This window comes from Oceaniglobus indicus, assembly GCF_002751875.1.
Classification (GTDB): domain Bacteria; phylum Pseudomonadota; class Alphaproteobacteria; order Rhodobacterales; family Rhodobacteraceae; genus Oceaniglobus; species Oceaniglobus indicus.
The window spans coordinates 1-54,678 of the sequence record NZ_NMZM01000004.1 but is presented as its reverse complement, the minus strand read 5'-3'; the positions used below and the strand labels follow the sequence as shown (position 1 = coordinate 54,678).

57 protein-coding genes, 1 tRNA gene, 3 pseudogenes and 1 riboswitch (1 of these 62 only partly in view) are annotated in these 54,678 nt (G+C 64.7%); of the genes and pseudogenes, 33 read left to right on the top strand and 28 right to left on the bottom strand.

Features of this window, described 5'->3' with window-relative positions:
• The 3 genes from CFP68_RS07355 to CFP68_RS07345 form a co-directional block, all read left to right on the top strand.
• Positions 1–57, top strand: the 3' end of a protein-coding gene (locus tag CFP68_RS07355) for a glutathione S-transferase family protein (RefSeq protein ID WP_099826275.1). 615 nt of this gene lie to the left of the window's left edge; the window shows 57 of its 672 coding nt (coding positions 616–672); the start codon falls outside the window, past its left edge; its stop codon occupies positions 55–57.
• A gap of 104 nt (positions 58–161) precedes the next feature.
• Positions 162–785 (top strand): glutathione S-transferase family protein, encoded by a 624-nt coding sequence (locus CFP68_RS07350; protein ID WP_099826274.1) that lies wholly within the window; start codon positions 162–164, stop codon positions 783–785.
• Positions 782–1,129, top strand: a complete 348-nt coding sequence (locus CFP68_RS07345; RefSeq protein WP_099826273.1) for a VOC family protein — start codon at positions 782–784, stop codon at positions 1,127–1,129. The genes CFP68_RS07350 and CFP68_RS07345 overlap by 4 nt, the downstream gene beginning before the upstream one ends.
• A 194-nt stretch (positions 1,130–1,323) precedes the next feature.
• Here CFP68_RS07345 and CFP68_RS07340 read toward each other — a convergent pair whose 3' ends face one another.
• On the bottom strand, positions 1,324–2,217 hold the full coding sequence (locus tag CFP68_RS07340) for a hypothetical protein (protein WP_099826272.1): 894 nt from the start codon (positions 2,215–2,217) through the stop codon (positions 1,324–1,326).
• A gap of 110 nt (positions 2,218–2,327) precedes the next feature.
• On the opposite strand from CFP68_RS07340, the gene miaB reads away from it, so the two are divergent.
• Positions 2,328–3,632 (top strand): tRNA (N6-isopentenyl adenosine(37)-C2)-methylthiotransferase MiaB, encoded by a 1,305-nt coding sequence (gene miaB / locus CFP68_RS07335; protein WP_099826271.1) that lies wholly within the window; start codon positions 2,328–2,330, stop codon positions 3,630–3,632.
• Positions 3,633–3,678: 46 nt separating this feature from the next.
• Here the strand turns inward: miaB and CFP68_RS07330 are convergent, their stop codons facing one another.
• Positions 3,679–4,026 (bottom strand): hypothetical protein, encoded by a 348-nt coding sequence (locus CFP68_RS07330; protein ID WP_145953412.1) that lies wholly within the window; start codon positions 4,024–4,026, stop codon positions 3,679–3,681.
• Between the two features lie 474 nt (positions 4,027–4,500).
• On the opposite strand from CFP68_RS07330, the gene CFP68_RS07325 reads away from it, so the two are divergent.
• The 3 genes from CFP68_RS07325 (at position 4,501) to CFP68_RS07315 (ending at position 6,505) form a co-directional block, all read left to right on the top strand.
• Positions 4,501–5,007, top strand: coding sequence for an OmpA family protein (locus CFP68_RS07325; protein WP_099826556.1), 507 nt, complete (start codon positions 4,501–4,503; stop codon positions 5,005–5,007).
• A gap of 4 nt (positions 5,008–5,011) precedes the next feature.
• A complete protein-coding gene (locus tag CFP68_RS07320) occupies positions 5,012–5,308 on the top strand; it encodes a hypothetical protein (RefSeq protein ID WP_099826269.1) in 297 nt (98 codons plus the stop codon).
• Between the two features lie 228 nt (positions 5,309–5,536).
• A complete protein-coding gene (locus tag CFP68_RS07315; protein ID WP_099826268.1) occupies positions 5,537–6,505 on the top strand; it encodes a PhoH family protein in 969 nt (322 codons plus the stop codon).
• A 7-nt stretch (positions 6,506–6,512) separates the two neighbouring features.
• On the opposite strand, the gene CFP68_RS07310 is transcribed toward CFP68_RS07315, so the two are convergent.
• Entirely contained in the window at positions 6,513–7,607 is a 1,095-nt protein-coding gene (locus CFP68_RS07310) for an ion channel (protein WP_099826267.1), read from the bottom strand.
• Between the two features lie 90 nt (positions 7,608–7,697).
• Between CFP68_RS07310 and ybeY the strand changes: the two genes are divergently transcribed.
• The 5 genes from ybeY (at position 7,698) to trmB (ending at position 12,836) form a co-directional block, all read left to right on the top strand.
• On the top strand, positions 7,698–8,183 hold the full coding sequence (gene ybeY, locus CFP68_RS07305) for an rRNA maturation RNase YbeY (protein WP_099826555.1): 486 nt from the start codon (positions 7,698–7,700) through the stop codon (positions 8,181–8,183).
• A 64-nt stretch (positions 8,184–8,247) separates the two neighbouring features.
• Complete coding sequence (locus CFP68_RS07300; RefSeq protein WP_099826554.1) at positions 8,248–9,192, top strand: transporter associated domain-containing protein; 945 nt, start codon at positions 8,248–8,250, stop codon at positions 9,190–9,192.
• 10 nt (positions 9,193–9,202) lie between these two features.
• The gene (gene lnt / locus CFP68_RS07295; protein ID WP_420915819.1) at positions 9,203–10,735 is read left to right on the top strand and encodes an apolipoprotein N-acyltransferase; all 1,533 of its coding nucleotides are present in this window, start codon (positions 9,203–9,205) and stop codon (positions 10,733–10,735) included.
• Between the two features lie 12 nt (positions 10,736–10,747).
• Positions 10,748–10,798, top strand: a riboswitch (SAM-SAH riboswitch).
• Positions 10,799–10,804: 6 nt separating this feature from the next.
• Complete coding sequence (gene metK / locus CFP68_RS07290; RefSeq protein ID WP_099826265.1) at positions 10,805–11,986, top strand: methionine adenosyltransferase; 1,182 nt, start codon at positions 10,805–10,807, stop codon at positions 11,984–11,986.
• Between the two features lie 136 nt (positions 11,987–12,122).
• Complete coding sequence (gene trmB, locus CFP68_RS07285; protein WP_099826264.1) at positions 12,123–12,836, top strand: tRNA (guanine(46)-N(7))-methyltransferase TrmB; 714 nt, start codon at positions 12,123–12,125, stop codon at positions 12,834–12,836.
• Positions 12,837–12,926: 90 nt separating this feature from the next.
• Here trmB and irr read toward each other — a convergent pair whose 3' ends face one another.
• Positions 12,927–13,343, bottom strand: a complete 417-nt coding sequence (irr, locus tag CFP68_RS07280) for a Fur family transcriptional regulator Irr (protein WP_099826553.1) — start codon at positions 13,341–13,343, stop codon at positions 12,927–12,929.
• A 152-nt stretch (positions 13,344–13,495) separates the two neighbouring features.
• Here irr and fabA point away from each other — a divergent pair, with 152 nt between their 5' ends.
• Genes fabA through CFP68_RS07260 form a run of 4 tightly spaced genes read left to right on the top strand, consistent with a single transcriptional unit; the run spans position 13,496 to position 17,088 of the window.
• Positions 13,496–14,008 (top strand): bifunctional 3-hydroxydecanoyl-ACP dehydratase/trans-2-decenoyl-ACP isomerase, encoded by a 513-nt coding sequence (fabA, locus tag CFP68_RS07275; protein WP_099826263.1) that lies wholly within the window; start codon positions 13,496–13,498, stop codon positions 14,006–14,008.
• Between the two features lie 39 nt (positions 14,009–14,047).
• Positions 14,048–15,277 (top strand): beta-ketoacyl-ACP synthase I, encoded by a 1,230-nt coding sequence (fabB, locus tag CFP68_RS07270; RefSeq protein WP_099826262.1) that lies wholly within the window; start codon positions 14,048–14,050, stop codon positions 15,275–15,277.
• Between the two features lie 9 nt (positions 15,278–15,286).
• Positions 15,287–16,075: an enoyl-ACP reductase FabI gene (locus CFP68_RS07265; protein ID WP_099826261.1), complete on the top strand. Its 789-nt coding sequence runs from the start codon at positions 15,287–15,289 to the stop codon at positions 16,073–16,075.
• Positions 16,075–17,088: a serine hydrolase domain-containing protein gene (locus CFP68_RS07260; RefSeq protein ID WP_099826260.1), complete on the top strand. Its 1,014-nt coding sequence runs from the start codon at positions 16,075–16,077 to the stop codon at positions 17,086–17,088. Before CFP68_RS07265 ends, CFP68_RS07260 begins: the two co-directional genes overlap by 1 nt.
• Positions 17,089–17,144: 56 nt before the next feature.
• On the opposite strand, the gene CFP68_RS07255 is transcribed toward CFP68_RS07260, so the two are convergent.
• Positions 17,145–17,573 (bottom strand): FKBP-type peptidyl-prolyl cis-trans isomerase, encoded by a 429-nt coding sequence (locus CFP68_RS07255; RefSeq protein WP_099826552.1) that lies wholly within the window; start codon positions 17,571–17,573, stop codon positions 17,145–17,147.
• Positions 17,574–17,780: 207 nt separating this feature from the next.
• Between CFP68_RS07255 and CFP68_RS07250 the strand changes: the two genes are divergently transcribed.
• The 3 genes from CFP68_RS07250 to CFP68_RS07240 are packed head-to-tail and all read left to right on the top strand — an operon-like array spanning position 17,781 to position 20,247.
• Positions 17,781–18,461, top strand: a complete 681-nt coding sequence (locus CFP68_RS07250; RefSeq protein ID WP_099826259.1) for a haloacid dehalogenase type II — start codon at positions 17,781–17,783, stop codon at positions 18,459–18,461.
• Positions 18,461–19,279, top strand: coding sequence for an alpha/beta fold hydrolase (locus CFP68_RS07245; RefSeq protein ID WP_193825216.1), 819 nt, complete (start codon positions 18,461–18,463; stop codon positions 19,277–19,279). Before CFP68_RS07250 ends, CFP68_RS07245 begins: the two co-directional genes overlap by 1 nt.
• On the top strand, positions 19,276–20,247 hold the full coding sequence (locus CFP68_RS07240; RefSeq protein WP_099826258.1) for a threonine ammonia-lyase: 972 nt from the start codon (positions 19,276–19,278) through the stop codon (positions 20,245–20,247). The genes CFP68_RS07245 and CFP68_RS07240 overlap by 4 nt, the downstream gene beginning before the upstream one ends.
• Positions 20,248–20,281: 34 nt before the next feature.
• Here CFP68_RS07240 and CFP68_RS07235 read toward each other — a convergent pair whose 3' ends face one another.
• The 5 genes from CFP68_RS07235 to ltnD all read right to left on the bottom strand — a co-directional run bounded on the left by CFP68_RS07235 (position 20,282) and on the right by ltnD (position 24,709).
• Positions 20,282–21,025, bottom strand: a complete 744-nt coding sequence (locus CFP68_RS07235; RefSeq protein ID WP_099826257.1) for a sulfite exporter TauE/SafE family protein — start codon at positions 21,023–21,025, stop codon at positions 20,282–20,284.
• Between the two features lie 126 nt (positions 21,026–21,151).
• Complete coding sequence (locus tag CFP68_RS07230; RefSeq protein ID WP_099826256.1) at positions 21,152–21,916, bottom strand: hydroxypyruvate isomerase family protein; 765 nt, start codon at positions 21,914–21,916, stop codon at positions 21,152–21,154.
• A complete protein-coding gene (otnC, locus tag CFP68_RS07225; protein ID WP_099826255.1) occupies positions 21,913–22,560 on the bottom strand; it encodes a 3-oxo-tetronate 4-phosphate decarboxylase in 648 nt (215 codons plus the stop codon). Before otnC ends, CFP68_RS07230 begins: the two co-directional genes overlap by 4 nt.
• Complete coding sequence (gene otnK / locus CFP68_RS07220) at positions 22,557–23,807, bottom strand: 3-oxo-tetronate kinase (protein WP_099826550.1); 1,251 nt, start codon at positions 23,805–23,807, stop codon at positions 22,557–22,559. Before otnK ends, otnC begins: the two co-directional genes overlap by 4 nt.
• Positions 23,807–24,709: an L-threonate dehydrogenase gene (gene ltnD / locus CFP68_RS07215; protein WP_099826254.1), complete on the bottom strand. Its 903-nt coding sequence runs from the start codon at positions 24,707–24,709 to the stop codon at positions 23,807–23,809. The genes otnK and ltnD overlap by 1 nt, the downstream gene beginning before the upstream one ends.
• 141 nt (positions 24,710–24,850) lie before the next feature.
• Here ltnD and CFP68_RS07210 point away from each other — a divergent pair, with 141 nt between their 5' ends.
• Positions 24,851–25,816 carry a KpsF/GutQ family sugar-phosphate isomerase gene (locus CFP68_RS07210; protein ID WP_193825215.1) on the top strand — a complete coding sequence of 322 codons (966 nt, stop codon included), beginning with the start codon at positions 24,851–24,853 and terminating at the stop codon, positions 25,814–25,816.
• A gap of 41 nt (positions 25,817–25,857) precedes the next feature.
• Here the strand turns inward: CFP68_RS07210 and CFP68_RS07205 are convergent, their stop codons facing one another.
• The 3 genes from CFP68_RS07205 to ftsH form a co-directional block, all read right to left on the bottom strand.
• Positions 25,858–26,190, bottom strand: coding sequence for a carboxymuconolactone decarboxylase family protein (locus CFP68_RS07205; protein WP_099826252.1), 333 nt, complete (start codon positions 26,188–26,190; stop codon positions 25,858–25,860).
• A gap of 41 nt (positions 26,191–26,231) precedes the next feature.
• Positions 26,232–28,031 carry an NAD(P)/FAD-dependent oxidoreductase gene (locus CFP68_RS07200; protein WP_099826251.1) on the bottom strand — a complete coding sequence of 600 codons (1,800 nt, stop codon included), beginning with the start codon at positions 28,029–28,031 and terminating at the stop codon, positions 26,232–26,234.
• A gap of 224 nt (positions 28,032–28,255) precedes the next feature.
• Positions 28,256–30,085: an ATP-dependent zinc metalloprotease FtsH gene (gene ftsH, locus CFP68_RS07195; protein ID WP_099826250.1), complete on the bottom strand. Its 1,830-nt coding sequence runs from the start codon at positions 30,083–30,085 to the stop codon at positions 28,256–28,258.
• A gap of 336 nt (positions 30,086–30,421) precedes the next feature.
• Between ftsH and CFP68_RS07190 the strand changes: the two genes are divergently transcribed.
• From CFP68_RS07190 to CFP68_RS07180, 3 genes are read left to right on the top strand one after another with little or no spacing between them, the layout of a single operon-like run.
• On the top strand, positions 30,422–30,862 hold the full coding sequence (locus tag CFP68_RS07190; RefSeq protein ID WP_099826249.1) for an Hsp20/alpha crystallin family protein: 441 nt from the start codon (positions 30,422–30,424) through the stop codon (positions 30,860–30,862).
• 26 nt (positions 30,863–30,888) lie between these two features.
• Entirely contained in the window at positions 30,889–31,290 is a 402-nt protein-coding gene (locus tag CFP68_RS07185) for an Hsp20/alpha crystallin family protein (protein ID WP_099826248.1), read from the top strand.
• A 37-nt stretch (positions 31,291–31,327) separates the two neighbouring features.
• The gene (locus CFP68_RS07180; protein ID WP_099826247.1) at positions 31,328–31,813 is read left to right on the top strand and encodes an Hsp20/alpha crystallin family protein; all 486 of its coding nucleotides are present in this window, start codon (positions 31,328–31,330) and stop codon (positions 31,811–31,813) included.
• Positions 31,814–31,937: 124 nt separating this feature from the next.
• On the opposite strand, the pseudogene CFP68_RS18420 reads toward CFP68_RS07180, so the two are convergent.
• Positions 31,938–32,461 (bottom strand): annotated as a pseudogene (locus CFP68_RS18420) (integrase core domain-containing protein); the annotation flags it as partial.
• On the opposite strand from CFP68_RS18420, the pseudogene CFP68_RS18635 reads away from it, so the two are divergent.
• A pseudogene (locus CFP68_RS18635) lies at positions 32,458–32,520 on the top strand (hypothetical protein); the annotation flags it as partial. The pseudogenes CFP68_RS18420 and CFP68_RS18635 overlap by 4 nt on opposite strands.
• A 29-nt stretch (positions 32,521–32,549) precedes the next feature.
• On the opposite strand, the gene CFP68_RS07165 reads toward CFP68_RS18635, so the two are convergent.
• The 3 genes from CFP68_RS07165 to CFP68_RS07155 all read right to left on the bottom strand — a co-directional run bounded on the left by CFP68_RS07165 (position 32,550) and on the right by CFP68_RS07155 (position 33,572).
• Complete coding sequence (locus CFP68_RS07165; protein WP_099826244.1) at positions 32,550–32,852, bottom strand: AAA family ATPase; 303 nt, start codon at positions 32,850–32,852, stop codon at positions 32,550–32,552.
• 168 nt (positions 32,853–33,020) lie between these two features.
• Positions 33,021–33,096: transfer RNA gene (locus CFP68_RS07160), tRNA-Ala, on the bottom strand.
• A 155-nt stretch (positions 33,097–33,251) separates the two neighbouring features.
• Positions 33,252–33,572, bottom strand: a complete 321-nt coding sequence (locus CFP68_RS07155; RefSeq protein WP_099826243.1) for a TIGR02300 family protein — start codon at positions 33,570–33,572, stop codon at positions 33,252–33,254.
• Between the two features lie 124 nt (positions 33,573–33,696).
• On the opposite strand from CFP68_RS07155, the gene CFP68_RS07150 reads away from it, so the two are divergent.
• Both CFP68_RS07150 and CFP68_RS07145 read left to right on the top strand, forming a co-directional pair.
• Entirely contained in the window at positions 33,697–34,416 is a 720-nt protein-coding gene (locus CFP68_RS07150) for a M48 family metallopeptidase (RefSeq protein ID WP_338152802.1), read from the top strand.
• Between the two features lie 13 nt (positions 34,417–34,429).
• Positions 34,430–35,080, top strand: coding sequence for a GntR family transcriptional regulator (locus CFP68_RS07145; protein WP_099826242.1), 651 nt, complete (start codon positions 34,430–34,432; stop codon positions 35,078–35,080).
• Here CFP68_RS07145 and CFP68_RS07140 read toward each other — a convergent pair.
• From CFP68_RS07140 to xylF, 7 genes are all read right to left on the bottom strand, one after another.
• Entirely contained in the window at positions 35,077–35,925 is an 849-nt protein-coding gene (locus CFP68_RS07140; protein ID WP_099826241.1) for a metal ABC transporter permease, read from the bottom strand. The genes CFP68_RS07145 and CFP68_RS07140 overlap by 4 nt on opposite strands.
• On the bottom strand, positions 35,925–36,803 hold the full coding sequence (locus CFP68_RS07135; RefSeq protein WP_099826240.1) for a metal ABC transporter permease: 879 nt from the start codon (positions 36,801–36,803) through the stop codon (positions 35,925–35,927). The genes CFP68_RS07140 and CFP68_RS07135 overlap by 1 nt, the downstream gene beginning before the upstream one ends.
• Positions 36,800–37,678, bottom strand: a complete 879-nt coding sequence (locus tag CFP68_RS07130; protein ID WP_099826239.1) for a manganese/iron ABC transporter ATP-binding protein — start codon at positions 37,676–37,678, stop codon at positions 36,800–36,802. The genes CFP68_RS07135 and CFP68_RS07130 overlap by 4 nt, the downstream gene beginning before the upstream one ends.
• 80 nt (positions 37,679–37,758) lie before the next feature.
• Positions 37,759–38,664 carry a metal ABC transporter substrate-binding protein gene (locus CFP68_RS07125; protein ID WP_099826238.1) on the bottom strand — a complete coding sequence of 302 codons (906 nt, stop codon included), beginning with the start codon at positions 38,662–38,664 and terminating at the stop codon, positions 37,759–37,761.
• Between the two features lie 140 nt (positions 38,665–38,804).
• Positions 38,805–39,578, bottom strand: coding sequence for an ATP-binding cassette domain-containing protein (locus tag CFP68_RS07120; RefSeq protein ID WP_099826237.1), 774 nt, complete (start codon positions 39,576–39,578; stop codon positions 38,805–38,807).
• Between the two features lie 4 nt (positions 39,579–39,582).
• Positions 39,583–40,872: a sugar ABC transporter permease gene (locus CFP68_RS07115; protein ID WP_099826236.1), complete on the bottom strand. Its 1,290-nt coding sequence runs from the start codon at positions 40,870–40,872 to the stop codon at positions 39,583–39,585.
• A 96-nt stretch (positions 40,873–40,968) separates the two neighbouring features.
• The gene (gene xylF / locus CFP68_RS07110; RefSeq protein WP_099826235.1) at positions 40,969–41,994 is read right to left on the bottom strand and encodes a D-xylose ABC transporter substrate-binding protein; all 1,026 of its coding nucleotides are present in this window, start codon (positions 41,992–41,994) and stop codon (positions 40,969–40,971) included.
• Positions 41,995–42,187: 193 nt separating this feature from the next.
• Here xylF and CFP68_RS07105 point away from each other — a divergent pair, with 193 nt between their 5' ends.
• Entirely contained in the window at positions 42,188–43,486 is a 1,299-nt protein-coding gene (locus CFP68_RS07105; protein ID WP_241523990.1) for an ROK family transcriptional regulator, read from the top strand.
• Positions 43,483–45,009, top strand: coding sequence for a CRTAC1 family protein (locus CFP68_RS07100; RefSeq protein WP_099826233.1), 1,527 nt, complete (start codon positions 43,483–43,485; stop codon positions 45,007–45,009). Before CFP68_RS07105 ends, CFP68_RS07100 begins: the two co-directional genes overlap by 4 nt.
• Before the next feature lie 31 nt (positions 45,010–45,040).
• Here the strand turns inward: CFP68_RS07100 and CFP68_RS07095 are convergent, their stop codons facing one another.
• The 3 genes from CFP68_RS07095 to xylB form a co-directional block, all read right to left on the bottom strand.
• Complete coding sequence (locus CFP68_RS07095; protein WP_099826232.1) at positions 45,041–46,189, bottom strand: cytochrome P450; 1,149 nt, start codon at positions 46,187–46,189, stop codon at positions 45,041–45,043.
• Between the two features lie 284 nt (positions 46,190–46,473).
• Positions 46,474–47,781 carry a xylose isomerase gene (gene xylA / locus CFP68_RS07090; RefSeq protein WP_099826231.1) on the bottom strand — a complete coding sequence of 436 codons (1,308 nt, stop codon included), beginning with the start codon at positions 47,779–47,781 and terminating at the stop codon, positions 46,474–46,476.
• A gap of 30 nt (positions 47,782–47,811) precedes the next feature.
• On the bottom strand, positions 47,812–49,254 hold the full coding sequence (xylB, locus tag CFP68_RS07085; protein WP_099826230.1) for a xylulokinase: 1,443 nt from the start codon (positions 49,252–49,254) through the stop codon (positions 47,812–47,814).
• A 195-nt stretch (positions 49,255–49,449) separates the two neighbouring features.
• Here xylB and CFP68_RS07080 point away from each other — a divergent pair, with 195 nt between their 5' ends.
• From CFP68_RS07080 to CFP68_RS07065, 4 genes are read left to right on the top strand one after another with little or no spacing between them, the layout of a single operon-like run.
• Entirely contained in the window at positions 49,450–50,193 is a 744-nt protein-coding gene (locus CFP68_RS07080; protein WP_099826548.1) for an amino acid ABC transporter ATP-binding protein, read from the top strand.
• Positions 50,190–50,981, top strand: a complete 792-nt coding sequence (locus CFP68_RS07075; RefSeq protein WP_241523989.1) for an amino acid ABC transporter permease — start codon at positions 50,190–50,192, stop codon at positions 50,979–50,981. Before CFP68_RS07080 ends, CFP68_RS07075 begins: the two co-directional genes overlap by 4 nt.
• A gap of 24 nt (positions 50,982–51,005) precedes the next feature.
• A complete protein-coding gene (locus CFP68_RS07070) occupies positions 51,006–51,848 on the top strand; it encodes a transporter substrate-binding domain-containing protein (protein WP_099826229.1) in 843 nt (280 codons plus the stop codon).
• Positions 51,849–51,857: 9 nt separating this feature from the next.
• Positions 51,858–52,739: an amino acid ABC transporter permease gene (locus CFP68_RS07065; protein WP_099826228.1), complete on the top strand. Its 882-nt coding sequence runs from the start codon at positions 51,858–51,860 to the stop codon at positions 52,737–52,739.
• A gap of 185 nt (positions 52,740–52,924) precedes the next feature.
• Here the strand turns inward: CFP68_RS07065 and CFP68_RS17875 are convergent, their stop codons facing one another.
• Positions 52,925–53,116, bottom strand: a complete 192-nt coding sequence (locus CFP68_RS17875) for a hypothetical protein (RefSeq protein WP_145953411.1) — start codon at positions 53,114–53,116, stop codon at positions 52,925–52,927.
• Positions 53,117–53,152: 36 nt separating this feature from the next.
• Between CFP68_RS17875 and CFP68_RS07060 the strand changes: the two are divergent.
• Positions 53,153–54,338 (top strand): annotated as a pseudogene (locus CFP68_RS07060) (IS3 family transposase).
• Positions 54,339–54,678 lie beyond the last annotated feature (340 nt).

The following is a 54,678-nucleotide window of genomic DNA, read 5'->3' as shown; positions in this document are numbered from 1 at the left end:
GCCGGGCAGATGAAGCCATTCGTTGAGAACGCCGCGAAATATGAAGATGCGACCTGAAGCGGGACGGTATGGAAAAGACCGTGATTGGCCGGAACAGCAAGGTATAAGGTCGAACCGTCAACGGTATTGACCACAGCGCGACAAGACGGAGCAGGAACGCCATGGCCGACTACACCTTCTTCTTCAACCCGATGAGCCGGGCACAGATCGCCCGCTGGGCCCTGCACGAAGCAGGCGCGGACTATGATCCCGTCATGGTGCCATGGGAGGACAAACCCGCGGCGCTGATCCATGCGAACCCCATGGCCAAGGTGCCGACGATCATCCACCACCATTCCGACGGCGACCGGACCGTCAGCGAGGCGGCCGCCATCTGCCATTATCTGGCCGAGGCCGAAGCGCCGGACCTCTTGCCGAATGACAGCGAGAAGGCCGATTATTTCCGCTGGCTGTTCTTCGCCGCCGGCCCGCTGGAGCAGGCCATCACCGCAAAGGCGCTTGGCTGGACGGTCAGCGACGAGCAGCAGGTCATGGCCGGGTTCGGCAGCTATGCGCGGACGGTCGATGCGCTGGAAGACTGGTTTTCAGCCCACGATTACGTCTGTGGCGTGCGGTTTACCCTGGCGGATGTCTATGTCGGCAGCGCGGTCGACTGGGGCCTTCAGTTCAAATCGCTGCCGGAACGCGCGGCCTTTTCCGACTACCAGGCACGCATTGTCGAACGCCCTGCCTACAAGGCGGCGAAGGCGATCGACAACAGGCTGATCGAAGAGATGCAGGCATGAAGGTCAACCATGTGTTCATCAGCATCCACGCGGCAGATTTCATCGCCCAGTCCGACTGGTGGGCCAGGCTGATATCCCGCCCCCGGGACCGCGTGCCGATGCCGTCATGCCATGAATGGGACCTGACCGGGCATGTCCTGTTTCAGGTGCTCGACAGCGCCGAGGGCCACGGCCGCGCGACCGTGACGATGCATGTTCCCGACCTCGATGCCGAGATCGCACGGCTGACGACGGTCGGGATCGACCTGCCGGAACCGGTGACGATCGAGGGTTTCGACACCTTGCGCTATGTCGAATTCACCGATCCCGAAGGAAATACGGTCGGCTTGCTGGATGGCGCCTGAACCCGCATCGGCGACGCAAGGGATTTGACCCATTCATATCGAAAGCGCCGGTCGTTGCCCTCGAAATCCTGAATGTATTACCTCCGTGTTGCGCGCCCCGAAGCCAACTGCGGACGTATGCTATGGCAATTGCGGTCCGAAACCTGTCAATTGCGGCAAGTTTGCCCGCAGATGACACCAGCCGCGGCCGGGTCCTAAAACCACTGCCCGGGTTCCATCAGTCCGAGATCCATGAGTTGCTGGCTTTCCCAGCTGAACGGGACCGAGTTGCGCCATTTGAAGCTTTCGATGCCGTCGCGTGACCCCGGGTTGAGACGCAGCGCCTTGGCCGTCCGGAACGAACAGATCGCCGCGGTCAGGTTGTTGTGCCATTTGCAGGCATAGGTGTTGTATTCGGGCACGTTGAAGGTGTGATCGGCCCGCAGCGCCAGACCGGGGCGCGCGCGGAACAGGCCGATCCGGTCGATCTTGCGGCGTTTCCAGGGAACATGCTCTTCGTAACGCCAGCGCAATCCGCCGAAGAAGTCGAGCTGCCTTTCCATCGGCGCCCAGTCATTGTCGGGATCCTTGCGCGCCAACGCGTAATATCCCGACTTGTCCAGCCAGGCATCGCCGGGATCGACCGCATCGGGATGTGCGGCCAGATCGCCGGCGTAAAGGTCGATCACATAGGTCAGCAGAGCATCGCGCCGCTCTTCGGTGTGAAAGGTCAACATCTCGCCGACCGACCGGCTTTCGGCAAAAGGATGAAACAGGTATTCCGCGTTGAAGCCGTAATACATCCAGATCCCCGGCCCCTTCGCAATCACCGCGTTCACGGCCGCCAGCATGGCATCGGCGCCGCGTGGGTCGTGATCGACGCGGATGATCACGGGCGTGGCGCCGTCGGCCATGGGCCGGCCCTGGGGTGCGACCTCGAACGTCGTTTCGCTGGGGGCGAAGACCATGATGGTGGCGAAACCGGCGCGCAGGTGGTGGGCGATGGTGCTGTCGATCTCGACCGGATCCTCGGCCAGCAGGATGGCAACCGGACCCTTGCCCAGCGGAAACCGGGCGGATTTGAACGCGGCGAGCGATCGGTGGTGCATGGGCGGATTCCGGCGTTGCGCGATGTCGGCGCAGGGTGGCCCGGACCGGCCGCCGATTGCAAGCCCGCGACCGATGCGATAGTCACCGGCGCAAGCGACAGGAGACGGGCATGGGCCAGGGCAAGAAGCTGTTCATCAAGACCTACGGGTGCCAGATGAACGTCTATGACAGCGAACGCATGGCCGAGGCGATGGGCACCCGCGACTATGCCCTGACCGACCGGCCTGACGATGCCGACATGATCCTGCTGAACACCTGCCACATCCGCGAAAAGGCGGCCGAAAAGGTATATTCCGAACTGGGCCGCATGAAGGCGCTGAAGGTCGGCCGCCCCGACCTGAAGATCGGCGTGGCCGGCTGCGTGGCCCAGGCGGAAGGGGCCGAGATCATGCGCCGCGCGCCGATGGTCGACCTGGTGGTGGGGCCGCAAAGCTATCACCGGTTGCCCGCGATGTCGGACGCACTGGCACGCGGCGAACGCGCCCTGGACACCGATTTTCCCGAGGAAGACAAGTTCGCCCACTTGGCGGCCCGCCCCAAGGCGCAGCGCGCGCCGTCGGCGTTCCTGACGGTGCAGGAAGGCTGTGACAAGTTCTGCGCCTTCTGCGTCGTGCCCTATACCCGCGGCGCCGAGGTATCGCGCCCGGCCGCGCGGATCATCGAGGAAGCCCGCGATCTGGTCGAACGCGGTGTGCGCGAGATCACGCTGTTGGGGCAGAACGTGAACGCCTATCACGGGCACGATGGCGGGCTTGCAGGGCTGATCCGCGATCTGGCCGGCATCGACGGGCTGGCGCGCATCCGCTATACCACCAGTCACCCCAACGACATGGATGACGCCCTGATCGCCGCCCATGGCGAGGTCGAACAGCTGATGCCCTATCTGCACCTGCCCGTGCAATCGGGCAGCGACAAGGTGTTGAAGGCGATGAACCGCAAGCACACCGCCGAATCTTACCTGCGCCTGATCGAGCGGATCCGCGCCATGCGCCCCGACATCCTGTTTTCAGGCGATTTCATCGTCGGCTTCCCGGGCGAGGACGAGGCCGATTTTGACGCCACAATGGACCTGGTGCGCGCCGTGCACTACGGCCAGTGCTACAGTTTCAAGTATTCCACCCGCCCCGGAACCCCCGCCGCCGAACGCCCGCAGGTCGACGAGGACGCCAAGGCCGACCGTCTGAAACGGTTGCAGTCATTGCTGGGTGAACAGCAGCGGGCCAGCCAGGATGCGATGATCGGGCGCGAGGTCGGCGTTCTGTTCGAAAAACCCGGCCGGCGCGCCGGGCAGATGGGCGGCAAATCGGACCATCTGCACGCCGTTCACGTTCAGGCCGATGTCGCCCCCGGCACGCTGTCGCGGGTGCGCATCACCGGCAGCGCGGCGAATTCCTTGTCGGGCGAGCTGATCTGAGCGATGGCGCCACGCCCCGAAGCGGGGCATGGCGGTGGCACACGGTTCAGTTCTTGGGCGCGTTGCGGATGATGCGCTTGACCTCGGCCAGCATGTTCTGAAGGTTGCCGACCAGGTTCTGGTCGCGGCAGACCCGCTCGCCGATGGCCTGTGCGGCGGGCTGCGAATATCCGACGGCCACCAGGCTGTCGATGAACTTGCCGTTGGGGCGATCCCAGATCACCTCGCGCCAGGGCCCGCGATAGCAGCTGACGATGATCGTCTGACCGTTCCACGCATAACCGTTCAGCGTGTTATGCGCATGGTTTCCATGATGGTGCCCGTGATAGTTCGACGCCCCCGCCTGGGTGGCCGCCGCAACCAGAAGCCCTGCACACAGCATTCCTGTTTTCATGTCGTTTTCCCTTCGGTGTTCCATTCGAGGGTTGCCGGCGGCAACCGATGTTCCTGCGCCCGATCGGCGGGTGCCATGCTGTCTTGTCCGGCCCACGGTTCGATAATTTGGGCACGGGATCGACATGTTTCTGCCATAAACCATCGGGCAGAATTAAGCTTTTGGCAAGAAATTGGGCTCAAGACAGGCGCTTTGTTCACGCCTGGGCATCAAAGCTGCGCATTCCAACAGGATTGGCCAGCAAGCAGGGTGTTCCGATTCCGGCAAGGCGATCGACCCGCGCAAACGGGGCGATCTGGCGGGGAAGAACGCAGAATCAGGCTTTCCAACATGCCGAATTGCAGTATTGTTCAAGAGCATACAAAAAACGGGGGATGCGCGGGCGGCTGCCATACTGGCCCGGTGCTCCGATTTTCAAGGGAGAACAGTGTGTCGAGACACATCAATTTCGCACGCGCCGCCTTCGGGGCCGCCATGATCGCCGCCACCACGCTGGGGATGGCCGCCCCCGCCGAAGCGCAGCAGCGCCGCGCGATCGGCACCATCTGGATCGACCCCGACGGGTGTGAACACTGGGTGCGCGACGACGGCTGGGAAGGCTACATGAGCGCGCGACTGACCCGCCAGGGCAAGCCGGTCTGCCACAAGGTCGAAACCTGCGCCGTGATGAATTCCGACCAGTTGTTCGCGACCGACAGCTATCACATCAATCACGCCGGCAAACAGCGCCTGACCAGCTTCTTCCGCTCGGCGGGCGCGCGGGCCTATACGATCATCGGCCACACCGACAGCCGCGCATCGGATGAATACAACCTGCGCCTGTCCTACAACCGCGCCAATTCCGTCGCATCGCTGGCGGCCGGTGTCGGGGCGCCGATCATGGACGTGCGCGGCATGGGCGAACGCCAGCCCCGCGCATCGAACCAGACGGCGGCGGGCATGCAGGCCAACCGTCGCGTCGAAATCATTTGTGTAAGGTAACGCCATGAGATTCATTTCTTTCGTTCTGATTTCAGGCGCTCTGGCGGTGGCCGGGTGCGGCCAGAAAATCGACCAGACCGTCGACCGCGGCTTTGACACCAAGAGCCTCTCGAACCTGACCCGGACACCGGGCATCTGGGTCGATGGGGACGGGTGCGAACACTGGGCCATCGACGACGGCATCGAAGGTTATCAGGACAACCGTCTCGACCGCACGGGCAAGCCGATCTGCGGCCTGCTGCCGCCGTTCACGATCAACGGGCCGGATCGCGCCGGCTCGACCGTGGTCGACCCCATCTGATCGGGAGCTTCAGCTTCCGCTGCGCGGGCCGTCCGGCACAGGACGGCCCGTTTGCGTTGGGGGCTTGTGTCCGCGCAAGGCGTAAAACCGGCAAATTCAGGGATAATTCGCGCGGTTTGGCGTGCAGGGCTTGCACCCGGCGCAACGGATGACCACCATACGAACAACACAAATCGTCTGGAGCAAGTGTTGGGCCTTATCCCGCCGACCCCCCCGCAAAAAACCGGCATGCCGTCCGAGCAGCATGTCGAATTTCAAGACAACCGACTGCTGATCGAACTTTGCGGCGAATTCGACCGCAACATCGCGGCGATCGAACACGCGCTCGACGTTCAGATCATGCGCCGGGGCAATGACCTGGCGCTGGTCGGCGACGCCGATGCGCAGGCGCGCGCCGCCGAGGTATTGCGCGCCCTCTATACCCGCCTCGAAGCGGGCAAAACCATCGAACCCGGCGACATCGAGGCCGAACTGCGCATGGGACCGTCGCGCCAGCAGAAGGGCGTGCGCGATGGCGACCAGATCGAGATGTTCAAGAGCGGCCTGATCGAGATCAAGACGCGCAAGAAGCTGGTCGAACCGCGCACCGAGGCGCAGAAAGCATATGTCCGCAGCCTGTTCGACAACGAGCTGTGCTTCGGCATCGGCCCGGCGGGCACCGGCAAGACCTATCTGGCCGTCGCCGTGGGCGTGAACATGTTCATCGAAGGCCACGTCGACAAGATCATCCTGTCGCGCCCCGCCGTCGAGGCGGGTGAAAAGCTAGGCTATCTGCCGGGCGACATGAAGGACAAGGTCGATCCCTACATGCAGCCGCTCTATGACGCGCTGAACGATTTCCTGCCCGGAAAACAGGCGGCCAAGCTGATCGAGGAGAAGCGGATCGAGATCGCGCCGCTGGCCTTCATGCGCGGGCGCACGTTGTCCAACGCCTTCGTCGTGCTGGACGAGGCGCAGAACGCCACGACCATGCAGATGAAGATGTTCCTGACCCGGCTGGGCCAGGGATCGCGCATGGTCGTCACCGGCGACCGGACCCAGGTCGACCTGCCGCGCGGCGTCGGCAGCGGGTTGCAGGACGCCGAACGGTTGCTGAACGGCATTCCCCGGATCTCGTTCAACTACTTCACCGCCAAGGACGTCGTGCGCCACCCGCTTGTGGCGCGGATCATCGAGGCCTACGAGGCCGACGGCTGAGCGCGTCTCATTCAGGCAGGTAGCGGTCGATCAGCGTCCAGCCCGTTTCGCTGGACAGGATCGCCAGCACAGTTGCGTCAAGCGGCGCGCGCAACCCGGAGTCCGCGGGCAGCGCCATTGTGACATAGTGCGGATCGTAACGCGTCGTCACCACATGCAGATCGGTGTAATCCAGCCGATCGATCGCGGCACGCAGGGCCGGCGCGTTGAAGGCGACCCGCTCGACGATGCCGGCGTCCAGCGCCTGCAGCGCCTCTTCGATCGTGACATAGGGATGCAGTTCGGCCCGCTTGTCGGCAAGGTAGAGTTCGGCGGTGCTGTCCTCGACCACCGCGACGCTGCGCCCGACGAAATCCTCGGGCAGATGGGCGCCGCGGTTGGCGTCGGTCAGGGTGACGATGCTGGCCGTGAGGGCCGAACTGACCGCAAGACCGACCAGCATCCACAACATCGCCACCGCGCGCCCCGGCAGGGTGATCGGCGCCTTGTCGCCGTAACCGATGGTGGTCAGCGTGACGCCGGCCCACCAGAACCCGTCGCCCAGCCCGTCCAGCGTGCGACCGCCGCCGAACTGTTCATGATTCTTCTTGCGCTCGAACAGCCAGACCAGCGCGCCGACCGCGAACAGAAGTGCCGACAGCCACAGGACGACGGCCAGGAACTCCAGCGACAGGAAGGCGAACAGAAGGTTGCTCAGCAGCGGATCGCGAGTCGTCGCGATGCCCATGGTCGCCGTATAGATCGGCTGGGTCAGGTCGACCGCCTGGGCCCGTTCCGGTGTCGCGTTGATCGGCAGCGCCACGTCGATCCGGTCCGCCAACAGCGCATCGGTCGCGGTTCCCGGCTCAAGCGGGACGGTGGTCCAGTCGAGATCCAGCCGTTCCGCCGCCAACCGCCAGATGTCCATCGCCAACCCCAGGCTGGCGCCATCGCCCATGTTGACCGCGAAGGGCGGCAGATGTTCGACCCCGACGCGCAGCCGTTCCGGTTCGCCCCCCTGCGCGGGGTCCGGCGCGGATTGGGCGCTGGCCGAAAGGACGGGCGCCAGCGACAGCGCGATGAAGAAGGCAAGGCAGGACAGGATACGTGCGACAGAAGGCAAATGAGATCTCCGGCGGTTCGGGCGTGTTTACGGCTTGAACTTGTGGCATGGGCGCACGAAATCAAACACGAAACCGCGCCGGGGGATACCGTGACAGTCGAAACGATGATCGAGGATGAACGCTGGCACGACGTCGGCATCGCCGATCTGGCCGAACGCGCGGTCGCCGCGGCGCTGGCGCGCCTGGCGCCCGGATCGTGGGAGGTGTCGCTGCTGGCCTGCGACGATACGCGCATCGCGGCGCTGAACGCCACTTTCCGCGGCAAGGCGATTGCCACCAACGTGTTGTCATGGCCATCGGATGAACGCGGCGCCGCTGCACCCGGCGCGATGCCTGCCCTGCCCGATCCGCAGGATCCCGAACTGGGCGATCTGGCCATCGCATTCGACACCTGTGTTGCAGAAGCACGGGCCGGCGGTGTTGCGTTCGCCGACCATGTCACCCATCTTCTGATCCATGGCACCCTGCATCTTCTGGGGTTCGACCATGAAGACGACGCGGACGGCGATCTGATGGAACGGCTGGAAACGGAAATCCTGGCCACCCTGGGGATCGCCGACCCATATAGGGGATGACGCGACCGTCACCGGGCGGTAGACGTAAGTGCCTCTTGCAGGCGCGATATTTTGGAAAGGCATGATGGGCGACGAAGACGAGAGTTCGAGGCTGGCCGCACGGGACGTGCAGGCCGACCCCATGGACGACACCGAGCAACCGAACAGTCGTGGATTTTTCGGTCGCCTGTTCGAAGCCTTCGGCCCCGCCGACAGCGCATCCGAGAACGACGCCGACGAAGGCGATGACCGGGGCACGACGCCCCAGTCCCTGGGCCTTTCGAACCTGCGACGGATGCGCGTTTACGACGTGGCGATCCCGACGGTCGAAATCGTGTCGGTCTCGCAGGACATCGAGAAAGACGAACTGGTCCGCGTTTTCCGCGACAGCGGCATGACCCGTCTGCCCGTCTATGCCGACACGCCGGATCATCCCGTGGGCATGATCCACCTCAAGGACTTCGCGCTGTTGCATGGGTTCAACGGGGGGGAAACCCCGTTCGATCTGAAGTCGATGCTGCGCCCGCTGATCTATGCGCCGCCGTCGATGCCCATCGGCGTGCTGCTTCAGAAGATGCAGAACGACCGGATGCACATGGCCCTGGTGATCGACGAATACGGCGGGGTCGACGGCCTGGTCACCATCGAGGATCTGATCGAACAGGTCATCGGCGAGATCGAGGACGAGCATGACATCGCCGAGGGCAAGAACTGGACCGAGGAGAAACCCGGCGTTTATCTGGCACAGGCCAAGACGCCGCTGGACGAATTCGAGGACGAGATCGGCATGAAGCTGGTCGAGCCCGAGGACGAGGAAGAGATCGACACGCTGGGCGGTGTCGTCTTCGTGCTGACCGGCCGCGTGCCGGCCCGCGGCGAGGTGATCCCCCACCCCGCCGGCCCGCAATTCGAAATCGTCGATGCCGACCCGCGCCGCATCAAGCGGATCCGCGTGCGCATGGCCGGGGCCGAGCGTCCGGCGCCGACCCCCGGCGCCGTCGCGCCGAGCCAGTCGAAATCAATTGGCTGACACGGGCGGCGTGGTTTTCGGACAGATCGACGCGGCGGTCGGCCGGTCGCGGATCGCCGCCTGCCTGACGGGTGTCGCCGCGGGCCTGGGGCATGTGCCGTTCTCGCTTTTGCCGCTGTCCCTGCTGGCCTTTGCGCTGGCTTTCCTGCATCTCGCGCGGTCCGCGAGCGTGCGACAGGCGGCGATCATGGGCTGGTGGATCGGCACCGGGTATTTCGCCACGACCCTGCACTGGATCGTCGAGCCATTCCTGATCGACCTGGCCGCGACCGGATGGATGGCGCCTTTCGCGCTGGTGTTCATGGCCACGGGGTTCGCGTTGTTCTGGGGGGGCGCTTTCGCGCTGGCACACCGGATCTCGCGGCCCGGATGGTCACGCGCGCTGGCCTTTGCGGTGTGCCTTGGCGGGGCAGAGATGCTGCGCTCGTATGTGCTGACCGGGTTTCCCTGGGCGCTGATCGGATATGTCTGGAGCGAAACCGCCGGCGCGCAGATCGCCGCCTGGACCGGATCCTTCGCGCTTGGCGTGCTGACGCTGCTGGGCGCGGCGCTGGCCGTGCTGGTGGCGCAACGGCGGCACTGGGCGGGTGCGGTGGGGCTGATCGCCTTGTGGCTGCTGCCGCTCGGCATCGGCGCGCTGCGGCTGACCCCCGTGACGCAACCCGATGCAGATGCGTCGTTGATCCGGGTGGTTCAGCCGAACGCGCCGCAAGGCGAAAAGTGGGATCCCGACCGCGCGATGTTCTTTTTCGAACGCCAGTTGGATTTCACCGGGGCGCCCGGTGAAGACGGCCGGCCCGATCTGATCGTCTGGCCCGAAACGGCCATCCCGTTCCTTGCCGACTCGGGCCATCCCGCGCTGGCCGAGATATCCGCCCAGGGCGCCGGCCGCCCGGTCGCGGTGGGCGCCCAGCGCATGGAGGGGCCGCAAGCGTTCAACAGCCTTCTGGTGCTGGGACAGGACGGAATCGTCACCGACACCTATGACAAGCACCACCTGGTTCCGTTCGGCGAATACATCCCGTTCGGCGGTCTGGCACGGCTGATCGGCCTGCGTTCGTTTGCCGCACGGGACGGATACGGGTTTTCGGCTGGACCGGGGCCGCATCTGATCGATTTTGGTGCGCTGGGCCACGCCTTGCCGCTGATCTGTTACGAGGCGATCTTTCCGCAGGATCTGCGCGGCACCCCGCGCCCCGACTGGCTGCTCCAGATTACCAACGATGCCTGGTTCGGCACTTTTTCCGGGCCTTATCAGCACCTTGCACAGGCCCGGATGCGTACGATCGAACAGGGTCTGGCGATGGTGCGGGTGGCCAATACCGGCATTTCCGGGCTGATCGACGATCGCGGCCGCATGGTGGCACATCTGCCGCTGGGCCAGGCCGGATTTCTGGATGTCGCCCTGCCGCCGGCCGGGCCGCCGACGCCCTATGCCCGCAGCGGTGACATGCCGCTGGCGGTGTTGCTGATCGCGCTGTGCGGCGCACTGTGGTGGCATCGCCGCCGCGCGGCCATTGATCTTCGCCGGGACGGGATATAGATGCTCCGCTCATGCCCGCCGCAACGGCTTCCTGACGCGACCGGGTGATTTTTCAACGGAGCACGCCCCATGACACGCAAGAGCTATACCTTCACCTCGGAATCCGTTTCCGAAGGGCATCCCGACAAGGTCTGTGACCGGATCTCAGACGCCGTGCTGGACGCGTTGCTGAGCGAGGAATCCGAGGCGCGCGTCGCCTGTGAGACGTTTGCGACGACCAACCGCGTCGTCATCGGCGGCGAGGTCGGATTGAACGACAAGTCCCGCCTGAAAGAGGTGATGGGCAACATCGAGGACATCACCCGCGCCTGCATCAAGGACATCGGATACGAGCAGGACAAGTTCCACCACGCCACCTGCGAGATCACCAACCTTCTGCATTCCCAGTCCGCCCATATCGCCCAAGGTGTCAATGCCCGCGAGGGCAAGGACGAAGGCGCCGGCGACCAGGGAATCATGTTCGGCTTTGCCACCGACGAGACGCCCGAACTGATGCCCGCGCCGCTGCTGTATTCCCATGCCATCCTGAAACGGCTGGCCGAGGTCAGGAAGGACGGCACCGAACCCACCCTGCGCCCCGACGCCAAGTCGCAGTTGTCAGTCCGCTATGAGGATGGCAAGCCGGTGGGCGTCAGTTCCATCGTGCTGTCGACCCAGCACGCCTTCGAGACCCAGACCAGCGCCGATATCCGCGCCATCGTCGAGCCCTATATCCGCGAGGTTCTGCCCGATGGCTGGATCGACGATGACACCGTCTGGCACGTCAATCCGACCGGTGTCTTCGTCATCGGCGGACCCGACGGCGACGCGGGCCTGACCGGACGCAAGATCATCGTCGACACCTATGGCGGCGCAGCCCCCCACGGCGGTGGTGCGTTTTCCGGCAAGGATCCCACCAAGGTCGACCGCTCGGCCGCCTATGTGGCGCGGTATCTGGCCAAGAACGTGGTCGCGGCCGGACTGGCCGAAAAGTGCACGATCCAGCTGTCCTATGCCATCGGCGTCGCCCGGCCGCTGTCGATCTATGCCGATACCTTCGGCACAGGACGGGTCGATCCCGAAGCGATCGAGGCCGCAATTCCGAAGATCATCGATCTGACCCCCCGCGGCATCCGCGAGCATCTGAAGCTGAACCGTCCGATCTATGCCCGCACCGCCGCCTATGGCCATTTCGGCCGCGCGCCCGATGGGGACGGCGGATTCAGCTGGGAACGCACGGACCTGGTGGATGCGCTGAAGGCCGCGCTCTGATCCCGGACGCTCCGGCACCCGCCGAGGGTGCGGGAGCGCTCCGCGCGGGAGTATTTCGGTCGGTAAGAAGGGGGGCCGGGCGGATTACCGCATCGGCCGCATTGACCTTGGCACGCCGTGACGGCATCAGGCGGGCATGACTGAAAGACGACATCCTTCGGGCGCCCCGTGGCGCAATTTCTATGGCCGCTTCAAGGGCAAGACCCTGCGCGACAGCCAGAAGGCCTATCTGGACGAGGATCTGGCCGCCCTCTCACCGGGGCCGGTGGGCTGGGACGTGAACCCTGAACGCACCCCGCTGGAGCCGGGCGCGATCCTGGGCGGGCGGCCTTTGTGGCTGGAAATCGGCTTCGGCGGCGGCGAGCATCTGGTGCATCTGGCCGCCCGCAACCCCGACACCGGGATCATCGGCTGCGAGCCGTTCATCAACGGCGTGGCGATGCTGCTGGGCAAGATCCGCGCCGCCGGAACCGACAACATCGCCGTTCATCCAGGTGACGTGCGGGATCTGTTCGACGTCATGCCCGACGCGTCGATCACGCGGGCATATCTGCTGTATCCCGATCCCTGGCCGAAGGCGCGCCACCATCGCCGGCGCTTCGTCACCCCCGAGCACCTGGCGCCCCTCGCCCGGGTCATGGCGCCCGGGGCGTTGTTCCATGTCGCCACCGATATTCCCGACTATGTCCGCCAGACGCTGGAGGAGGTGCCGCGCCACGGGTTTCAGTGGCTGGCGCAAGGCGCACGGGATTGGCGCGAACCCTGGGACGGCTGGCTGTCGACGCGATATGAGCAGAAGGCCCTGCGCGAGAACAGGCGCCCCCATTACCTGGTGTTCAAGCGCCGATAGACGGATCGGTGTATCGCCGGTTCCGCTTTGTGCGCGGGGCACAGGACTGCCCTGACGGCGGGCGCGGCAATCCGCGCCTGTGGTCCGGGATCAAGTGCGGCGCAACCGGATCACGACGTCGACCTTGGCGATTTCGGTGCCGTCGGGTGCCTTGGGCAGGCTCGAAATCTCAAGCTGGTCGGCGGGCGCATCGGTCAGGCGGGCGCTGTCTTCCCAATAAAAATGCGGATGATCGTCCATCCGGGTGTCGAAATACGACTTGGTTCCGTCAACGGTCACTTCCTGCATCAACCCGGCATCGCAGAACGCGCGCAACGTGTTGTAAACCGTGGCAAGCGATACCGTTTCGCCGGCGTGGCGCGACGCGGCATACAGGCTTTCGGCCGTCACATGGCGGTTTTCGCCGTCGCCCACCAGCAGCGCCGCCAGCGACACGCGTTGCTTGGTCGGCCGCAACTCGGACCCGGACAGCCATTGAGCCCCCCGTTCCAGCGCGATATCCGTCATTTCCGTCTCAGCCTGTTCCATACCTTCTTATAAAGCGCGGCGAGGGCGATTTTCAATTGCAATCCGTTCGCACCTTTGGGGTGTTGCGGGACGCGTGGCGTGAATGGTAAAGGCAACCACCATATTGCCACGACCAGAGAGGGGCACGCCCGATGGCCGACTATCCGACACGTTTCGACAAGGACGACCTGCTGAAATGCGCCCGTGGCGAGCTTTTCGGCCCCGGCAACGCACAACTGCCCCTGCCGCCGATGCTGATGATGGACCGGATCACCGACATTTCGGCCGATGGCGGCGCCCACGGCAAGGGCCATGTCGTGGCCGAGTTCGACATCCACCCCGACCTCTGGTTCTTTGAATGCCACTTTCCCGGCAACCCGATCATGCCCGGCTGTCTGGGCCTGGATGGCCTGTGGCAACTGACCGGTTTCAATCTGGGCTGGCGCGGCTGGCAGGGCCAGGGGATGGCCCTGGGCGTGGGCGAGGTGAAGCTGACCGGCATGGTCAAGCCGGACCGCAAGATGCTGACCTATTACGTCGATTTCACCCGCGTCATCGACCGGCGCCTGAAGATGGGTGTGGCCGACGGCCGGGTTGTCGCCGACGGGGAAGAGATCTATGCCGTCAAGGACATGAAGGTCGGTCTTGCCACCGCCAGCAGCTGAGAGGAACGCCATGAGACGTGTCAAACCGGAGGTTCGCCCATGAGACGTGTCGTCGTCACCGGACTGGGCATCGTGTCGTCCATCGGAAACAACGCGGACGAGGTTCTGGCGTCGCTGAAGGCGGGCCGCTCGGGGATCGAGGCATCGCCGGAGATGGCCGAACACGGCTTTCGCTCACGTGTTGCCGGAACGCTGAAGATCGATCCGGCCGAGCATATCGACAAGCGCGCGCTGCGCTTCATGGGGCCGGGTGCCGCCTATGCCCATATCGCCATGCAACAGGCCATCGCCGACGCGGGGCTTGCGGAGTCGGACATCGTCAACCCGCGCACCGGGCTGGTGGCGGGGTCCGGCGGGCCGTCGACCTCGGCCATGTTCGCGGCACACCAGACGGTGCTGAAAACCGAGGCGACCAAGCGCATCGGCCCCTTTGCGGTGCCCAAATGCATGTCCTCGACGATTTCGGCCAATCTTTCGACGGCATTCAAGATCAAGGGCATCAACTATTCCATCACCTCGGCCTGTTCGACATCGCTGCATTGCATCGGCAACGCGGCCGAACAGATCATGCTGGGCAAGCAGGACGTGATGTTCGCCGGCGGCGGCGAGGAGCTGGACTGGACGCTGTCGTGCCTGTTCGACGCCATGGGCGCGATGTCGTCCAAGTTCAACGACACGCCCGAAAAGGCATCGCGCGCCTTCGACGCCAACCGCGACGGGTTCGTAATCTCAGGCGGCGGCGGCATCGTCGTGCTTGAGGAACTGGAACATGCGCGCGCCCGCGGTGCGACGATCTATGCCGAAGTCACGGGCTATGCCGCGACATCGGACGGGCACGACATGGTGGCGCCTTCGGGCGAAGGCGGCGAACGGGCCATGCGGCTGGCGCTGGAAACCCTGCCCGAAGGGCGCCGCGTCGGCTATATCAATGCCCACGGCACATCGACCCCCGTGGGAGACGTGGGCGAGATCGAGGCCGTGCGCCGGGTCTTCGGCACGGGATCGACGCCGCCCGTGTCCTCGACCAAGTCGATGACCGGCCATGCACAGGGGGCGGCCGGCGCCCTTGAAGCCATCTTCTGCCTGCTGATGCTGAAGCACGATTTCATTGCGCCGTCGATCAATGTCGAAACGCTGGACCCTGCCCTGTCGGCGGACGAGATCGCCACCGCGCGCGTGGACGATGCGGGGCTGGACACCGTGATGACCAACAGCTTCGGTTTCGGGGGCACCAACGGCTCGATGCTGTTGTCGAAATTCAAGGAATAGGAACCGCACATGGGCGAGCAGATGAAGGGCAAGCGCGGGCTGATCATGGGGGTGGCCAACGCCAATTCCATCGCCTGGGGCATCGCATCGGCCATGGCGGCCGAGGGGGCGGAACTGGCGTTTTCCTATCAGGGCGAAGCCTTCGGGAAGCGTGTCGAACCCCTGGCGGCCAGCGTCGGATCGTCGTTCCTGCTGGATGTGGACGTGTCGGACGACGCATCGATGGACGCGGCCTTTGCCCGGATCAAGGAGCAATGGGGCACATTGGATTTCGTCGTCCACGCCATCGCGTTTTCCGACAAGGCCGAGCTGACCGGGCGGTTCACCAACACGACACGGGCGAACTTTACCAATTCGTTGCAGATATCGTGCTACAGCTTCATCGACGTGGCCAAGCGCGCGTCCGAACTGATGCCCGACGGCGGATCGCTGATCACGCTGACCTATCAGGGGTCGAACCGGGTGACACCGTTCTACAACGTGATGGGCGTGGCCAAGGCGGCGCTGGAATCGGCGGTGCGTTATTTGGCGAATGACCTTGGGCCTGACGGTATCCGGGTCAACGCCGTGTCGCCCGGCCCGATGAAAACCCTGGCCGGGGCCGCCATCGGCGGCGCGCGCAAGACGTTCCGCCAGACCGAGGCGAACGCCCCACTGCGCGCCAACGCCACCCTAGCGGCGGTGGGCGGCACCGCCGTCTATCTGGCGTCCGACGCGGGGGCCTGCACGACCGGCGAGATCATCCGTGTCGACGGTGGCTATCACGTTCTGGGGATGCCGCAGCCCGAAAACCTCTGATGCGCGGGCTGACGCGCCGCCACGCCCTCGGCCTGTTGGCGGGGGCGTTCGCGCGCCCTGCCCTTGCGCTGGACGAAGGGTTTGCGCCGGCCCTGACCCTGGCCCGTCACATCAACCAACTGCACAGCATCGTCATTGCCTGGAAAGGCGAGGTTCACGCCGCCGAGGCGTTTCGTGGTCCGTCGCTGGACACGCCGGTGAATGTCAAATCCGTCTCCAAATCGCTGGTCTCGACCTTGGCGGGCGCAGCAGTGGAGCGTGGTGAGATCGACGGCATCGACACGCCCGTCGCCCCGTTCCTGAAACGCACCATCCCGCGGCGCGCGGACAAGCGGGTGCGGACCATCACGTTCGAACACCTGCTGGCCATGCAATCGGGGCTGACGCCGTTTGCCGGATCGACCTATGGCGCGTGGACCGCTGGCGATCACTGGATCTATCAGGCGTTTGCCGCCCCGATGCAGGCCGATCCGGGCACGGTCCGGCTGTATTCGACGGCCAACACCCATATCCTGGGCACCGCATTGGCCAATGCGGCCGGCATGGATCTGTGGCAACTGGCGAATGAACGGATCGGCGGCCCGCTGGACCTGCGCCTTGATCCGTGGACGAAGGATCCGCAGGGCAATTACCTGGGCGGCAATGACATGCGCGTGTCGCCCATGGGTCTGATGCGCTATGGCGAGGCCTATCGGCAGGACGGCATGTGGCAGAACGAACGCCTGACTTCTCCCGATTGGATCGCGCAAAGCTGGGAGCCGCGCACGATGGCGGACGTGCCGAACCATCAATACGGGTTGTCGTGGTTCCTGTGGGACGTTGACGGCGTGCGCGTGAACTATGCCAGAGGGTATGGCGGCCAGATGGTCTATGTCGTGCCCCAGCGCCAGCTGACGGTGGTCATGACCTCGGACAGCACGCGCCCGGCGCGGGTGGACGGCCACCTGAAAACCCTGCACGCGCTGTTTTCAGGGGCCGTCCTGCCCGTTACCCGCCCTGTGACGGGCGGATAGAACTTTCAGATTTCCGACATTTTACAGGACAAATCCCGCAAAATGCCGGTAATAAATCAGGAAATCCCGACAATTTCGACCGCGAAGGTCAAGTCCTTGCCGGCCAGCGGATGGTTGGCGTCCAAGGTGACTTCCTCGTCGGTGACCTCGGCCACGACAACCGGCATCGCCTGACCGTCGGGGGTCTGAACCTGCAGTTGGGTGCCGACTTCGGTCGGGATGTGGTCGGGGAACTGGGCGCGCGGAACCGCCTGGACACGCTCGGCCTGGTGATCGCCGTAAGCGTCGTTGGCGGGGATGGTCACGGTCTTTTCCTCACCCTCGGCCATGCCCTGAACGGCTGCATCGAGACCGGGGATAATCTGACCGGACCCCAGCTGAAACTCCAGCGGGTCACGCCCTTGCGAACTGTCGAAAACCGAACCGTCCGCGAGCGAGCCGGTGTAATGCATCTTTACGGTATCGCCTGCTTTGGCCTGTGCCATCGTATATATCCTTTCGATCTTTGCTGCGGCTCCGAATTGAGCCGCCAAGTCGGTCGTGAGGGTTTCAAATGGGGTTCCGAATGTAAACCCCAACCCCAAACGCCGAAAAAAACCGGTGCGCGCCACGAAAACCGGGGCAAACCGGCCCGCCTTTCCACCGCTGACGGCTTGTGCCACAAATGCAAAAAGCAACAAGCGGAGCGCGTGATGACGATCGCCACCTGCATCTTCGACGCCTATGGCACGCTGTTCGACGTCAGCGCCGCGGCCCGGCGCGCAGCCGCCGAACCTGGATACGAAGCGCTGGCCGGAACGTGGCAGGATCTGGCGGCCACGTGGCGGCGCAAACAGTTGGAATACAGTTGGTTGCGGGCCGTCACCGGCGATCATCGCGATTTCTGGCAGGTCACACAAGACGGCCTGGACTGGGCGCTGGAACAGGCCGATCTGACCGATCCCGCCCTGCGCGACCGGCTTCTGGCGCTTTACCGCGAACTCGATGCCTTTCCCGAGGTTCCCAAGATGCTGGGCCGATTGAAGGCGGCGGGGAAAACGACCGCGATCCTGTCCAACGGCACGCCCGACATGCTGGCAGCCGCCGTCTCATCGGCCGGGATCGGTGATTTGCTGGATGACACATTGTCAGTCGAATCGGTGGGCGTGTTCAAGCCCGACCGCCGCGTCTATGACCTGGTGGGCGCCCGGTTCGGCTGTGTGCCGGCGGATGTCCTGTTCGTATCCTCCAACGGCTGGGACGTGGCATCGGCGGCGCACTACGGATTTGCGACCGTTTGGGTCAACCGCGCAGGCGAGCCGACCGACCGGCTGTCCGCCCGCCCCGGCACGATCCTGAAAGACCTGACCGAAATTCCGGAGCTTGCCGCCTGATGCCCAGTTTCACGACCTCCGACGGCGTGTCGCTTCATTATACCGACAGCGGAGCGGGCACGCCGATCCTGTGCCTGCCCGGGTTGACCCGCAATGGCACCGATTTCGATTACGTTGCGCCATACCTCTCGGACAACCGGTTGATCCGGCTTGATTTCCGCGGGCGCGGAAAATCCGGCCACACCGACCCGGCCACATATGTATTGCCTGTCGAAGCACGCGATACGGTCGAATTGCTGGATCATCTCGGCCTTCGGAGAACGGGGATTCTGGGCACGTCGCGGGGCGGTCTGGTGGCCCTGATGCTGGCGGCGTCGCACCACGACCGCCTGCTCGGCATCGCCCTGAACGACATCGGGCCGGAAATAGATCCCGAGGGCCTGAAAGCGATCCAGGGATACATCGGGCGCACCCCCGCGGCGCGCACGCATGCCGAGGCGGCGGCGCTGATGGGCGAACGCATGTCGGGCTTTGCCAACGTGCCGGACGAGCGGTGGGCCGAAGAGGCACGCAAGCATTTCATCGCCACATCCGAGGGGTTGGCGTTGAACTATGACACCGCCATGGCCAACGCCTTTCGCACAGGCCAGCCCCAGCCGATTCCCGACATGTGGCCATTGTTCGACGCGACGGCGGGCCTGCCGCTGGCCTTGATCCGGGGCGCGAATTCGGACCTGCTCAGCCGCGAGACGGCCGAGGAAATGCGCCGTCGCCGGCCCGACATGATCTTCGCCGAGGTGCCGGATCGCGGGCACATCCCGTTTCTCGATGAGCCCGAAGCCGTGCGCGCATTGCAGGATTGGACCCGCCGCCTATGAACATCGAACGCATTCACGCCGCCGCCGCCCGCGCCCGCGGCCACATTCGCGAAACCCCGCTTCTGTCATCGCCTTTCCTGGACGAAATCGCCGGTCGGCGGGTCTGGATCAAGGCCGAGAACCTGCAACACACCGGCAGTTTCAAGGCACGCGGCGGCTGGGCGGCGGTTTCGGCCCTGACGCCGCAGCAGCGCGCCGCCGGCGTCATCGCCTTTTCATCGGGAAACCATGCCCAGGGGGTCGCCCGCGCCGCCCGCCTGATGGACACGCCGGCGGTCATCGTCATGCCATCCGATGCGCCCTCGGTGAAGATCGCCAACACACGCGCGTTGGGCGGCGAGGTGATCCTGTACGATCGGGCAACCGAGGACCGCGACGCCATTGGCGCCGAACTGGCCACGTCGCGCGGTCTGACCTTGATCAAACCTTTCGACGACCCGGAGGTCATCGCCGGCCAGGGCACCGTCGGACTGGAAATCGCCGCGCAAGCGGATGCGATCGGTATCGGCGCCGCCCAGGTTCTGGTCTGTTGCGGCGGTGGCGGGCTGACGGCGGGGATTGCCACAGCCTTGGAGAATCTCGCGCCTGACATGACGGTCCGCACGGTCGAACCCGAAGGCTTTGACGATGTCGCCCGCTCACTTTCCTCCGGGCGCATCGAACGCAACCCCGCCCTGACCGGCAGCATCTGTGACGCAATCATCACGCCGCAGCCCGGCAACCTGACGTTTCCGATCCTGCAACGGCTGTGCGGGGCGGGGATGGCTGTGTCCGACCATGAGGCGCTGCGCGCCATGGCGCTGGCCTTCGCCCATCTGAGGATCGTGCTGGAGCCGGGAGGGGCCGTCGCCCTGGCGGCCGCGCTGTTTCGGGGCAGCGACGACATGGGATCCGACGTGATCGCTGTGGCCTCGGGCGGCAACGTCGATACCGGCCGGTTTGTCGAAGCGCTGGCGCTTCTGGATTGACGGCGCTTCCGAGCCTGCCGCGCCAGAATTAAGGTCAGGTGAACAGAAACGAAATCACCAGCACCAGCCCCAGCCCGGCAATGCCGTATCGCATGGGCTTTTCCGGCACATACTGGATCAGGTGACCGCCCAGAAAGCCGCCGATCAGCCCGCCGATCAGCACGGTGCCCGCGGCGCGCCAATCGACAAGTCCCGACAGGCTCAGCGGGACAACGGCGACGGAATAGATGAAGAAGGCGATCAGGTTCTTCATGCCGTTGGCCCGCTGCAAGGTCAGACCCCCGGCAACCGACAGCACGGCGATCAGCATGAAACCAAGGCCCGCACCGAAATAGCCGCCGTAAAAACCCACGGCGAACATCAGCACGTCCGACGCTTTCTGAAGACGCCCGCCGGGAAACGCGCGCTGCATCAGGACCGTCAACTGGCGGCCAAGGACAATGGCGCCCACCGCCAGCAACAACAACAAGGGAATAACGGCCAGAAAGGCCTTTTCCGACGAAAAGATCAGGGCGATCGCCCCGAAAAACGCACCGACCAGCGCCGGCGCCATCTGGCGGACCAAGGCGCGGGGATCGCTGAACATTCCCTTGCGATTGACCCAGACAGCCGCGATCTGGGCCGGCCACATCGCCACCGCCCCGGTGGCGTTGGCGGCCAATGGCGGCAAGCCAGCGGCCAACAGCATGGGGAACACGAACAGCTTGGCGCCGCCCGCCGCGGCGTTCACGATACCCCCCACGATTCCCGCCACGAAAAAAAGAACAAGCTCGGCCATCCGTTTCAATCCTTCACGACAGCCGACACACGGCAGCACTTATCGATCATTTTTGGTTCGCAGGCGCCCCCGATGGCGCATATCAATCGCACTTTTGCAACAATTCGGCGTTGCGTCACCACCCGATCAAGAGAGCGACGTCATCCAGTCCAGCGTGGGTTCGGTCGGGCCGCCGGGCTTGTATTCGGCACCCAGCGGGGCGGTATAGCCCAACGACGCGATATGGTCGAACACATGGGAAAAGTTGATCTCGCCCACGTCCGGACGGCCCCGCGCCGGAACACCGGCGAACTGGATATGGCCGATGATATCCAGGTTCTGTTCCAGCCGATGCGACAGGTCACCTTCGGTCAGTTGCACATGATAGCAATCGAACATCAGGGCCAGGTTCGTCTCGTCCACCTCTTCAATGATGGCGCGCGCCTGGGCAGTGGTCTTCAGGAAATATCCCGGCGCGTCATACCGGTTCAGGGGTTCGATCAGGATCGAGATGCCATGGGGGGCCGCCGCCCGGCACGCATACCGCAGGTTGTCGACGAACGTGGCATGGGCCGACAGATCGCTGGTAAAACCCGCCATGACGTGGATCTTGCCGCATCCTATGGCTTTTGCATATTCCACAGCCTGATCAATGGCTTTCCTTGCGTCCTTCTCGCGCCGCGGAAGCGCGGAGAGTCCGTTTTCGCCGCCAGCGACATCGCCACGGCTGGTGTTCAGGCCCAGCATCGAAAGCCCGGTTTCTTCCAATGCCGCGATCACATCGGCCGTGGGCACATCATAGGGCCAATGGCATTCCACGGCGTCGAACCCATGGGCCTTGGCGGCACGGATGGCATCGGGCAAGGGCAGGTCAGCCCAAAGAAACCCCAGGTTCGCGGATAGTTTGGTCAATCGTCCCACTCCACATCAAAATGTGTCACCAGATCGGTGACCTGTTCATCGCTCAGCATGGTCGGAGAGAACCCGCGCATCAAGATCGCCAGACGGGCCGTATCCTCAAGCTCTTCGATGGCGTTGCACGCGGCTTCGACATCCTTGCCGGCCACAACCGGCCCGTGATTGGCCAGCATCACGGCAGACCGCTTGCCGGCGAGGCCGCGCACGGCGTCGCCCATGGCCGGATCACCCGGGCGGAAAAACGGCAGAAGTTTCACTTTTCCCATCTTCATGATCGCATAGGGCGTCATCGGGGGCAGAAAGTTGTCTTTATCGACACCCGGCATCATCGACCACGCGACCGAGTGACAGGAATGCAGATGCACGACGGCCCCGGCCGTGCTGCGCGTGTCATAGAACGCCGCGTGCAGCGGCATCTCTTTGGTGGGCGGATCGCCGTCGATCAATGTGCCCTTGGCGTCGAACCGCGACAACCGGCCGGGATCGAGCCGGCCGAAACTGGTGCCCGTGGGCGAAACCAGCAAGCCGCCATCGTCGGTCCGGGCCGAAATGTTGCCCGTGCTGCCCCCAGTCAGCCCGCGATCGAACATGGATTTCGCCAACAGGCAGATCTGCTCGCGCAGCGCGGTGTCCGTCATGGCGCGCCCGTCAGGATGGCGGCGGCCTTGACGAAGTAATCCTCGCCGCCGAAATTGCCTGATTTCAGGGCGATGACCAGATCCGGACCGGCGCGCAACGCCGGCACGCCTGGGTCGATTTCCGGCCCGATTTCAAGCCGTTCCAGCTTCAGCCCCTCGACCACGGCGCCCGAGGTTTCGCCGCCCGCCGTCAGGATCGCACCCACGCCCATGGCGCGGCAAAGCTGTGCCGTGGCCGCGAACAACCCCTCGATCGCCTCGGCGGATTTTTCACGACCGAACTGTTCCTGCACCCGCTTGACGACAGCCGGATCCGCCGAGGAATAGGCCAGCGGAATGCCGTCCTGCGACGTCAGCCACTGCGCCACCGTCTCGGGTGTCGTGGTGCCGTTGATGACTTCTTCGGCGACGATCTCGAACGTCGGATTGGTCTCGGCGTGCTTTTTCACCTGGGCCCGCGTCGCGTTGGAACACGACCCCGACAGCGCGATGCAGCGGCCGGGCTGCGGTGTCCATGCCGCCCCTGCCCCGCCTATCTTGCCGCGGCGTTCGAAATTGGCCGGCAGGCCCAGCGCCACGCCCGAGCCTCCGGTGATCAGCGACAGGCCATCGGCCGCTGCGCCGATTTCCATCAGATCGGCGTCGCGCAGGGCATCCACCACCAGCAGGCGCTTGCCTGCGTTGTCTTCGGCCTCCATCGCGGCGCGGATGGCATCGGCCCCCGCGAACACCGATTCAGCGCTGACGTGGCCCACCGCCAGCGACGTCTGGGGCGCCAGCCAGCGGCGGATGTCGGGGTCGGTCATTGGGGTCAGGGGATGGTTTTCCATGCCGGATTCGCTCAGCAGCTTGTCCTTGACGAACAGATGCCCCTGATAGATCGACCGCCCGGTGCCGGGAAAAGCCGGGCAGACGATGACCTTGTGCGCATCCAGACGTTCGGCCAGTGCCTCGGCCACCGGACCGATGTTGCCTTCGGCGGTGGAATCGAAGGTCGAGCAATACTTGAAGAAGAACTGCTCGCACCCCTGGGCCTGCAACCATTCCAGCGCTTCCAGCGACAGGCGCACCGCTTCTTTCGGGTCGATCGACCGCGATTTCAGCGCGACGACCCCCGCTTCCACATCATCATCGGCGGGTCCGGACGGCACGCCGGTGTATTGCACCACCTTCATGCCCTGCTTGGCCAGCGTGTTGGCCAGGTCGGACGAGCCGGTGAAATCATCGCCAATACAACCCAACAGCATCATTTCCCTCCCGGCAGCGTGATCCCGGCATTGCGGGCGTAAACTTTCGCGACAGCGGCGTCATCCTCGCGCCCCAATCCGGACCCGGATGCCGCAAGGAACTGTTGCAGCGCGGCGGCGGTCACGGGCGCACCGAATTTCGCCCCCTTGGCGATATCCAAGACGATGCCCAGATCCTTGGGCCAGATATCGACCGACGAATGAGGGGTGTAATCGCCCGATGCAATATGGGGCGCGCGGTTTTCCAGCATCCACGAGGTCCCCGCGCATTTCGGGATCACCTCGAGGAATTTCTCGGGTGTGACGCCCTGGGTCATGCCGAAGGTCAGCGCCTCGGCCATGGCGGCGATGTGGACCCCCGCCAGAAGCTGGTTCACCGCCTTCATGGCCGATCCCGCGCCCGCCTCGTCGCCCAGTTCGAACACGGTGGCGGCGCAGGCATCCAGCACCGGGCGCGCGGCGGCAAAGGTCTCGGGCGTTCCCGACGCCATGATCGACAAATCCCCCGACGCGGCCTTGGCCGAGCCGCCCGAGATCGGCGCATCCAGATACAGAACACCGGTTTCGGCGCAGCGCGCCGCCATGGCGCGGGCAAAATCGGGCGGAACGGTGGCGCAGGCCATGACGACGGCACCGGGTTTCAGCTGCGCCACGATGCCCGAATCGCCGAACAGCACCTCTTCGGTTTGCGCCGCGTTCAGCACGACCACGACGACCGCGTCCAGAGCGCCGGCGATATCGTCCAGCGCACCGGGTTCACCGCCTTCGGCCTGGAAGCGTTCGACCTGCGCCGGCGCGATATCGAAGCCGTGCGTCCGGTGTCCGGCGCGCAACACCGATTGCGCCATTCCGTACCCCATGGAACCCAGGCCGAAGACCGCCACCGATCTGCTGTCTGTCATGCGCTCTCTCCTGTTTGGTGTGCTGATTGGTCCGATGCCCATACCACCCCAGACAGCGCGAAAGGGCAAGTCATTCCGCGCTTTGATCGCCGGGAAAGACCGGCTAGACGCTGTCGGACCCGAACCGTCCAGAGTATGCCGATGCCCCTGCCCAACCCCGACGCCCGCACCATCGCCGCCCGTGTCCTGCACACCGAGGCCGCGGCGCTGAACCGCCTGGCCGACGACCTGCCGCCCGATTTCGAGCGTGTCGTCGCGCGGATCATCAAGCTGACCGGGCGGGTGATCGTGTCGGGGATCGGCAAATCGGGACATGTCGCGCGCAAGATCGCGGCGACCCTGGCCTCGACCGGCACGCCCGCGATGTTCGTCCATCCGTCCGAGGCCAGCCACGGCGATCTGGGCATGATCGACCCCGACGATGCCTGCCTGCTGATCTCGAACTCGGGCGAGACATCGGAACTGGGCGATATCATCACCTTCACGCGGCGCTTTTCGATCCCGCTGATCGCGGTGTCGGGGCGTGCGAACAGCACCCTGATGCTGGCCGCCGATCTGTGCCTGTTGCTGCCCGACGCGCCCGAAGCCTGCCCCATCGGCATGGCGCCCACGACATCGACCACCATGGCCCTGGCCCTTGGCGACGCGTTGGCGATTTCCCTGATGGAGGCGCGGGGCTTTGCCGCCGACCGGTTCCACGACTTTCACCCCGGCGGCAAGCTGGGCGCACAGATGACGCGGGTCGACCGGCTGATGCACGGGCCCGCCGATCTGCCGCTGGTGGCGCCCGGGATGGCCATGGGCGACACCCTGATCGAGATGACGTCAAAGGGGTTCGGCATCGCGGCCGTTGTGGCCGCCGATGGCACCCTGGCCGGGATCGTGACCGATGGCGATCTGCGCCGGAACATGGCCGACCTGATGAACCGCTCGGCCGGCGAGGTCGCAACGAAAGACCCCGTCACCATCGGCCCAGCCACCCTGGCGGCCGAGGCGCTGGCCATTCTGAACGCGCGCAAGATTTCCGTGCTGCTGGTGGTGGGCGAAGATCGCAAGCCCCTGGGGATCCTGCACATCCACGACCTGTTGCGCATCGGCGCCGCATGATCCGACCGCGCCGACAATTCGGCGCGGCAGGGTCGTTCGCCCTAAAGTTCATTCCAGGCGTTCAGGGCGCGACCGGCATACATGACCGCCGGGCCGCCGCCCATTTCCACCGCGATTTCCAGCACTTCGATCAGCGCGTCACGGCTGGCGCCCTGACGCTTGGCCGCATCGACATGATAGAGGATGCAATCGTCACACCCCTTCGCCACCGACAGGGCCACCGCGATCAATTCGCGCTGGCCGGTGTCAAAGGCGCCCGCCTGGGTGGCGACCCGGGACACCTTCGAGAAGGCGGTCATCATGTCGGGGGTCGCCTTTGCGAAACTCCCCATGCGCAGCTTGGCGGCGTTCAGTTGTTCCTTCGGTGTGCTCATGAAGGGATCATCCTTTCTCGTCCATGTCGAATTTGCCCGGGTCACGCCAGGTGGTGCACCGGCTGGCGGCCCGTCACCGGCGTATCGATCCCCTCCATCCGCGCCTTCAGTTGCAGCGCAAGGTAGTGGGAATAATGACGCGACTGGTGCAGGTTGCCGCCGTGAAACCACAAGCCGTCCTGTGCGGTGGGCTTCCACATGTTGCGCAGCTCGCCCTCCCATGGCCCCGGATCCTTTGTGGTCCCTGATCCGAGGCCCCAGCACTTGCCGACCTTGTCGGCGACCTCCTGGCTGATCAGTTGCGCGGCCCAGCCGTTCATCGGGCCGTATCCCGTGGCGTAAACGACCAGGTCGGCGGGCAGTTCGGTGCCGTCCTCAAGCTTCACGCCGGTTTCCGTCAGCTCGGACACCTGCCCCTGGCGGACCTTGATCTTGCCCTCGGCGACCAGTTCCGAGGCGCCGACGTCGATGTAATACCCCGACCCGCGCCGCAGATACTTGAGCAGCAGACCCGAGTCGTCCTCGCCGAAATCCAGCTTGAACCCCGCCGCATCCAGCCGCTTGTAGAAGTCGGCGTCGCGCTCTTTCGCCTTGTCATAGATCGGCGTCTGCGCCCCGGCCGTCAGCGCATAGGGAAGCGACGCAAATGTCATGTCCGCCCTGTCGGTCGTGATTCCGGCGGCCAGCGCCTCTTCGCTGTAAAGATCCTTCATGGCCAGATCGACCAGGGTTTCGCTGCGGATTACAAGGGTCGAAGACCGCTGAACCATCGTGACATCCGCGCCGTGTTCCCAGAGTTCGGCGCAAATGTCGTGGGCCGAATTGTTCGATCCGATGACGACCGCCTTCTTCCCCTCCCAACCGGTGCCGCCCTTGTGGGCGCTGGAATGGATCTGCGTGCCCCTGAAACGCGCGCGCCCCGGAAAATCGGGAATGTTGGGCATCCCCGAAAGCCCGGTGGCCAGCACCAGATGGCGCGGGTTCAACGTCACCTCTTCGCCGTCCCGGCGCACGCGCAGGGTCCATTCGCCCGATGCGTCGTCGTAACTGGCGCCCAGCGCCTCGGTCGAGGTCCAGAGGTTCAGCTCCATGACCTTGGCATACATTTCCAGCCAATCGCCGATCTTGTCCTTGGGGGTGAAGACCGGCCAGTTGTCGGGGAACGGCAGGTAAGGCATGTGGTCATACCAGACCGGATCATGCAGGCAGAGCGAACGATAGCGATTGCGCCAACTGTCGCCGGCGCGGGCGTTCTTCTCGATGATGATCGTCGGAACATCCATCTGGCGCAACCGGGCGCCCAGGGCCAGCCCACCCTGCCCGCCACCGATGATCACCACATAGGGCTGGGTCCGGTATCCCAGGTCGCGGGCTTCCGCCTCGCGGGTTTCCGACCACGTCTTGCGCCCCGCGTGAACGCCGTGGCTGACGCCCTTGGGGCGCCGGGGGCCGCGCCGCTCCTCGTGGTCCTTCAATTCGCTCATCGCCGTCAGAAGCGTTCGCGCACGCCCGTCGCGCAACCGCACATGGCCCTCGCCGCGGGCCGTGGCGGTCTGAAACGTCAGCCACGCCGATACCGTGCCGTCCGCGTCGGTTTCCGCCTCGCTGACGTTCCAGTCGGTGGGCGCGGTGGCGTTCAGGGTGTCGCGCAACATGTCGGCAATCGCATCGCGGCCTTCGAAGGTGGCGATGTTCCAGGTGAACGTCACAAGATCGCGCCAGTAACACTCGTCTCCGAACAACGCCGTCACCGCCGCGACATCACCCCGCTCCAGCGCATCCGCGAAGGATGTCACCCAGCGTTCTGCCTGCGTTGTCGCAGATTGATCAACCTCACCCATCTTTTCCTCCTCCTCAGGATCGATGTCGCAGCCCGGTCGCGTGATCGCCGGGCGCCCCGGGGATGGGACAGGCAATCGGTCGGACAAGTCAAGATCGGCATCAACACGACGGGGGGCCGGTCGTGGGGGGCACGAGGCACGAAGCCCACCCACCGAATGCATTGGGATTACGCGATGCCACTTTGCCTTGGCGGTAAAGCGGCGCATCGGTGACGCACCGCTGCTCAGGCCGCTTCGGCGGGTCGCACGACTTCGGCGGCGATGCGCTTCAGATCGGCATCCTCCAGCGTTTCACGCTCCAACAGGTCGGCGGCGGATTTTTCCAACAGCGCACGGTTTTCATCGAGCAATGTCATGGTGCGCTCGAAAATGCTGTCGATCACGCCCTTTACCGCGTGGTCCATCCGCTCGGCGGCGGCATCGCTGTAACGCCGTGTCAGCCACGACCCCTCGTCCGTGGTGCCCAGGAAATTCGGGCGCTCGCTGTCATAGCTGACATGGCCAAGATCGTCGTCCATGCCATACCGCGCCACCATCGAGCGGGCGATATCGGTGGCGCGCGCCAGATCGTCGGAGGCGCCGGTGGACAGATGGCCATAGATGATCTTTTCTGCCGCACGCCCGCCCAGCAACACCGCGATCTTGTTCTCAAGCTCTTTGCGGGTCATCAGGTAACGGTCCTCGGTGGGCCGTTGGATCGTATAGCCAAGCGCGCCGATCCCGCGCGGGATGATCGAGACCTTGTGCACCTCGTCCACGCCGGGCAGCGCCATGCCGACGATGGCATGGCCCATCTCGTGATGCGCGACGATCTCGCGTTCGCGTTCGTTCAGGCGGCGGTTCTTCTTCTCCAGCCCGGCGACGATGCGCTCGACCGCCTGTGTGAAATCCTTCATCTCGACCTTGTCGGCGCGCCGCCGTGTGGCCATCAGCGCCGCCTCGTTGACCAAGTTTGCCAGATCGGCACCGGAAAATCCGGTGGTCAGCGCCGCGATCTGGTCGGGGTCGACGTTGTCGGCCATCTTGATCTTCTTCGCATGAACGTTGAGGATCTGCACCCGCCCGACCCGGTCGGGGCGATCCACCAGAACGTGCCGGTCGAAGCGGCCCGCGCGCAACAGCGCAGGGTCGAGGATTTCGGGGCGGTTGGTCGCGGCCAGCAGCACCACGCCTTCCGAGGGATCGAACCCGTCCAGTTCGGTCAGCAGCTGGTTCAGCGTCTGTTCGCGTTCGTCATGGCCACCGGGTTGCTGGCCTGCGCTGCGCGAGCGGCCAAGTGCATCCAGTTCATCGACAAAGATGATGGCGGGTGCGGACTTGCGGGCCTGTTCGAACAAATCACGCACGCGGGCCGCGCCAACACCCACGAACATTTCCACGAATTCCGAACCGGAAATCGAATAGAACGGCACACCCGCCTCGCCCGCCACGGCACGCGCCAGCAGCGTCTTGCCGGTACCGGGCGGTCCGACCAGCAGCACACCCTTGGGCATCCGCGCGCCAAGACCGCCATAGCCGTCGGGATCTTTCAGGAACTCGACGATCTCCTCCAGTTCCTGCTTGGCCTCGTCGACGCCGGCCACGTCATCGAAACTGACCTTGGTGTCGCTTTCGACATAGACTTTGGCGCGGCTCTTGCCGATGGACATGAACCCGCCCATCCCCTGTCTTTCGGTGAACTTGCGGATGAAGAAGACCCAGATGCCGACGAAGATCAGCGCCGGAAGCACCCAGGACAAAAGGGTCGTGAACCATGTATTCTCGACAGCGCCGGTGAAGGTGACGTCGCGCCCCTCCAGCCGCGCCGCCATGTCCGGCGGCACCGTCGTGGTCACGAAACCCGTCTTGCCATCCTGCGCCTCCTTGAAGGTGCCGCGGATCGTGTCGGTGCCCACCAAGATCTCGGCAATCTCGCCGTTGTCGAGATAGGTCTCGAACTGGCTGTAGGGGATCGCCTCGATCGTCTGGCTTTCCACCCAGAGATCGCGCAGCAGCACGATGCCGAAGACCGCCAGCAGGACATACCAGAAATTGATCTGTGCCTTCTTGTCCATCGCCGCCCCCGCCGTGCCGTTTCACGTTCTCACAATAAAATCATAACTACCCTCTTGACAAGATTTTCAACCATTCCCAGCTGGTTGTATGCGGGATGCCGCTGCAAGGGTCCCCGAAGATGCTGGTGCGATCGAATGCGGGTGCATGGTGCAACGCGTTCTCCCCGTCATCGACCGCAAGGTACGGTTTGCGACCTTGCGTCTCGACACACGTGGCCGCCATGCGTCTTCGTGCCGGGTCGTCTCCGACCCCCTCCCTTCGCGACATCCCGCACGAAGACCGCTCGGCCGCCCCGATGCGGATGCCCGATGTTGTGACCACAAGAGGAGGAAACGATGTTGAGTCATGGATTGTCCCCCGCCCAGTGGGACCCCTTCGCCGAGTTGCGGCAACTGCAATCGCAGATGAACCGCATGTTCGATACCGGTGCGCGCGACGCCCGGACCGGCAACTGGCCGCCCGTCAACATGTGGCTGGGCGATGACAGCGTGGTCGTCACCGCCGAAATGCCGGGCGTCGCGCAGGACGATATCGACCTGACGGTGCGCGAGAACACCCTGATCATCGCAGGCACACGCAAAGCCACGACCGACGACAAGGATGCCGCCTGGCACCGCCGCGAGCGCCCCCTTGGCGAATTTTCGCGCAGCATCCGTCTGCCGCTGCGCGTCGATCCCGACAAGGTCGAGGCGCGGGCGAAGAATGGCATCCTCGAGATCGAGATGGGCCGACCCGACGCCGAACGGCCCCGCAAGATCAAGGTCAAGGCAATCTGACCCAGCTGCAAAGAGGAGCAGAGGCAATGACAAACGAAGTTACAAGAACCGGCGGTGATGTGGCCAGGACCGACAGCGAGAACACCCGCGACAGCGGCCCGATCTTCCGCCCCGCAACGGACATATTCGAGAAGGGCGACATGGTGACGGTGGTCATCGACATGCCGGGTGTCACCCCCGACAGTGTCGATGTCTCGCTCGAGAACCGCGCGCTCACTGTGCGCGGCACGTTCAACGCACCCGCCCCCGAAGGATATCGGCGCATCTACGCCGAATACGCGCCGGGCACGTTCGAGCGCGCGTTCAGCCTGCCCGATACGATCGACGCAGGTGCGATCGACGCCGTGCACCGCGATGGCGTGCTGACGCTGACCCTGAAAAAGAGCGAGGCCGCCAAGCCGAAACAGATCAAGGTCAAGGCCGCATGAGCGGCCATGGCCCGCGCGTAGAAAGGAGGAAACGACAATGGCATTCAGTGATCTCATTCCTTGGGCTCGGGACCGCAACCGGGTGAGCGAGCGCAGAGGGAACGACGACAATCCCCTCATATCCCTGCAGCGCGACCTGAACAGCGTATTCGAGGATTTCTGGGGGCGTTTCGACAACCCGTTCGCCGGAAGCCTGACGGCGGGCGGCCCGCACACCGACGTCTCTGAAACCGACGCGGCGATGCTGGTCTCGGTCGATCTGCCGGGCCTCGATGACAAGGATATCGAGGTGAACGTCACCGACGACATGCTGACGATCCGCGGCGAGCGTGCGGAAAAGACCGACAAGGACGGCTTCTCCGCACAGTCGCGGCGCAGTTTCCACCGGATGATCCCGGTGCCGCCGGGCGTGGACCCCGAAAAAGCCGAGGCCGAATTCAAGCGCGGCGTGCTGACGGTTACGCTGCCGAAAACCGAAGAGGCCAAGGCGCGTGTCAAAAGGATCGACGTAAAATCCGCCTGACCGGGTGCGGGCCGCAAGGCCCGCCCACACCGCTGCTGAAGAGCGCGAACGCCGATGGGTTGCGTTGGTGAGGTGTTTCACAAATGCTTCTGGTGTCTGATCGCCAGGCGCCCGCGTGCATTTCGTCGAAGTCGGCGGCCCATGCCCGGATCACAGCCCCGACGTGGGCCATGTTCCGGAACGTGGTCTCGTTCAGACGCTCATCGCGCGCCCGCCCGCTGAAACCTTCCACGAAGTCGTTCTGCATCGGTTTGCCCGGCGCGATGTAATGCCATTCGATCTAGGCTTCAGTAGCGACGGTTGAGATCGCGTTGCTTGCCACTTCGGTGCCGTTGTCGCTGACAATCATGCAGGGCGTTCCGCGGCGCGCGATCAGAGCTGTCAGTTCCCACGCCACCCTTCTGCCCGAGATCGACCTGTGCGGAAGCACCCCGAGGCTTTCCCGGGCGGCATGGTCGGTCACGTTCAGGATACGGAACCGTCAACCACAGGCACGCGGGTCTTGCACGAAATCCAGCGAACACCGGGCATTGGCCCGGACCTCGACCAGGATCGGTGCCCGGGCTCCCGCGGCATTGCGCGTGGCGCGCAGTTTGCGCACCGCCAGCCCTTCTTCGCCATGAGCCGATAGATGCGGTTGCTGCCTGAAGTCCCATCACCACCGCTTCGAAAGCATCCAACACGCGCTGCAAGTCATCGATGACTGGGTGGCCCATTATAACAACCGCCGCTCTTATCAAAAGCTTGCCATGCGCACGCCTGCCGACACATTCAGATCAGCGGCCTCCCCTGAGCCGATTCCGCTGGGTCGATACATCTGTGCGGCGCCATAGGCGCACAGGTCCCGCTCCAGCATCCGTTCGGCGCAGATCATGGGTTTCGCCCAAGGGAGCGCGTCTCGGCCGCTCAGAAGCTCCTCGCGGATGATCGCGCGTCCGGATTCGGGAATTGTGTGGAAGCCGCAGCGGGCAATCTCGGTGATCAGGCTTGTCGTGCCCGCACCCGGACCGCCCGTCACGACGCAGAAACGGCCGCCCATCGGCCATCCTCGGGTTTGACAGGAGAAGGGCTGCGAAGCAATCAATACGCCGAAAGGCGTGGATCAAGGCAGCATGGATTTTTTCAGGGAAACCAGCACCCGTCGATGTGGCAGAGAAAACTCCCTGTCGACAAAAACAATCCCAACCGGTGCTTTTCACGAAGGAATTGGTGGAGCCTAGCGGGATCGAACCGCTGACCTCCTGCATGCCATGCAGGCGCTCTCCCAGCTGAGCTAAGGCCCCGTTGTGACCGCCTTGCGACGGTTACAGGCGCGGTTTATGGGATGCGGCGGGGCAGTTCAAGCGAAAAAGCGACGCCGTCGTCACTGTTTTTCGCGCCCCCTGCCGCACCCCGTTCGCGCGGCGACGCACCGGCCGGAAATGGCCGGAACGCCGGGTCAGTCGTCGTCCGATGCGACATCCGCGATGTCGTCCAGCGACACGTCATCGTCATCGTCGTCTTCCAGAACGTCGTCACCAAGGCTGTTGTCCTTGCTGTCGTCGTCATCGTCCAGAACGACATCCTCGTCTTCGTTGACGTCCTTCTTGGCCGATTCCTTGTCGGCCTTGTCGGCCAGCATGGTGCGTGACCCCTTGCCGGTGTCCAGGACCACGACCTCGCCGGTGTAGGGGCTGATCACGGGATCTTTCCCGAGGTCGTAGAACCGCTTGCCGGTTGTCGGGCACACCCGCTTGGTGCCCCATTCTTCCTTGGGCATGGAATACCCTTTCCTGGTGATGGATCTGCGTCTGAATCGCTGCGACATGCCACAGCGCGGCGCGCGTGTCAAAGCCCGCCACGCGTGCGATTGCACTGGCCCGATGCGACGTGCAAGGTATATCGTGACGCGCGCAACCACCGGAGACGAACAGATGCAAGAGGCGGTTCTGCCCGGCACGCCGCCGATCGGCATCACGTTGCGCAAATCGACGCGCGCGCGGCGGATCTCGCTGCGGGTGTCGGGGCTGGACGGTCGGGTGACGCTGACCCTGCCGCCGCGCGTGCCGGTGGCCGAAGCCATGGGGTTCGTGCGCCAGAAGGAAGACTGGATCCGCCGCCAGCTGGCCGGACAGCCTGTATCGGTGACGGTGGGCCCCGGCACCGTTTTGCCCATCGACGGGCGCGAGCGGCGGATCGAAGCGGACGGCGGACGGGGCGTTCGGCTGGGCGATGCGGTGCTGCACGTGCCTGCCGGCGGGCAAACCGGTGCGCGTGTCGAAGGCTATCTGAGGCAGGTGGCGCGCGACCGGCTGGCGGCGGCATCGGATCGCCATGCCGCGACGCTGGGGGTCGGGTATGGCCGCCTGACCCTGCGCGACACCCGCTCGCGCTGGGGGTCATGTTCGTCGCAGGGGGATCTGATGTATTCTTGGCGGTTGATCCTGGCCCCGCCCGATGTGCTGGACTATGTCGCGGCGCATGAAATCGCGCACCGCGTGCGGATGGATCACTCGGCCGCGTTCTGGGCCGTGGTCGCGCAACTGATGCCGACCTATGACCGGCCGCGCGGCTGGCTGAAAATCAACGGCGCGGGCCTGCATCGCTGGCGGTTCCGGGCATGAACGGAGCCCAGCCATGTTGCTGAACCCGCGTCCCGCCGACAGCGGCATGGCGGCCCATGACCGCGTCTATCGTGCCCTGCGCGGCCAGATCATGCATGGCGAGATCGCGCCCGGCGTCGCCCTGACCCTGCGCGGCATCGGGCGACAGTTCGACGTGTCGATGACCCCCGCGCGCGAGGCGGTGCGCCGCCTGGTGGCCGAGGGTGCGCTGACGCTGTCGTCGTCGGGGCGTGTGTCCACCCCCGAACTGTCCAGCGAGCGGATCGAGGAGTTGGGCGCATTGCGCGCCCTGCTGGAGGTCGAGCTGGCGTCACGCGCCCTGCCCCGCGCCCACATCGCACTGATCGACCGGCTGGCGACGATCAACCACGCGCTGGCCGGCGTGATCGCGCGCCATGATGCGGTCGGATACATCCGCACCAACCTGGAGTTTCACCGCACGCTGTATCTGCGCGCACAGGCCCCGGCGATGCTGGCGATGTGCGAAACGGTCTGGCTGCAACTGGGGCCGACCATGCGGCGGTTGTATGGCCGCCTGATGCGCACGGACGTTCCGACGGGCCACCGCCTGATCCTGGCCGCGCTGCGGGCCGGTGACGAACCGGGACTGCGCCTGGCGGTGCGCAGCGACGTCACACAGGGGTTGCGGCTGCTGCTGGCCTAGGCCCCGGCGCGGCGCAGGCGGGACGCCCGTCGGGTGACGATCTGGCGGCGCACGAAGGCGATCAGGAAGACCGCCGTCAGGATCAGGATGATCGTCGGCGCCGGCGCGCTGTCGAGAAAGAAACTGGCGTAGGTGCCGGCCAGCATCGACGCCATGCACACCAGCACCGACACCCACAGCATGGTGGAAAACTTGCGCACCAGCAGGAACGCGATGGCCCCCGGTGCGATCAGCAGGCCCACGGCCAGGATCAGCCCCGCCGCCGACAGGGTCGCCACGATGGTCAGCGACAGGATCGCCAGCAACCCATAGTGCAGCCAGCCCACCCACAGCCCCGACGTGCGCGCCTGCACCGGATCAAAGCTGTGCAGCAGCCAGTCGCGCCACTTCAGACCCAGCAGCAGGGCGACCGCGGCGGAGATGACACCGGAGGTCAGCATCTCGTGACGCTCGACCCCCAGCATGTTGCCGAACAGGATGTGATCCAGATGCATGTCGGTGTCGATCGAGACATAGAGAACGATCCCCAGCCCGAACATCCCCGAGAACACGACGCCCATCACCGTGTCCTGTTTCACCCGGCTGTTCGACGCCAGGTATCCCGTGGCCGTCGCACAGAGCATCCCGGCGGCGAAGGCGCCGACGATCAATGGCAACCCGAAGATATAGGCCGCGACGATCCCGGGCAGCACCGCATGGCTGACCGCGTCGCCCATCAGCGCCCACCCCTTGAGCACAAGGAAACACGACAGCATCGCCGTCGGCACCGACACGATCATCGAGATCAGAAACGCATTCTGCATGAAGCCGAAGCGGAACGGCAGCATCAGGGTTTCGATATCCATCACGATACCTCGGCGCCTGGTGCGCGCCCGTCCAGCGCCGCCGCCGCCTTGCGCCGGGCCGCCAGGATTCCGTGTTTCGGCGCAAAGATGAACGCGGCAAGGAAGATCAGCGTCTGCAAGACCACGATCACGCCTCCCGTCGCCCCGTCGAGAAAGAAGCTGACATAGGCGCCGAGGAAGCTGGTGATCGCACCGATGGCGACCGACACCATGATCAGCCGTGGAAACCGGTCGCACAGCAGATACGCCGTCGCCCCCGGTGTCACCACCATGGCGATGACAAGGAACGCACCGACCGTCTGCATCGCTGCGACCACCGACGCCGACAGCAAGACGAAGAACACCGCCTTTAGCAGGCCGGGGCGCAGCCCGATGGTGCGCGCGTGGCTTTCGTCGAAGAACGTGACCATCAGATCCTTCCACTTGGCCAGCAGGATCGCCAGCGACACGAAACCGATGATCGCCAGTTGCAGGGTATCGCCCGGCGTGATGGCCAGGATGTTGCCCATGGTGATCGTCTGGATCGACACCGACATCGGGTTGACCGACACGATGAACAGGCCAAGACCGAAGAATGCCGTGAAGATCAGACCGATGATCACGTCCACCTTCAACCCCGAGCGTTCAGACAGGAACAGCATCGATCCCGCCGCCAGCCCGCCCGCCACGAACGCGCCCAGCGCAAACGGCAGCCCCAGGATATAGGCCCCCGCAACCCCCGGCACCACCGAATGGGACAGCGCATCGCCGATCAGCGACCAACCCTTCAACATCAGGTAACACGACAAAAAGGCGCAAACGCCGCCGACCAGCGCCGACACCCACATCGCATTGGTCATGTAGCCATAGGTGAACGGCAACAGCAGATGGTCGATCATTGGTTTTCCTCGATGCGCCGCGTCTTGTCGCCGTATTGCACCAGCGGGCGTTCATCGTCGGTGAAAATCGATACCGAGCGCGCGTCCTCGTCGTCATGCAGATCGGTGCCGCCCAGCGTGAAATGCCGCAGCACACCGCCGAACGCCTGTTCCAGGTTGGCCCGGGTAAAGGTGGTTTCGGTCGGACCATGGGCCAGCACCGTTCCCTTCACCAGGATGCAGCGGTCGCAGAATTCGGGGACCGACCCCAGGTTGTGGGTCGACACCAGCATCACGCGGCCCTCGTCGCGCAGATCGCGCAACAGGTTCACGATCTGGTCCTCGGTCTTGACGTCGACGCCGGTGAACGGCTCGTCCAGCAAGATCACCTGTCCGTCCTGCGCCAACGCCCGGGCCAGGAACACGCGCTTGCGCTGCCCGCCCGACAGTTCGCCGATCTGGCGATGCCGGAACTCCTGCATGTTGACGCGCCGCAGGGCCTGATCGACGGCGGCATGGTCGGCCGGTTTCGCGCGGCGCAGGAACCCCATGTGGCCATAGCGCCCCATCATCACCACGTCTTCGACCAGCACGGGGAAGGCCCAATCGACATCCTCGGATTGCGGCACATAGGCGACCAGGTTCTGCGACAGCGCCTCTTTCACGGTCAGCCCGAGAATGCGGATTTCACCGGCGGCGGCGGGCACGAAGCCCATGATCGCCTTGAACATCGTCGATTTGCCGGCACCGTTGACCCCGACCAGCGCGGTGATGGTGCCGCGCGGGATCGCGAAACTCGCGTCCCACAGGGCGGTGTGCCCGTTGCGATAGGTCACGGTCACGTCGCGCGCCATGATGCCCGCGTCGTCGTTTGCCCCGGTCCGTTCGTCCCGCATCCGTCGCCCCTCTTGCCCGATCCGGGCGTTCATCCCATGGTGGCCCGCGACGGATTTGCCGCAGGCCGGACTTTGCCGCGTTATTGCGGCGCCCCGGTCAGACCTTTCGCCACCGTGTCCGACGTGACCTTCAGCAGATCCAGATAGGTCGGCACCGGACCATCCGGCGCGCTCAGTGAATCGACATACAGCACGCCGCCATAGGCCGCACCGGTTTCACGCGCGACCTGCTGGGCGGGGGCGGTGTTCACCGTGCTTTCACAGAACACCACGGGGATGTCGTTGTTCCGCACCCCGTCGATCACGGCGCGCACCTGTTGCGGCGTGCCCACCTGGTCGGCATTCATCGGCCAGAGATACAATTCCCTAAGCCCGAAATCCCGCGCGAGATAACTGAAGGCCCCTTCGCAGGTTACCAGCCAACGCTGATCCTCGGGGATGGCCGCGATCTGTTCGCGCAGGGGCGCGATGGTGTCGCGCAACCGCGTCTTGTAGGTCTCGGCGTTGGCCGCATAGAGCGCCGCGTTGTCGGGGTCGGCCTCCGAAAACGCCGCCGCGATGTTGTCGACATAGATCAGGGCATTATCCAGACCCATCCAGGCATGGGGGTTCGGCTTGCCCTCATAGCTGCCCGAGTTGATGGAAATCGGATCAATCCCTTCGGTCAGGGTGACCGAGGGGATATCGCCGAGGTTGGACAGGAATTGTTCGAACCACAATTCCAGGTTCAGACCGTTGAACAGGATCAGGTCGGCATCATAGGCGCGCACGATGTCCTGGGGGGTCGGTTCATAACCGTGGATTTCGGCGCCCGGCTTGGTGATCGACACGACATCGGCGGCATCCCCCGCGACGTTCGCCGCCATGTCGGCCAGCACGGTAAAGGTCGTCACGACCTTCAGCCGGTCATCGGCGGCCGCGGCGCCACCGGCCACCAGCGCAATCATCGCGGTCGTCGAAATCATCCCGATCAGTCGTGACGGCATCGTGCACCTCCTTCGCGCGAAAACATTCATGCCGCCTTGTAAATGCAACTCACTCGCAAGTGTCAAGCAAAATGCGAACGATTCTCACCTGCGGCAATCGTCACGGCGCGCCCCGCGGGGCACGCCTGCCCGGTCGCGGGCTAGGCCGCCTCGCGCTTGGGGTTCTTCCCGAGGATGATCATCGACAGGATGTCGTCCTCGGTCACGTCCTCGACCCGCTCGGTGCCGACCAGTGCGCCGTTCTTCATCACCGACACCCGGTCGCACAGGTCCATCATCTCGCGCGTGTCGTGGGAGATCAGGAAGATGCCCAGGCCTTGCGATTTCAACTCCTTGATCAGATCCGCGACCATTTCGGTCTCATGCACGCCCAGCGCAGCGGTGGGTTCGTCCATGATGACGATCTTCGCATTGAAATACACCGCGCGGGCGATGGCGACCGACTGGCGCTGGCCGCCGGACAGGGCCGACACCGGCACGCTGAACTTCCGGAAGTTGGGGTTCAGCCGCGCCATGATCTTGCGCGTCTCGGCCTCCATCGCGGAATCGTCGACCAGCCCGAAGGCGCCGACGATCTCGCGCCCGAGGAACAGGTTGGCCGACGCATCCAGGTTGTCGGCCAGCGCCAGCGTCTGATAGATCGTCTCGATATGGTGGGTCCGCGCGTCGGCCGGACTGCGGATGTCGACCTTTTGCCCGTTGATCAGGATTTCACCGGAATCGGCCTTGTAGGCACCGGCAAGGATCTTGATCAGCGTCGATTTCCCCGCGCCGTTGTGGCCCAGCAATCCGACGACCTCGCCGGGGAACACGTCGATCGACACCCGGTCCACCGCCTGCACACCACCAAATGCGATCGAGATGTCGCGCATTTCCACCAGCGGCGTGCCGCTGCGGTCTATGTCTTCGGCCATGGCGTTACCCTCCCACGCGGCGGCGATAGATGATGTCGATCAGCACGGCGGCGACCAGGACCGATCCCACGACGATATTCTGCAACGGGGCGTCAACGCCGACCATCGCCATGCCCGATTGCAGCGACTGCATGATCAGCGCGCCCAGGATCGCACCATAGATCGTGCCTATCCCACCGGCCAGCGCGGTGCCGCCGATCACGGCCGCGGCGATCACGCGGAGTTCGTCCAGCGTGCCGATGTCGTTGGAATGGAATGTCAGGCGCGACGACGCGACCAGCCCGGCAATGCCGACCAGCACACCCATCAGCGCAAAGACCTTTACCGTCAGAAGGCGGGTGTTGATGCCGGAAAGTTCCGCCGCGTCGGGGTTGCCGCCCGTGGCAAAGACATAGCGGCCGAACCGCGTCTTGCGCGCGATCACCGTCATGACCACGGCCACCGCGATCAGCAGCAACACCGAAATCGGCAGGCCATAGGATGCGGTAAAGCCTTCGGGCACCGCGAGTCCGCGCGCTTCGAACTGGCGGGCCAGAACCCGCGCGGGGATGGTATAGGCGTTGAGGATGGCGATGAAGCCCATGATCGCGATCACGAAAATCGCCGCCACCGCGCCTTCGGCCCACATCGGTTTGACCGGAAAATCGTGGCGCAGCTTGGCGCGCCGGGACGCGAACAGGGCCAGGACCGCCGCGACCGACGCCAGGATGCCGAAGATCCAGGACCACGTCGCGCCCAGCGTGCCGTTGATGCCGCCGAACAGCTGAAACGTCTCGTTCAAGGGCCCGATCGTCTGGCCGTTGGTCAGATACCAGGCGACGTTGCGCCAGACCAGAAGCCCCCCCAGCGTGACGATGAACGCCGGAATCGACAGATAGCCGACCAGCCACCCCTGAAAGCCACCGATGACGGCCCCGGTCAGCAGCCCGGCCAGGATCGCGATCCACGCCAGCGCCGGCGAGCCCAGCGGGAGGCCCAGCAGATCGACCGCCCAGGCCGTCTGGGTCATCGCCATGACCGCCGAACAGGTCGCCAGCAGCGACCCCACCGCCAGGTCGATGTGGCGGGTGACGATGACGAACACCATCCCCGTCGCCATGATCGCCACCGACACCGTCTGGATCGTCAGGTTGAACAGGTTGCGCGGGGTCAGGAAGTTGCCGCCGGTCAGGATGTTGAACAGAACGCAGATCACCGCGAACGCCCCGATCATGCCCAACAGGCGCAGGTCGAGTTCAAGTTGGGCGAAGAGACTGCGGGACCGGCCTGGGTGCGGGCCTGTCGTGTCGGTCATGGGGGTGCTCCGGACGTGGCGGAAGGGATGGAACGGCCCCTGCGCCGCGTGTGGGCAGGGGCCGGATGCTGTGAGGCGGAATGCCCCGTCAGCGGATCAGTTGCAGGGGGCCGGACCGTCCGACACGCCCTGGCACAGCTCTTCCTGGCTGATCCAGCCGGCATCGACCACGACCGACAGGTTGTCGGCGGTCACCGGCACCGGCTCGAGGAATTCGGCCCACAGGGTCGTGCCCGCGGGCGACGTCCACTCCTCGGCGCCCTCGACGTCGGACATCTTGCCACCGCCGGCCAGCATCAGCGCGATTTCACCGGCGTTGCGGCCCAGATCGCGGCTGTCCTTCCAGACGCTGACCGTCTGGGTGCCTTGGGCGACACGGTTCAGCGCGGCGAAATCGGCGTCCTGACCCGATACCGGGATCCCGTCCAGCCCCTGCGCCGTCAACGCGGCCACCGCGCCGCCGGCCGTGCCGTCGTTCGATGCGACAACGGCGTCGACCTCGTTGTTGTTCTGGGTCAGCAGCTGTTCCATGTTGCGCTGTGCGTTGGCGGGCAGCCAGCCGTCGGTATAGGCCTCGCCGACGATCGTGATCTTGCCCGAATCGATGGCCTCCTGCAGCACTTCCTGCTGACCGCCGCGCAGGAAATCGGCGTTGGGATCGGTGGGCGAGCCCTTGATCATCACGTAATTGCCCTCGGGCGCGGCCTCAAGCACGGCGCGGGCCTGCATCCGGCCGACCTCGATGTTGTCGAAGGTCAGGTAGAAGGCGCGCGGATCCTCGATCAGGCGGTCATAGGCGATGACCGGAATGCCCGCATCGGCGGCGGCCTGAACGGCGGGGATGATCGCCTGGGTGTCCTGGGCCAGGATGATCAGCGCATCAACCCCCTGGGAGATCAGCGATTCGACATCCGAAAGCTGCTTGGCCGACGACGATTGCGCATCCGACGACAGGTATGCCGCGCCTGCCTCGTCCAGCGCGCCCTTGATGGCGGCCTCGTCGGTTTTCCAGCGTTCTTCCTGGAAGTTCGACCAGCTGACACCGACGGTCATGTCGGCCGCAAAGGCCATGGATGTAAGCGACGTGGACAGCGCGGCGGCTGCGAGCAAGGTAAGACGCATGGGGTTCCTCCAAAAATGCTGCCGCTTCAGGCGCGGCAGTCCGTTGCTTTATAAGACGGCAGCATGGCGCGACTTATTTCACCTGTCAAAATAAAATCATTGCGCAGCGGCAATTTTTTCATAACCTTTGTTGTGAAAACGGGTGGATCCGGGGCGGTTTTCGGAACTCGGCCAGTAAATCGCGAGAGTTATTATGGCTGTCGAAAGAATGACGGCGACCGATGAGACGGCGACTGATCGCCAGGGGTGCGGGCCACTGCGCCCGATTCGCACCGTCGGCGACGAAGCGACCACACCCCTGCGCCAGCAGATCTTCGAAGCGGTGCGCGCCACCGGCACCCTGTCGCGGGTCGAAGCCGCGCGCATCCTCGGCGTCAGCCCCGGGTCGGTCACCACGGCCACCACCGACCTGATCGCCGCGGGATACCTGGAAGAAATCACGGCATCGCCGCGCGACGGCGAACCCTCGGTGCGCGGTCGCCCACCCGTGGCGCTTGCCGTCTGCCCACGCGCCGGACTGGTGGCCGGCATCAAGATCGCCGAGGTCGCCCATTCCGCAATCCTGCTGGATTTCGCCGGCGAGGTTCTGGCCGACGTCGTCATGCCGGGCAGCGCACAGCCGATGTCACCGCCCGAGATCACGGCGCTGATCGACGATCTTCTCGCGCGGCTGTTGTCGCAGACGGGTCATGACCGCACCGATGTTCTGGCGGTGGGGGTCGGACTGCCCGGTTTCATCGATGGCGCGCGCGGCAGCGCGCTGTGGTCGCCGCTGCTTAAGACCCGTGATGTCGCGCTTGGACCGATGCTGTCGGACCACCTGCGCCTGCCGGTGATGATCGACAACGACGCCAATCTGCTGACCCTGGCCGAACTGTGGTTCGGCGACGGGCGCGACGTGGCGAATTTTGCCGTCGTCACGATCGAACACGGCGTCGGCATGGGGCTGGTGCTGAACAACCGGCTGTATCGCGGTGCGCGTGGCCTCGGCACCGAGCTGGGCCATACCAAGGTGCATCTGGACGGGGCCCTGTGCCGCTGTGGGCAACGCGGATGCCTTGAGGCTTATGTCGCCGATTACGCCCTGGTGCGCGAAGCCTCGACCGCGCTGGACTGGAACGCCTCGCAGGGCGGCGGGTCGGGCGCGATCCTGTCGCAGCTTTACGAGAACGCCAAGGCCGGAAACGGTGCCGCGCGGTCGATCTTCCGGCGCGCGGGACGCTATCTGGCGCTGGGTCTGGCCAACGTCAGCAACCTGTTCGATCCCGAGTTGATCATCCTGTCCGGCGAACGGATGGAGTTCGATTATCTTTACGCCGACGAGGTGCTGCGCGACATGAAACTGGCCACGATCCAGGTCGACCGCCCCGCGCCCCGGGTCGAAATCCACGTCTGGGGCGATCTGATCTGGGCGCGAGGCGCGGCCGCTTTGGCGTTGCAGCAGGTCACGACCGACCGCCTGGGCGCGCCCGGTGCGCTGGACGCGGCATGATCCGCCTGCTGTCCGCCCTGCTGTTGGCCGCCGGTCCCGCCCTCGCAGATCCGGCCTTCACCGATCGCGGCGCCGCCCTGCCCGTGCGCCACGTCTATTCCGGTGGCTGGTCGCATTTCGTCGGCGGCGGCGTCGCGGTGTTCGATTGCGACGATGACGGTCGCGCCGATCTGTTCGCGGCGGGCGGCGAGACGCCCGCGGTGCTGCTGCGCAACGTCACGACGACGGCGGGCGACATCACCTTTGCCATCGCGCCGCTGGACGACATCACCGGCGTCACCGGGGCCTATCCGCTGGATCTGGACGGTGACGACCTGTTGGACCTGTTCGTTCTGCGCAACGGCGCCAACCTGCTGTTGCGCGGCACCGGCGACTGCACCTTTACCGACGCCACCGCGGCGCTGAACCTGCCCGACGACGCCCGCTGGTCCACCGCGTTTTCCGCCACCTGGGAGGGCGGCAATACCCTGCCCACCCTGGCCGTGGGCAATTATGTCGATGCCACCAATCCTGATGGCCCCTTCGGCACCTGCGACATCAATCACCTGATCCGCCCCGACGGCGACCGGTATGGCCCACCGATGCCCCTGAAGCCGGGATATTGCGCACTGTCGATGCTGTTCACCGACTGGCGGCGGGACGGCGCGCCGATGCTGCGGATCTCGAACGATCGACATTATTATATCCGCGACGGTTACGAACAGATGTATGCGCTGGATCCCCTGCGCGAACTGGACGAAGAAGACGGCTGGCCGCGCCTGCATCTGTGGGGCATGGGCATCGCCAGCCGTGACCTGACCGGCGATGGCCTGCCCGAGGTGATGCTGACCTCCATGGGCGATCAGATGTTGATGACCAACGACGGCACCGGCTTCACCATGGTGCCCTATGCCACGGGCACCTATGCCCAGCGGCCGTTCACCGGCGACGATGGCCGCCCGTCCACCGGCTGGCACGCCGAATTCGGCGATATCGACAACGATGCCCGGCCCGACCTGTTCATCGCCAAGGGCAATGTCGACCAGATGCCGGGCATGGCCACACGCGATCCCAACAACCTGCTGATGCAAGGGGCGGACGGTCGGTTCGTCGAAAAGGCCGACGTGGCGGGCGTGGCGACCACCGCACGCTCGCGTGGGGCCGCCTTGGCCGATCTGAACGGCGATGGGCGGCTGGATCTGGTCGTCGTCAACCGTCGCGCCCCTCTGGAGGTCTGGCAGAACGTCACGCCCGACGCCGGCAACTGGCTGATGCTCGACATCCGGGGCGCGGCCCCGAACACCCGCGCCGTCGGCGCGATTGTCGAGGTGCGCACGGGCGACCGGGTGCAGACACAGGAAATCACCGTCGGCGGCGGTCACGTCTCGGGCAGCGCCCTGCCCCGCCATTTCGGACTGGGCCGCGCGACGCACGCCGAGGCGCGCGTGATCTGGCCCGACGGCAGCGCCACGGGGTGGCAGGCGATGGACGCGAATCGCACTGTGCGCTGGCGGCAGGGCGGCCAGCCGGAAGCCGCCCCCTGACGTGATCGCGGGCGCCGCTCCGCCCCTCGCATCACCGCATCAGAACATGCACCTCGTGAAAACCGCTGGCCGGATACACGGCCTTCCGGGCCGGGCGGTCGGGATCGCAGGTGATGCTTGACGTGCGGGCCAGAAGTTCTTCCAGGACCACCCGTAATTCCATGCGCGCCAGCGCAGCACCCGGACAGACATGGATGCCCGCGCCGTAAAGCAGGTTGTCTTCGGGGTTCCGGTCCAGTCGGAAGGCATCGGGATCGTCGAACACCCGGGGGTCACGATTCGCCGCGACCCAGTTGACGGTGACGCGCGCGCCGCTTTCCAGGGTGCGCCCGCCAATCTCGACCGGGCAGGTGGTGACGCGACGGTTCGTCACCAAGGGGCCGTGCAGGCGCAGGATCTCGTCCGCAGCCGCTTCGGCCAGGGCGGGATCGGCGCGCAGACGGTCCTGAACCTGGGGGTTGGCCGCGAGGTATTCGGCGATGATCCCGACCGACGCGGCGATGCTGCCGATTTCGCCCACGGTCCAGTTGCGCAGGATGCTGGTCAGCTCATCCTCGTTCAGGGGGCGACCGTGCACGGTTTCGTGGGTCAGGGCCACGGCCACGTCGGTTTCGGGCGTCGCGCCGGCGGCGACGCGCGCGGCGATCGTATCGCGGATCAGGGTCTGAAACTCGCCGGCGATGCGGGTCATCGCGGCGTGGTCACGCGCCAGCGTCGCCTGGTGATTGCGGGCGACCCAGTCGCGCAGGGCTTGGGCCAGGTCTTCGGGCCAGCCGAGGAAGGCGCATTGCACGCGCACCGCGAACGGATGCGCCAATGCGCCCATCAACTCGACCTTGCCGCGTTGCGCGTCGATCAGGTCGACCGCGATCTCGCGGCAGGTCGGCTCGAACGCATCAACGCGGCTTTGCGTGAAATACTTTTCGACGATCGGCCGCCAGGCGGTGTGTTCGGGCGGATCCATGCCGTTGGGCACCGTAAGCCGTTGCGAGACGACATTGCTGAACGTTTCGTGATCCTGCACCGCGCGCATGACATCGCCATGGCGGAACAGCGACCAGTGCATGTAATCACTGAAGGCCACCGGGCAGGTTTCGCGCATGTGGTCGTATGCGACACGTTGATCTGACTGAACCTCTTGCGATCGGGGATCCCAGTCAGGGGTCGGTGTATCGTTCATCGCTTGTGTCTCCTGTTTCGAAGTCCCGGCACGCACCGTCCGACAAGGAACGGTTGCCGCCACCACCAAAATGGGGCGCAGGACGTGCCGATGGACGTCAGTATCGGATCAAAGCGATGGCCTGTCCTTGTTCCATGTCACATTGGCGGGCGCATTCGAACGGTTGAATGTTCCTGCCGCCAGCGACGGTTGCGAGGTCGAGCAAGGCGCCGGCCCCCTGCGCGACGTTCCCGACCGATGCCCGGGCCACGTCGCGCAGCAGTGTCAGGCCGGCGACCGCGGGATCACACGAAACGGTTGACCCAGTTTTCGAGGATTTCCTGGCGGCCCGACTTCGGCTGCGGGTTGATGCCTTCGTCCAGCACGCGTTTCTGGATCGATGCCAGATCGCTGTCCAGCATCGCGCGCGCGCGGTCGTCCTGCCAGCCGGCATACCGTTCGGCCAGCGCATTTTCGAGTCCACCGTCTTCCAGCATGGCCGCCGCCGCCTTGAACCCGCGGGCGCAGACATCCATGCCGCCGACATGGGCGGCGATCAGGTCACGCGCATCCAGCGACTGGCGCCGCAGCTTGGCGTCGAAGTTGGTGCCGCCCTGGGTGAAACCACCCGCCTTCAGGATATGGTAATAGGCCAGCGCGACCTCGGGCACGTTGTTGGGAAACTGGTCGGTGTCCCAGCCGGACTGGTAATCGTTGCGGTTCATGTCGATCGAACCCAGCATCCCTTCGGCGCAGGCCACGGCGATCTCGTGTTCGAACGAATGGCCGGCAAGGATTGCGTGCCCCTGTTCGAGGTTCAGCTTGACCTCATTCTCCAGCCCGTATTTGCGCAGGAAGCCGATGCAGGTGGCGGCATCGTAATCATATTGGTGCTTGGACGGCTCCTGGGGCTTGGGTTCCACCAGGATCTGTCCCTTGAAGCCGATCTTGTGCTTGTAGTCGACAACCATGCTCAGGAACCGGCCCATGTGGTCCAACTCGGCCCCCATGTCGGTGTTCAGCAGGGTTTCATAGCCTTCGCGCCCGCCCCACAGCACATAGTTCTGACCGCCCAGCTTGTGCGTCGCATCCATGCACCCCTTCACCGTGGCGGCGGCAAAGGCGAACACGTCGGGGTCGGGGTTGGTCGACGCACCCGACATCCAGCGGCGGTCGGAAAACATGTTGGCGGTGCCCCAGAGGAGTTTGGTCTTCGCGCCTTCCATCTTGGTGCCGATGTAATCGGTGATCTCTTCCAGCGTCGACAGGTTGTCGGCGAAATTGCCCTGGTCGGGGCGCAAGTCGGCGTCGTGCCAGCAGAAGAACGGGGCGTTCAGGATCTCGAACATCTCGAACGCCACATCGGCCTTCAACTTGGCGTTGGCCATGGAATCCTGGGGATACCACGGGCGCTGGAACGTCTGCCCGCCGAACGGATCGCCCCCTTCCCATGCGAAGGAATGCCAATAGGCCACGGCAAAGCGCAGTTGATCCTCCAGCCGCTTGCCCCCGACCGTTTCATCGGCATCGTAATGGTGGAACGCCATCGGGTCCGTGCTGTCGCCGCCGGCGAATTTGACCGGCTCGATACCGTCGAAGAATCCTGTGCTCATCTGCTGTCTCTTTGCTGTGGTGTCTGATGTCTACTGCAATGCCGGATACAGCGCGCGATAGCGCTGCCAGCGTTCGGTGTACCGGTTTTGCAATCCTGCGACCGGATCGATGGTTTCGCCGATGTGGGGCGGCGTCATGATGTCGGCGGGGTCGCCCCCGGTATCGGCGGCGATGGCAAGGCGTGCGGCCCCCAGCGCGGCGCCGAATTCACCGCCCGCGGGGATCGACAGCGGCGTGCCCAGCGTGCTGGCCAGCGTTTGCAGCCAGAACGGCGAGCGCGCGCCGCCCCCCATGGCGATCACCGATGTCAGGATGGTGCCGGTGCCCTCGAGCGCCGACAGGCAATCGCGCAGGGCAAAGGACACGCCCTCGATCACCGCGCGGGTCAGATCGGCGGGGCCATGGCCCACGTCCAGCCCGATGAAGGCGCCGCGCACGCCCGCGTCATTGTGCGGCGTGCGTTCGCCCGACAGATAGGGCAGGAACAGAAGGTCCGAGGGGCCGTCGATGGTGTCGGGCAGTTGCGCGGCCAGATCGCCGGCGGATTGGCCGGTGTTGCGCGACAGCCAGTTCAGGCAATCGGTCGCGGCCAGGATGACGCCCATCTGATACCAGCGCCCCGGCACCGCGTGACAGAAGGTATGCACCGCAGAGGCGGGATCAGGCGCGCAGGCGTCCTTGGCCGCCAGCAGAACGCCCGAGGTGCCCAGCGACACGAACCCCTGCCCCTCGCGGAAACACCCCGCGCCACAGGCCGCGGCGGCGTTGTCGCCCGCGCCGCCCGCAACGACCACCGGGCCGCGAATACCCCAGCGTTCCGCCAATGTGTCGCGCAGATCGCCGCTGGGCGCGCTGCCCTCGACCAGCGCCGGCATCTGGTCGGCGCGCATGTGCCCGGCGGCCAGCGCCGCATCGGACCAGTCGCGCGCCGCCACGTCCAGCCACGCGGTGCCGGCACTGTCGGACATTTCGCCGACATGCCCGCCGGTCAGCCACAGGCGCAAGTAATCCTTGGGCAGAAGAACCTTGGCGACCTCGGCGAAAATCTCGGGTTCGTTCTGTTCGACCCACATCAGCTTGGGCGCGGTGAAGCCCGGAAAGACGATGTTGCCGGTGATCTCGCGGATCCGCGGCGTGACGTCCAGCATCGCCGCCTGTTCGGCCGAACGCGTGTCGTTCCACAGGATGCAAGGGCGCAGAACCCGGTCGGCCGCGTCCAGCAACGTCGCCCCGTGCATCTGGCCCGACAGGCCGATGCCACGCAGATCGGCCAGGGCGTCGGGGGCGCGGTCCTTCAGCGCGTCCAGCGCGGCTTCGCAGGCGGCGATCCAGTCGGCGGGATCCTGTTCGGACCAGCCATGGTGCGGGTGCGGATTGGGATAGCTCCGCTCGACGCTTTCGATCACGCGGCCGGCTGCATCCGTCAGGATCGCCTTCAATCCCGATGTTCCCAGATCCAGTCCCAGATACATGCAATTCTCCCGCTCTGCCGCGCGCAAGGTATTGTCGCCACTGTCGCGGCGTCAACAGCGGATCGTGATGATCCCGCCGCCCATCGCGGGGACATTGTCGCAGCGGCCGGGCCGGCGCGGCGACAGTTCCGGTTTCGCGGTTGCCTTGGGCGGCAAAGGTCTATTTGTGTCAGACCGAACGGGGACATGCATTTCATGACGCAGCAGCCAGTCATCATCGCGCAGGACATCAGCAAGCGTTTCAACGACTTTCAGGCGCTCGACCGGGTCAGCCTGACGGTCGATCCGGGCGAACGTGTGGTGATCTGCGGGCCGTCGGGATCGGGCAAGTCGACGTTGATCCGATGCTTCAACGGTCTTGAAACCCACGATGACGGCAAGTTGACCGTGGACGGGCGCGAGATGTCCGAGGGTTCGCCCCATATCCGACAGCTTCGCCAGGACGTCGGCATGGTCTTCCAGCAGTTCAACCTGTTCCCGCATCTGACGGTGCTGGAAAACCTGATGATCGGCCCGCGCAAGGTGCGCGGCCTGTCGCGGCACAAGGCCGAAGAATTGGCCCGCACCTATCTGGATCGCGTGCACATCCCCGAGCAGGCCGACAAGAAGCCCGAGCAATTGTCGGGTGGTCAACAGCAACGGGTCGCCATCGCCCGGGCGCTGTGCATGGAGCCGCGCGTGATGCTGTTCGACGAACCCACGTCGGCGCTGGACCCCGAGATGATCGGCGAGGTGCTGGACGTCATGGTCGACCTGGCCCAGTCGGGCATGACCATGGTGGTCGTCACGCACGAAATGGGGTTCGCGCGCAAGGTGGCCGACCGCATGGTGTTCATGGAGGCCGGCAGGATCGTCGAGATCGCGCCACCCGAGAAATTCTTCAGCAATCCCGAAACCCGGCGCGCGCAGAGGTTTCTGAACCAGATCCTCGGCCATTGATCCGTCTGCGCCGCATATTGAACCTGCGGGTGGTGGCGATCGCGCTGTATCTTGCGATCATGGCCACCATCATCTGGGCATCCTGGGCCGGTGCGCAGCGCATGGGATACAACTGGCAATGGTATCGCGTGCCGCAATACCTCTATACGCTCAGCGACGACGGCTTTCAGCCTGGCGAACTTCTGATCGGGCTCTGGGCATCGGTCAAGCTGTCGACAGCCGCCTTTGCGCTGGCGGTCGTGCTGGGCGGGGCGATCGCGATGCTGCGGCTGTCCGGGCTGATCGTCGGCCGGGGCCTTGCCGCGGTCTATCTCGAACTGATCCGCAACATCCCGCTGCTGGTTTTGCTTTACCTGTTCTACTATGTCCTCGGGCCGATCTTCGGGCTCGACCGCTGGGGCGCGGCGATCATAACCCTGGCAATCTTCCACTCGGCGCTGATTTCCGAGATCTTCCGCGCCGGCATAAACTCGGTCGCGCCCGGCCAATGGGAAGCGGCCGCCGCCATCGGCATGTCGCGCGGACAGGCCTTCCGCCATATCATCATCCCGCAATCCGTCCGCTTCATGTTGCCGCCCCTGACCGGCGAGGTCGTGCATCTGATCAAGTCTTCGGCCATCGTCAGTGTCATCGCGGTGGCCGAACTGACCACGGTTGGACGCAACATTATTTCCGATACATACATGAGCTTTGAAATCTGGTTCACGGTCGCTGCCGTATACCTTGTTCTGACCCTCTTGCTGTCGTTCGGCGTCTCGGTGCTGGAACGACGGTTCAAGACCGGCTGACACGCAACCTCAGGAGACGTCCCTATGTCGAACACCCGTAGAAAGGCCATGCTGCTAGGCCTTGCCTTTGCCGCGACCACCAGCACGATCGCCACCGCCCCGGCGCTGGCACAATCGGCCACCCAGGAATTGTCGCGCGAATCCGTGATCGAGACGATCAAGCAGGACGGCGTGATCCGCATCGGCCTGTCGGTGTTCGTGCCCTGGGCCATGCGCGATCTGAACGGTGAACTTGTCGGCTTTGAAATCGACGTGGGCCGGGCGTTGGCCGAAGACATGGGCGTCGATGTCGAATTCGTGCCGACATCATGGGACGGCGTGATCCCGGCCCTTGTCGCGGGCAACTTCGATGTCATCATCTCGGGCATGTCGATCACGGCGGAACGCAACCTGACCGTCAACTTCACCAACCCCTATGCCTATTCCGGTCTGACGATCTTGGCGAACACGGCCCTGACCGAAGGTTTCACGCTGGAAGACTATAACAGCCCCGACGTGACCTTCGCGGCCCGGCGCGGCGGCACGCCGTCGTCGGTGATCCAGCAACTGTTCCCGCAAGCGAAGCTTTTGCAATTCGACGAGGACGGCGCGGCCACCCAGGAAGTGCTGAACGGCAACGCCCACGCCACCATGGGCGCCGAACCCACCCCAAGCAGCGATGCGCGCCAGTATCCCGACGTCGTCAACGTGCCGTTCGACCGGACCTTCCTCGCCACCGGCGAAGGCTTCGCCGTGCGCAAGGGCGACCCCGACGCGCTGAACTTCTTCAACAACTGGATCGCCGTGCGAACCGCCTCGGGTTGGCTGAAAGAGCGTAACGATTATTGGTTCAAAGGCGACGACTGGGCCGATCAGGTCGCCAACTAAGACGCCGGCGTGCCCTCCTTCCTACGAAAACTCCGTTGGCCCGACATCCTGATCCTCGCCGTACTCGCCGGCGGGATCGGTTATGTCGTGGTCATGGTCGAGGGCACGCTGAACTATCAGTGGCGCTGGCACCTGATCCCCGACTATATCCTGCGCTGGCGCGAGGACCGGGGCGAATGGTTTGCCAACCTGCTGTTGCAGGGGCTGTTCACCACGATCCGCATCAGCCTCTATGCCGGCGTGCTGGCGCTCGCGCTGGGTGTGGTGCTGGGCATCGCGCGCTGCGCGACAAACCTGACGGTCCGCCTGCTGGCGCGCACCTATATGGAGTTGTTGCGCAATATCCCGCCCGTCGTCATCATCTTCATCTTCTTCTTCTTCCTGTCCCAGCAACTGATCGACGCGCTTGACCTGAACGCCTGGGCCCGCGACATCGCACGCGGCGACAACGCCGAAGTGTGGGAATTCTTCTTCGGCGACATGCGTCGCTTTCCGTCGCTGGTGTCGGGCGTGATCGTTCTGGCCCTGTTCGAATCGGCCTTCGTCGGCGAGATCGTCCGCGCCGGGCTTCAGTCCGTGCCAAACGGCCAACGGGAAGCCGCCCGCGCCATCGGCATGGGGCCGATCCAGGAAATGCGTTACGTCGTCCTGCCCCAGGCAATGCGCAAGGTGACCCCACCCATGGCCAACCAGTTCATCAGCCTGATCAAGGACAGCTCCATCATTTCGCTGATCTCGGTGCAGGATCTGACGTACAAGACGGTCGAACTGGTGGCATCCACCCGGTTGATCTTCGAAGCCTGGATCACCACGGCTGCCTTATATTTCGTACTGTGTTTCGGCCTCTCCATGCTGTTCCGCCGGCTTGAGCGCCCCAGTCGGCGCTCCTGACCCACGCGCGCGCAACCATGATCCTGAATTCAAATGCATGCAGCTTGTGTTGACCTTCCCGCTTTCTCACTTCTGGAACATCAGCAGACAGCAAGACCAGATTTCGTCCGTGCCTGAAGGGGAGAGATGGCTTGCCCCGCGTATTGCATCCCGGCATGGATTTGCCCGGCTTTTGTGGCGAGCGTTCAGCTTGCTTCGCGGGCCTTTCGCTCGGAGGCCACGGCGCTTTGGAAGCCGAGCGATGAATGCCGTCGGACCGCGTCGATGTATCTGGCCACGGCGTTTTCTGCTTGCTGGCGGATTTGCCACGCGACCAGCGAGATCAGCTCCGAATTGATTGTCTCGAGGAATGACCTGCCACCGGATTTTTCCTCCACGCTCGATGAAAGTCCGGCCCAACCTGAGGACGGACAATGAAGCGGACGAGTTTCACTGACGAACAGATCATAGGCATCCTGGTGGAGCACGAGGCAGGTGCGAAGTGCGCTGACCTGTGCCGAAAGTACGGCATGTCGGAAGAGACCTTCTACAACTGGAAAGCCAAGTTCGGCGGCATGACGGCGCCGGAGGCCAAGCGGCTGAAGGCGCTCGCGGATGAGAACGCCAAGCTGAAGAGGCTTCTGGCCGAACAGATGCTTGATCTGGCTGCGATGAAGGATCTGGTTTCAAAAAAGTAGGGCCCGCCGGGAAGCGCGAAGCCGTTGCGTATCTTAGGGCCGAGCATGGCCTGTCGGAACGGCGGCCTGTCACATCGTCGGCGCGGATCGAACGATGATCCGCCATCGATCTCGACGCGCGCCGGATACCGCGTTACGCGGTCGGCTGCGGGACTTGGCCAACGTGCGACGGCGGTTCGGTTGCCGCCGGCTGTTCGTGTTGCTGCGCCGCGAAGGCGAGCCGTCCGGCATCGTCCGGATCTACAGGCTCTACCGCGAGGAAGGGCTGACGGTGCGCAAGCGAAAGGCGCGACGCAAGGCCGTCGGGACGCGGGCGCAAATCTTGGTCGAGGCTTGGCCCAATGCGCGCTGGTCGCTGGGTTTCGTCCACGACCAGTTCGCGGGCGGCCAGCGCTTCCGGGTGCTCAACGTGGTCGACGACGTCACCCGTGAATGCCTCGCGGCAATCCCTGACACCTCGATCTCGGGGCGCCGTGTTGCGCGTGAACTGACGGCCCTGATCGACCGCCGCGGAAAGCCCGGCATGATTGTCAGCGACAATGGCACGGAACTGACCGATGACGCGATCCTGCGCTGGTGTTCCGAGCAACGGATCGAATGGCACTCCATCGTGCTGGGCAAGCCGATGCAGAACGGTTTCGTGGAGAGTTTCAATGGCCCCATGCGCGACGAACTGCTCAACGAGACCATGTTCCGCAACCTGGCTCATGCCCGCGTGGTGATCGCCACCTGGACTGCCGACCATAACACCGAACGCCCGCATTCGGCATTGGGTTACCAGACCCCGGTCGATTACGCGTGCACCCTCACCACCGCAATCGCCCGCCCCGCTGCGCGAGATGAAAGCTCCGCGCGGCGGGCGACTGCTCAACCTGCGCAAATCGGCCTAAACACCAACCGGGCTCCGCTCGCGGCTGGTTGAAGGTTCGGTGGCAGGTCAATCGCCGTGATCTGTTCTTCGCTGAAACGGCTTCTCTTCATCATCTGTCTCCTCAGTTGGAGAACAGGCTAACCTCAAGTCGAGGACTTTTCAGGGGAGCAGGTCACAGGTCAGGTGGATTGCGAAAAACGCATTCCGCGCGGCAGAGCAGCCTCGGAAATTGCCTTCGGCCGGAGTTATCTACCCATGGAACGCTTGTTCTATTGCGCCGTTTGAGCATTTATCTTGGGGATTATTGTTTTCACGTATCGAGAGATTTTGTGTTTCTTTCTAGGTTTGGCGGTGACCTACTCTCCCACGTCTTGAGACGCAGTACCATCGG

Coding starts and splice junctions, on each gene's coding strand:
- CFP68_RS07070 (WP_099826229.1), top strand. CDS start 51,006: ATGTCGAACACCCGTAGAAAGGCCATGCTGCTAGGCCTTGCCTTTGCC.
- CFP68_RS07250 (WP_099826259.1), top strand. CDS start 17,781: ATGACGATCGCCACCTGCATCTTCGACGCCTATGGCACGCTGTTCGAC.
- xylF (WP_099826235.1), bottom strand. CDS start 41,994: ATGCGTCTTACCTTGCTCGCAGCCGCCGCGCTGTCCACGTCGCTTACA.
- CFP68_RS07165 (WP_099826244.1), bottom strand. CDS start 32,852: ATGGGCGGCCGTTTCTGCGTCGTGACGGGCGGTCCGGGTGCGGGCACG.
- ftsH (WP_099826250.1), bottom strand. CDS start 30,085: ATGGACAAGAAGGCACAGATCAATTTCTGGTATGTCCTGCTGGCGGTC.
- CFP68_RS07350 (WP_099826274.1), top strand. CDS start 162: ATGGCCGACTACACCTTCTTCTTCAACCCGATGAGCCGGGCACAGATC.
- CFP68_RS07260 (WP_099826260.1), top strand. CDS start 16,075: ATGCGCGGGCTGACGCGCCGCCACGCCCTCGGCCTGTTGGCGGGGGCG.
- otnC (WP_099826255.1), bottom strand. CDS start 22,560: ATGACGGACACCGCGCTGCGCGAGCAGATCTGCCTGTTGGCGAAATCC.
- CFP68_RS07125 (WP_099826238.1), bottom strand. CDS start 38,664: ATGCCGTCACGACTGATCGGGATGATTTCGACGACCGCGATGATTGCG.
- miaB (WP_099826271.1), top strand. CDS start 2,328: ATGGGCCAGGGCAAGAAGCTGTTCATCAAGACCTACGGGTGCCAGATG.
- CFP68_RS07180 (WP_099826247.1), top strand. CDS start 31,328: ATGGCATTCAGTGATCTCATTCCTTGGGCTCGGGACCGCAACCGGGTG.
- CFP68_RS07100 (WP_099826233.1), top strand. CDS start 43,483: ATGATCCGCCTGCTGTCCGCCCTGCTGTTGGCCGCCGGTCCCGCCCTC.
- fabB (WP_099826262.1), top strand. CDS start 14,048: ATGAGACGTGTCGTCGTCACCGGACTGGGCATCGTGTCGTCCATCGGA.
- CFP68_RS07095 (WP_099826232.1), bottom strand. CDS start 46,189: ATGAACGATACACCGACCCCTGACTGGGATCCCCGATCGCAAGAGGTT.
- CFP68_RS07315 (WP_099826268.1), top strand. CDS start 5,537: ATGCCGTCCGAGCAGCATGTCGAATTTCAAGACAACCGACTGCTGATC.
- CFP68_RS07205 (WP_099826252.1), bottom strand. CDS start 26,190: ATGAGCACACCGAAGGAACAACTGAACGCCGCCAAGCTGCGCATGGGG.
- CFP68_RS07320 (WP_099826269.1), top strand. CDS start 5,012: ATGAGATTCATTTCTTTCGTTCTGATTTCAGGCGCTCTGGCGGTGGCC.
- CFP68_RS07080 (WP_099826548.1), top strand. CDS start 49,450: ATGACGCAGCAGCCAGTCATCATCGCGCAGGACATCAGCAAGCGTTTC.
- CFP68_RS07200 (WP_099826251.1), bottom strand. CDS start 28,031: ATGGGTGAGGTTGATCAATCTGCGACAACGCAGGCAGAACGCTGGGTG.
- CFP68_RS07185 (WP_099826248.1), top strand. CDS start 30,889: ATGACAAACGAAGTTACAAGAACCGGCGGTGATGTGGCCAGGACCGAC.
- irr (WP_099826553.1), bottom strand. CDS start 13,343: ATGACGGATATCGCGCTGGAACGGGGGGCTCAATGGCTGTCCGGGTCC.
- CFP68_RS07145 (WP_099826242.1), top strand. CDS start 34,430: ATGTTGCTGAACCCGCGTCCCGCCGACAGCGGCATGGCGGCCCATGAC.
- CFP68_RS07340 (WP_099826272.1), bottom strand. CDS start 2,217: ATGCACCACCGATCGCTCGCCGCGTTCAAATCCGCCCGGTTTCCGCTG.
- CFP68_RS07240 (WP_099826258.1), top strand. CDS start 19,276: ATGAACATCGAACGCATTCACGCCGCCGCCGCCCGCGCCCGCGGCCAC.
- CFP68_RS07265 (WP_099826261.1), top strand. CDS start 15,287: ATGGGCGAGCAGATGAAGGGCAAGCGCGGGCTGATCATGGGGGTGGCC.
- CFP68_RS07190 (WP_099826249.1), top strand. CDS start 30,422: ATGTTGAGTCATGGATTGTCCCCCGCCCAGTGGGACCCCTTCGCCGAG.
- CFP68_RS07330 (WP_145953412.1), bottom strand. CDS start 4,026: ATGAAAACAGGAATGCTGTGTGCAGGGCTTCTGGTTGCGGCGGCCACC.
- otnK (WP_099826550.1), bottom strand. CDS start 23,807: ATGCTGTTGGGTTGTATTGGCGATGATTTCACCGGCTCGTCCGACCTG.
- fabA (WP_099826263.1), top strand. CDS start 13,496: ATGGCCGACTATCCGACACGTTTCGACAAGGACGACCTGCTGAAATGC.
- CFP68_RS07210 (WP_193825215.1), top strand. CDS start 24,851: ATGCCCCTGCCCAACCCCGACGCCCGCACCATCGCCGCCCGTGTCCTG.
- xylA (WP_099826231.1), bottom strand. CDS start 47,781: ATGAGCACAGGATTCTTCGACGGTATCGAGCCGGTCAAATTCGCCGGC.
- ltnD (WP_099826254.1), bottom strand. CDS start 24,709: ATGACAGACAGCAGATCGGTGGCGGTCTTCGGCCTGGGTTCCATGGGG.
- CFP68_RS07140 (WP_099826241.1), bottom strand. CDS start 35,925: ATGGATATCGAAACCCTGATGCTGCCGTTCCGCTTCGGCTTCATGCAG.
- CFP68_RS07115 (WP_099826236.1), bottom strand. CDS start 40,872: ATGACCGACACGACAGGCCCGCACCCAGGCCGGTCCCGCAGTCTCTTC.
- CFP68_RS07325 (WP_099826556.1), top strand. CDS start 4,501: ATGATCGCCGCCACCACGCTGGGGATGGCCGCCCCCGCCGAAGCGCAG.
- metK (WP_099826265.1), top strand. CDS start 10,805: ATGACACGCAAGAGCTATACCTTCACCTCGGAATCCGTTTCCGAAGGG.
- xylB (WP_099826230.1), bottom strand. CDS start 49,254: ATGTATCTGGGACTGGATCTGGGAACATCGGGATTGAAGGCGATCCTG.
- CFP68_RS07135 (WP_099826240.1), bottom strand. CDS start 36,803: ATGATCGACCATCTGCTGTTGCCGTTCACCTATGGCTACATGACCAAT.
- CFP68_RS07345 (WP_099826273.1), top strand. CDS start 782: ATGAAGGTCAACCATGTGTTCATCAGCATCCACGCGGCAGATTTCATC.
- CFP68_RS07130 (WP_099826239.1), bottom strand. CDS start 37,678: ATGCGGGACGAACGGACCGGGGCAAACGACGACGCGGGCATCATGGCG.
- CFP68_RS07245 (WP_193825216.1), top strand. CDS start 18,461: ATGCCCAGTTTCACGACCTCCGACGGCGTGTCGCTTCATTATACCGAC.
- CFP68_RS07105 (WP_241523990.1), top strand. CDS start 42,188: ATGGCTGTCGAAAGAATGACGGCGACCGATGAGACGGCGACTGATCGC.
- trmB (WP_099826264.1), top strand. CDS start 12,123: ATGACTGAAAGACGACATCCTTCGGGCGCCCCGTGGCGCAATTTCTAT.
- CFP68_RS07300 (WP_099826554.1), top strand. CDS start 8,248: ATGGGCGACGAAGACGAGAGTTCGAGGCTGGCCGCACGGGACGTGCAG.
- CFP68_RS07155 (WP_099826243.1), bottom strand. CDS start 33,572: ATGCCCAAGGAAGAATGGGGCACCAAGCGGGTGTGCCCGACAACCGGC.
- CFP68_RS07255 (WP_099826552.1), bottom strand. CDS start 17,573: ATGGCACAGGCCAAAGCAGGCGATACCGTAAAGATGCATTACACCGGC.
- CFP68_RS07120 (WP_099826237.1), bottom strand. CDS start 39,578: ATGGCCGAAGACATAGACCGCAGCGGCACGCCGCTGGTGGAAATGCGC.
- CFP68_RS07235 (WP_099826257.1), bottom strand. CDS start 21,025: ATGGCCGAGCTTGTTCTTTTTTTCGTGGCGGGAATCGTGGGGGGTATC.